The organism is Nocardioides ungokensis, assembly GCF_013466985.1.
Taxonomy (GTDB): domain Bacteria; phylum Actinomycetota; class Actinomycetes; order Propionibacteriales; family Nocardioidaceae; genus Nocardioides; species Nocardioides ungokensis.
The window spans coordinates 2219928-2274858 of the sequence record NZ_CP059164.1 but is presented as its reverse complement, the minus strand read 5'-3'; the positions used below and the strand labels follow the sequence as shown (position 1 = coordinate 2274858).

The following is a 54931-nucleotide window of genomic DNA, read 5'->3' as shown; positions in this document are numbered from 1 at the left end:
CCGGCGACCACGTGGCCGGCCTGTCCTGGATGGACGCGTGGGTCACCGGCGCGGGCGCCGCGACCGACAGCCTCAGCCACTTCTCCTGGCACGCGGCCCTGCACGAGCTGTCGCTCGGGGACCTCGACGCCGTGCGCACGCGCTACGACGGACAGCTGCAGCCGGAGGGCGTGCTGGGCTGCCGGGCGCTGGTGGACACCGGATCACTGCTCTACCGCTGGGCCCTGACCCCGGGCGCGACCGACGTGCCCGGCATGCAGGCGGTCGCCACCGCGGCCGGTCGCGACGTCCTGGCCCGGCCGGCCACGCCGTTCCTCGCGCTGCACGCGGCGGTCGCCCTGCTGGCGCTCGACGACGGACCGGGGCTGGCCGGGCTCGCCGGCTGGGCGGAGACGCACACCCATCCCACCCAGCGCGACGTCGTCGCGCCACTGGTCCGGGCCCTGGCCCTGATGCAGGCCGGGTCGTGCTCGGCCGCCGCCGACGCCCTCGCCTCCCTGACCTCGGGGCTCCCCCGGCTCGGCGGCTCCGACGCCCAGCGCGAGATCGTCGAGGAGACGCGCATCGCTGCCCTCCTGCGCGCAGGCCGGCTGGACGAGGCGCGGAGGTTGCTCGACACCCGGCTCGACCGGCGCCACTCCCCCCGCGACCGGCGCTGGCGCGACTCGTGCCGCGCGGAGGCCGTCAGGCCAGGCTGATCTCGCCGCCCTTGACGGTGACCTCGACCTTGGGGAGGGGCGAGGGGGCGGGACCGCCCTGCACGGAGCCGTCCTCGATCGAGAACATGCTGCCGTGGCAGGGGCAGACGATGGTCCCGTCCGTCACCTTGGACACCGGACAGCCCTGGTGGGTGCAGATCGCCGAGAAGGCCCGGATGTCGCCCTGGGTCGGCTGCGTCACGACGACCTTCTGGTCGGCGAAGACGGTGCCACCCCCGACCGGGATGTCCGAGGTCGACCCGAGGTCGGCCCCTGAGGCCCCCGATCCGCCGGACGCGCCCGAGCCCGGGGACCCGTCCGCGCTGCCTCCGCCGCAGGCGGCCAGCAGCGGCAGTCCGAGTCCCACCGTGGCGGCACCCGTCAGCGCACGGCGGCGGCTGAGTCCTTCGGTCACGGTGATTCCCTTTCGTCGCGCGGGTGGTCGCCCGCCACCCTACGGTCGCGGCTTCGGGGCCGACTTCCGGGCTGTCGTCTTCTTCGCGGCGGACCGCTTGGCCGGCGCCTTCTTCGCGGCCGCCTTGCGCGCCCCGGGCGGTGGTGGCGCCGCCTGCGCGGAGAGCCGTCGGGTCGGCTGCTTCGCCTCGCGACCGTCCAGCATCGGTGCCAGGAACTGGCCCGTGTAGCTCTCCGGCACGGCGGCCACCGCCTCGGGGGTGCCCTCCGCGACCACCAGGCCGCCACGCGAGCCGCCCTCGGGGCCCATGTCGACCAACCAGTCGGCGGTCTTGATGACGTCGAGGTTGTGCTCGATCACCAGGACCGTGTTGCCGGAGTCGACCAGCCGGCCCAGGACCAGCAGGAGCTTGCGGATGTCCTCGAAGTGCAGGCCGGTCGTCGGCTCGTCGAGGACGTAGACGGTGCGGCCCGTCGAGCGCTTCTGCAGCTCCGAGGAGAGCTTGACCCGCTGCGCCTCGCCGCCCGAGAGCGTGGTGGCCGGCTGGCCGAGCCGGACGTAGCCCAGCCCGACCTCGCAGAGGGTCTTCATGTGCCGGGCGATCGCCGGGACCGCCGCGAAGAAGTCGGCGGCCTCCTCGATCGGCATGTCGAGGACCTCGGCGATGGTCTTGCCCTTGTAGTGCACCTCGAGCGTCTCGCGGTTGTAGCGCGCCCCGTGACAGACCTCGCAGGGGACGTAGACGTCCGGCAGGAAGTTCATCTCGATCTTGATCGTGCCGTCGCCGGCGCACGCCTCGCAGCGCCCGCCCTTGACGTTGAACGAGAAGCGGCCCTGCAGGTAGCCCCGCATCTTGGCCTCGGGGGTCGCCGCGAAGAGCTTGCGGATGTGGTCGAACACCCCGGTGTACGTCGCCGGGTTGGAGCGCGGGGTGCGTCCGATGGGCGACTGGTCGACGTGGATGACCTTGTCGACGTGCTCGAGCCCGCTGATCTTCTTGTGCCGGCCCGGGACCGCCCGGGCGTTGTAGATCTGCTTGGCCAGCGAGGTGTAGAGGATGTCGTTGACCAGCGTCGACTTGCCCGAGCCGGAGACTCCCGTGACCGCCACGAAGAGCCCCAGCGGGAACGTCACGTCGACGTCGCGAAGGTTGTGCTCGCGGGCCCCGTGGACGGTGAGCTCGCGGCCCTTGGTCCGCGGTCGCCGGACCTCCGGGACGGGGATCTCGCGCCGGCCGGAGAGGTACTGCCCGGTCATCGAGTCGGGGTGGGTCAGCAGGTCGGCCACCTTCCCGCTGTGGACCACCTGTCCCCCGTGCTCGCCGGCGCCCGGACCGATGTCGACGATCCAGTCGGCCACCCGGATGGTGTCCTCGTCGTGCTCGACGACGATCAGGGTGTTGCCGAGCTCCTTGAGCCGCACCAGCGTCTCGATCAGCCGGTGGTTGTCGCGCTGGTGCAGACCGATCGACGGCTCGTCGAGCACGTAGAGCACGCCGACCAGGCCGGCGCCGATCTGGGTCGCGAGCCGGATGCGCTGGGCCTCGCCACCGCTGAGCGAGCCCGAGGGCCGGTCCAGCGAGAGGTAGTCGAGACCGACGTCGAGCAGGAAGTTCAGCCGCTCCTGGATCTCCTTGAGCACCCGCTCGCCGATCTGGCGCTCGCGGGCGCTCAGGTCGAGGTTGCGCAGGTAGTCGGCCGTCTCGTTGATCGGCAGGGCGCAGACCTCGGCGATGTTCTTGCCGCCTGCGTCGCGCGCGCCCAGGGTGACAGCCATCGACACCGGCTTGAGGCGGCTGCCGCTGCACGCCGGGCAGGGCACCTCGCGCATGAAGCCCTCGAACCGCTCGCGGCTGGTGTCGGACTCTGCCTCGCGGTGGCGACGCTCGATGTAGCCGCGGACGCCCTCGAACTCGGCGTAGTAGGCGCGCTGCCGGCCGTAGCGGTTGCGGGTGACCACGTGCACCTTGGTGGGGTGTCCGTCGAGCAGCGACTTCTGCGCCTTGGCGCCGAGGTCCTCCCACGGCGTGTTGAGGTCGAACCCGAGCTCCTCGCCCAGGGCGCCCATCAGGCGCAGGAAGTAGTCGGCCACGTGGGCCTGGCTCCACGGCTGGATGGCACCCTCGCCCAGCGTGGCCTGCGGGTTGGGCACCACGAGGTCGGGGTCGACCTCCATGCGGGTGCCGAGGCCGTGGCACACGGGGCAGGCACCGAACGGCGAGTTGAACGAGAACGACCGCGGCTCGAGCTCGTCGGTGTCGATCGCGTGGTCGTTGGGGCACGACATCTTCTCGCTGAACTTCATCTCGCGGCCCGGGTCCTTGGCGCCGAGGTCGACGAAGTCGAACAGCACCAGCCCGCCGGCGAGGTTGAGCGCAGTCTCGACCGAGTCGGTGAGCCGCCGCTTCGAGGACTCCTTGACCGCCAGCCGGTCGACGACGACCTCGATGGTGTGCTTCTTCTGCTTGTCCAGCTTCGGCGGGTCGTCGAGGGTGTGGGTCTCGCCGTCGACCCGGGCCCGCGAGAAGCCTTGCGTCTGGAGCTGGCGGAAGAGCTCGACGTACTCCCCCTTGCGGCCGCGGATGACCGGCGCGAGGACCTGGAAGCGGCGGCCCTCCTCCAGCGACAGGATCCGGTCGACGATCTGCTGGGGGGTCTGCCGCTCGATGGGGGCGCCGCAGGTGGGGCAGTGCGCCCGGCCGGCACGCGCGTAGAGGAGCCGGAGGTAGTCGTAGACCTCGGTGATCGTCCCCACCGTGGAGCGGGGGTTCTTGGAGGTGGACTTCTGGTCGATCGACACCGCGGGCGAGAGGCCCTCGATGAAGTCGACGTCGGGCTTGTCCATCTGGCCGAGGAACTGACGCGCGTAGGCGGACAGCGACTCGACGTAGCGGCGCTGGCCCTCGGCGAAGATCGTGTCGAACGCGAGCGAGGACTTGCCGGACCCGGACAGTCCGGTGAAGACGATGAGGGAGTCACGGGGCAGGTCGAGGGAGACGTCCTTGAGGTTGTGCTCCCGGGCCCCCCGGATGATCAGCTGCTCCGCCACTGGCGATCCCCTGCAAAAGTTAGGCCTGGCATAGGTCGGCATCGGATGAGAACGTGCCAACAATGACACGCGCCGCCGACAGTCCTCCCATCGTGCGCCCGAGAGGGTGAGGTCGGGGAGGTTGGAAGTGACGCACGTCGCACGCAAGGATGGGCCCATGTCCGCTGCGCACGCCGAGCCCGACCTCCTGGCCGAGGCCTCCCAACGCCTGATCCGCACCGTCGACCAGCTCGAGGACTCCACCTGGGCCCAGCCCAGCGGGCTCCCGGGCTGGACCCGGTCCCACGTGGTCGCCCACCTGATCCTGAACGCCGAGGGACTGTCGGGGGCGCTGAGCGGCATCGTCCAGGGCGCACAGATCCCGATGTACGCCTCGCAGGAGGCCCGGGACCGCGACATCGAGGACCTCGCCCGTGAGGAGCCCAGCGTGCTGCGCACCCGGCTGCTGGGAGCGACCACCGACCTGGCCGACGCCCTCGCCGCGGTGCCGGACGACCTCTGGTCGACCTCCGTCGAGCGAGTCCCCGGCGGCCGCACCTTCCGCGCCTCGTCGGTGGCCGGAATGCGGACCCGCGAGGTCGAGATCCACCACGCCGACCTCGACGCCGGCTACACCTGCACCGACTGGCCCGCGGAGTTCGCGGCGGCGGTCATCGACTCCATGGCCAGGCGGGATCCCTCGGAGTCCCCGTTCACCGCCCGCGCGACCGACGCCGACCGGTCCTGGACCTTCGGCGCGGAGTCGGGGGGAGGTCCTACGGTGTCGGGGACGACCGCGGAGCTCGCCTGGTGGCTGACCGGGCGCGGCGCGGGCGAAGGGCTGACGAGCGACGGCGGCGAGCTGCCGCGGATCGGAGCATGGTGACCTACACGGGAGAGGTGGAGCCGGGCGGCTCCCCCGACGTCCGCGAGCTGGACGCACTGACCATCACGAAGCTGGCTGTCGACGAGAAGATGTCGAACAACTGCTACCTGCTCCGGTGCAAGCACACCGGTGACCAGGTGCTCGTCGACGCCGCCGCCGAGCCGGAGCGACTGCTGCCCCTGGTCGGTGATGCCGGGCTGACGACGGTGATCACCACCCACCAGCACTGGGACCACCACCGGGCCCTGGCCGACGTGGTCGGGGCCACCGGCGCCGAGGTCGTCGCAGGCGCCCCCGACGCGGCGGCGATCACCGAGCAGACCGGCGTCCCGGTGGGGCGTGAGCTGCGACAGGGCGACACCGTCGCCGTCGGTGACTGCACGCTCGAGGTGATCGCGATCGCCGGGCACACGCCCGGCTCCGTCGCCCTGCTGTACGACGACCCGGCCGGTCACCCGCACCTCTTCACCGGCGACTCGCTGTTCCCCGGTGGGGTGGGCAACACCTTCGGCGACGAGGCGGCGTTCGTCCAGCTCATCGATGAGGTCGAGACCAAGGTGTTCCAGCGGCTGCCCGACGCCACCTGGTTCTACCCGGGCCACGGCAACGACTCCACCATCGGCGCCGAGCGTCCGCACCTGGCGGAGTGGCGCGCTCGGGGCTGGTGAGCACGAGCCGACGCCAGCGGTCGCGACGGGGTGCAGGCTTCGCCAGAGTTGGTGAACCGATGAGCGCTGACGGCGGCTAGCGTCGCCGGTGGACGCCCGGCCGGTCGCCCGCCAAGACACCAGCTCGGGTTGACGTCAGCCGATGTGAGAAGGACGAGTCATGGCCTACGGAATCGTGCACCACTTCCCGGGAGGCACCAAGGAGCAGTACGAAGCGTCGATCGCCGCGGTCCACCCCGGCCCGGACCGACTCCCCGACGGCCAGGTCTTCCACGCGGCCGGACCCTCGGCCGGTGGCTGGACCATCATGGCCGTCCACGAGTCGCAGGAGAGCTGGGAGCGGTTCCGCGACGAGATCCTGATGCCCCGGATGCAGGCGGGCATCGAGGGCGGCTTCGCCTCTCCCCCTGAGGAGACGACCATCGATCTGTACAAGCTGCAGCCCTAGGTCTGGGGCCGAGGGGGGGGAAGCCTTCAGGACGCGACCGCGCAGCGGAATGCCGCGAAGATCTCCAGGGAGCGCCGATCGGGCGCAGTGCCGGTGGCCACGTGGTGGAGGAGCTCCTCCCCCGTCAGCCCGGCTTCGACGGCGAGTGCTAGGAGCTCGCCGTCGAACAGCTCGATCCAGGTCCACAGCACCAGGGCCGGGATCCGGCGCTCCCTGGCTTCGCGACAGACGTCGGCGGCACGGCTGCCGGGCAGCGACTCCGCGAGCCGGAGCTCGACGTCGAGCGAGTTGACCTGGCCCGGGTGCGCGCGGAGCTCCTCGCGGCGGCGGTCGAGACCGCGCTGGCGGGCCGGGGTCCCCCCGGTCACGGCTGCTGCAGCCCAGCAGACGACGCAGCTGGCGGCGATCGCCGCCGCGCTGACGATGACGAGTGCGGCGAGCATGGCAGCTCCTGGGGGGTGAAGGGTGCCCGTGCCACCTCCTCCTTCCCACTCGGCGCAGGTCTCACACGCCTGTCGCGAGTCCGGACTAGACCGCCTGTGGCGATCCGGGCCGGGTCAGGAGGCGATGGCGCCCTGGAACGCCACGAAGATCTCCAGGGACCGACGGTCCGGGGCCGTCCCCGTCGCCACGCGGTGCACCATCTCGTGGCGCGACATGGAGGACTCGACGGCCAGGGCCAGCAGCTCGGCGTCGTACAGGTCGATCCACGTCCACAGCACCAGGGGGGGAACGCCTCGCGCGCCCGCGGCGGCGCACACCGAGGCCGCGCGGCGCGGCGGCAGGGTCTCGGCGAGCAGCATCTCGACGTCGTCGAGCGTGATCTCGTCGGGGTGCCGGTGCAGGTGGGCCAGCCGGCGGTCGACCTGTCGTTGACTGGTTGTAGCGGGCCATGGGAACGGCCTCGATCCTCCAGTAGGCGAGGCTGAGAACGGCGACGACCACCGCGTTGACGGCGATCAGCCCGAACACGAACATGAAGACTCCAGGGGGTGGGGGTGCTCGACCAGTAAGCGTTCCCACACCCGCTGCGGCCCAATCCCGGAGCGCGAGCTGACTAGACAGGCCGTCAGCGATCGAGCAGCCGGCCGACGCCGTTGGTGAGGCGCACGTCGTAGAAGCCGGTGTTGCCGTCTGAGTACCAGATGCTGTGGCGCTTGACGTCCCATGCGGGCTGGGACATGGCGAAGGCGCCCGTCGCGCTGGGGTTGTCCGGCCGGGTGGTGGTGAGGGGCCTGTTGAAGTACGCCACCTCCCGCGGCTTGGCGAGGTGGCTGATGTCGAAGACCCGCAGGCCCGACAGGATCATGGAGCAGGCCACGACCTTCGGGTTCCTCTGGTAGGGCACCGAGCAGTAGTGCCCGGCGTACCCCTGCACCGGGATGTTCGCTCCCGGGTCGTTCTGCTCGGCCCCCTCGCGGGCGGAGGGCTGGTGCACCTGGAGCCGCAGGTCGGAGACGATCCGCGGCTGCGTCGGGTCGGTGACGTCGATGATGCGGGCGGCGCCGACGGGTGCCTTGGCCTGGTCGGCGCCCGCGGTGAGCGAGTAGTTGGCGTACTCGTCGACCTCGAGCAGGTAGTCACGGCCGTTGCGTGGTGAACGGCTGCGGCACCTGCGGGATCGAGTGCTCGGGCCAGGACAGGTCCTTGATGATGTGGACCTGGGGGTTCGGCCTGCGGTCCTGGATCTCACTGACGTCGAGGATCCGCAGCCCACCGGAGGAGAACCTGGCGCCCGTGCTCGAGTTGCCGATGTTGGCGACGTAGAGCGTCCGACCGTCGGGCGAGACGCGCATGCCGTGGTAGTTGACGCCCGCCTGCTCGAAGATCGGCTTCGGCGCGGTCGGGTCGGTGAGGTCGAGCGCCACCAGGGTCTGGCCGCCGGTGCTGGAGGCGTAGAACGTCAGGCCGTCGGGCGACCAGCCGCTCTCGTGGCCGAGGATCGCGGTGGGCGTCGAGGAGAGCAGCCGCGGGTGCCGGCAGCTCGACCTCACGTCGTACAGGTCGAGAACGCCGGGCTCGGTGCCGGGGTTGCCGGAGACCGCACCGAGCAGGCCGCGGCGCTGGTTGAGCAGGACGGACTCGTGCGGGGTGTCCATGCCGGGCGTCACCAGGTTGGCGGTCTTCCTGGGCTGCCGCGGGTTGTCCATGTCGAGCACGACCACGCCCAGCCCCCGGCCGGAGGTGAACTGGAAGGGCGCGTCCTTGGGGAAGAGCAGCGTCGAGTCGTAGAACGCGCAGGTGTGCCCCCGTGCGTCGGTGTAGCGGAGGACCTTGAAGCCGCCGCTCCGGCCCTGGTGGGACACCGCCCGGGTGTTGCACCGGTAGCCCTTCGCCGCGCGTCCCGAGTCGTAGTCACGCCGCGGGACCCGCCCCTGGATGCCGGTCTCGGGGCGTGCGCCCGGTCCGCACGTGGCCTCGGGCGTGGCCGCCGGGAAGGGCGAGCCGGTCGCCGTCATCACGCCGGACAGTGTCAGCCCGCCGAGGCCGACGGCGAGCGACGCGACGACGACGGCGAGGCGCCGGAGGGCGGCGCGGCGGGAGGAGCGGCTGCGGATCCTGTTGTCGACGACCACGGGAGGGACAACGAACGAGACCGGCGAAGACTACGGCCGATTTCGCTCCTCCCCCTGTACAGCTGTTTCGCCGCGTGCACGTGCGAGCAAGATGGAGCCGTGCACGACTGGTGGCGGACGAGCCTGACGCGCGGGACCACCCGTCTGCGACGCGGCGGACGTCCCGCATTCCTGTGGTCCTTGCGGATCACGGTGGCTGCCGTGGCCAGCTACGTCGTGGCGACGCTGCTCTTCCCCGGCACCCAGCCGCTGACAGCGCCGCTGACCGCGATGCTCGTCGTGCAGGTCACGCCGGTGTCCCTCCTCGCCAGCGGCCTGGACCGCGTGGTGGCCGTCGTGTCGGGCGTCTCCCTCGCCGTGGCCTTCGCGGCCGTCGTCCCCCTCGAGTGGTGGAGCCTCGGCCTGCTGATCCTGGCGTGCATCACGATCGGACAGGCCCTGCGCCTGCGGTCGAACCTCATCGAGGTCGCGATCAGCGGCATGCTGGTGCTGGGCGTCGGGTCGGTGGGCGCGGAGTCGGCCGCCTGGCAGCGCCTCGTCGTGACCCTGGTCGGGGCGGCCGTGGGGATCGCGACCAACCTGCTCTTCCCGCCCAAGGTCGCGAGCGCGGACGCCGGCCGGGCCATCGACGGCCTGGCTGACGCGGTGAGCGCCCTGCTCAACCGCGCCGCCGACGAGCTGGACGACCTGGCGGTGGACCACCACGACCTGGCGGCGGCCGCCCGCGGCTGGCTCGACGAGGCCCGGGACATCACCCACCACGACATCCCGCGGGTCGGCGCCGCCCTCCTGCACGCCGAGCAGGGCCGTCGGCTCAACGTCCGGGCGGTCGGTACGCCGGACGTGGGGCCGGGGCTGCGTCAGGGGCTCGAGGCGCTGGAGCACTCCGCGGTCACCATCCGCGGGATGTTCCGTGCCCTGGCCGACGCCACCTACGACGCCTCCTTCGACGCCACCTGGGACGACCAGGAGACCACCGAGGCGGTGCTGCTCGGCCTCGCCCAGACCTTCCGCGAGATGGCGGCGGGCGTCGATGCCTTCGGCCAGCTGGTGCACGACGAGGCCGGGCCGGCGCGGTTGATCAGCCGCGAGCGCGTGCAGGACCTCCGGGACGCCCTCGAGGGGCTGCACGAGGCCCGCGCCCGGCTGGACGACGTGGTGATGGCCGGCGCCCCTGCCGGGCTGCTCGAGCTGCACGTCACGGTGCTCTCCACGGTCAAGCGCCTGCTGACCGAGCTGGACCTGGCCGCCCGGATCCGCCGCCAGATCCGCCTGCTCCCGCGCTCCCGGGCGCGCTTCCCCGGCGCCGCTCCCCCGCTGCCCGGCCGCCGGCCGCCCGTCGTGGCCGAGCCGGAGGCGGACGCCGAGACCCAGGTGCTGCCGACGTTCCCCGACGAGTGCTAGTACCCGGCGACGGAACCGGGTGGTGACTCGCGCCGTCGAACGGGCATGCTCAGGGTCGCCGCCGTGCTCGTCGTGTCGTCGCTCGTGGCCGCCACGGCGGCCTGCACCCCCGCCGCGAGCCCGCGGGTCGAGTGCCAGGGTCGGTCGTCCCTGTCGAGCATCGATCCCCGCTCCGGCGTGGCCTCCTGGCAGACGGCGCTGGGCCAGGCGAGCGAGGTCCCGATGCAGGTCGAGGACGGGACGGTCGTGGTGACCGCGCCGTGCGGCGCCGCGGTGGTCGACCTCGTGGACGGCGACGTCCGGTACGACGACGCGACGCCCGGCGAGCTGGTCGGCGTCACCGACCAACGGCTCTTCACCCTCGACGAGCCCGAGGGCGACAACCACCCCATCACGAGCTTCCGGCTGGACACGGCCGAGCCGGCCGGCAGCTACTCGATCAACACCCGCTTCCAGGACGCCACCGTCGCCGACGGCAGCCTGGTCACGCTGTACGGCGACGAGCTCCGTGCCTCTGACCAGACCGGCACGGGACCCTCCTGGGACCTGCAGGTCCCCGCCGACCGTGACCCCCACCTCGTGCGCAGCGGTCACCTGATCCTGGTCACCAACGGCGACGGCTCGATCTTCGCCGTCGACCTGGCCGACGGCAGCCTGGTCTGGCGCACCATCCCCCCGGTGACGGCGACCTCCTACGGCCTGCGGGTCACCAGCGTCCCGGGCACCGTGCTGACGGCGGCCTCCACCTCTGACGAGAAGACCCGGACGGTCGTGTACGCGACGGAGGCGGCCACCGGCCGCCTGCGCTGGACCCGCCCGGCGTGGATCGTGCTGGGCGCGGACCGGGACCTGACCGTGCTGCGCACCGCCGGCGCGGTCGAGGGCGTCGACACGGTGAGCGGAGCGCTGCGCTGGCGGCGTCCGGCGACCCGGATCGACCTGCCCGACGCCCACCCGGAGGCCGTTCCAGTGGTCGCGCTGACCCGAGACACGGTCGTGCTGCCGCAACCGGGCTCGCCCGCACTCGGGCTGGACCGGAGCACCGGGCGGGTGCGCTGGCGCGGGCCGGAGACGTGGACGGTGGTCGCCGCGGGTGACGTCGTGGTGACCGCCGTCTCCGACCGCGTCACCGCGCTCGAGGCGCGCACCGGCGCCGTGCGGTGGTCCCGTCCCGTCGAACGCCACCTGCAGGAGCTCACCGTGGCGCCGGACGGGAAGGTGCTCCTCCTCGACACCGACATCGTGCCGCACCTCGGCGCGTGAGCGGTCGCCCTCGCCCGGCCGGTCAGGGCCGGGGGGTGCCGCCCAGTGCTCGTCGGCGGAACCCGGCGACCGCCTGCTCCACCACGCGGTCGTGTCCCCACCGCATCAGGGGGAAGGCGAGACGGGCGGCGACTCGCAACGACCTGCTCCTCATGTCCAGGGACCACACTGCCGTGACCAGCGTCCCTCCACCGACGGGCTCCAGCCGGATCACCGCGGTGCCGCTCACATCGCCGCCGATCGCCGCCTCGACGACGTCCGGACGCCGGGCCCGGGCCACCCCGATGTCCATGCGCAGCCGCCACGGGACGGGCGGGACCACCGTCGCGTGCAGCACGTTGCCCGCGACGAGGGTGTCCGCGTCCGCGCCGAAGTCCCGCAACCAGTCCCACCAGGACTCGAACTGGTCGAAGCGCTCGATGGTCTCCCACAGGGTGTCGGGCCCGACCGGGAACCAGAAGGCGCCGCGGTAGTCGATCCGGTCGATCAGGCCAGCACCTCCGCGACCTCGTGGACCTCCGCGGCCGTGCGGCAGCTCAGCAGCAGGGTGGTCACCCCGGTCTCCTCCCACTGGGCCACCTTCTCGCGGACCTCGCCGGCGCTGCCGATGATGTGCATGTCGTCGACGAGCTCGTCGGGCACCAGGGCCGTCGCCTCGTCCTTGCGGCCGGCGAGGTAGAGCTCCTGCACCCGGTCGGCGAGGTCGGCGTACCCCATCCGCTCGAAGACCCGCTTGTGGAAGTTCTGCTCCTTCGCGCCCATCCCGCCCATGTAGAGGGACACCATCGGCTTCATCGCCTCGATCACGCCCGCCTTGTCGTCGGTCACCTGGAGGTGGCAGGTGGCGGCGATCTCGAAGTCCGCGCGGGTACGCCGCGCTCCCGGCCGCGCGAACCCCTCGTCGAGCCAGGGCCGGTACATCCCCGCGGACTGCGGCGTGTAGAAGATCGGGAGCCAGCCGTCCGCGATCTCGGCCGTCTGGGCGACGTTCCTCGGCCCCTCCGCCCCCAGCCAGATCGGGATGTCGGGACGCAGCGGGTGCAGGATCGGCTTGAGCGGCTTGCCGAGCCCCACCGAGCCCTCGCCGCGGTAGGGCAGCGGGTAGTGGGGGCCGTCGCTGACGACCGGCCTCTCGCGGGCAAGCACCTGCCGGATGATGTCGACCACCTCGCGGGTGCGGGCCAGCGGCTTGGCGAACGGCTGGCCGTACCACCCCTCCACGACCTGCGGTCCGCTCACGCCCATGCCGAGGACCACGCGTCCGCCGCTGAGGTGGTCGAGCGTCAGCGCGTGCATGGCGATCGAGGTCGGTGTGCGGCCGGACATCTGCACGATGGAGGTGCCCAACCGCAGCCGCGAGGTGTCCCGGCCCCACCACGCCAACGGAGTGAAGGCGTCCGACCCCCATGCCTCGGCGGTGAACACCGCGTCGAAGCCCGACTCCTCGGCGGCGGCCACCAGCTCGCCCACCCCGGTGGGCGGCTGTGCACCCCAGTACCCCAGCTGCAGTCCCAGCTTCATGACCCCAGACTGTCAGCCCGTCCGGCCCTTGTCTCGGGCCTGTTCGCCCGCGGCGAACAGGCCACCCACCGGGCGGCCTGCGCGCCTAGCCTCGGGGCATGGGCGACATCCTCGCGTTCCCCACGCCACCGAGGGCACCGGAGCACCGCGTCCCGGAGACCCGCCTGCCGGAGCCCCACCTACCTGAGCCCCACCTACCTGAGCCACTGTGGCGTGATGCGGTCGGGCGCGAGCTCCGCGGCGAACGCCGGCAGCAGGGCCGCACCCTCCAGGACGTCGCCGGCGAGGCCGGGGTGTCCACGCAGTACCTCTCCGAGGTCGAGCGCGGACGCAAGGAGCCCAGCTCCGAGGTCCTCGGAGCCGTCGCCGGCGCCCTCGGGCTCCGGCTGGTCGACCTCACCAGCCGGGTCTCCCGCAGCCTCGGCAGCGTCGACGGTCCCGTCTGCCTCGCCGCCTGACCAGCGGGGTACGACGTCAGCCGGCAACCGCCGGCAGCTTCCGGCTGTCCAGGACGGCGTCGACGACCCCGTAGGCGACCGCCTCGGTCGCGGAGAGCACGAGGTCCCGGTCCGTGTCGCGGCGCAACGTCTCGGCGGCCTGGCCGGTGTGCCGCGCCAGGATCTGCTCCATCTCGGCGCGCAGCCGCACGATCTCCTTCGCCTGCAGGGCCAGGTCGGGCAGCGTGCCCTGGCCACCGCCCGACGGCTGGTGGAGCACCACCCGCGCGTGCGGCAGCACGCTGCGCCGGCCCTCGGCCCCGGCCGCTAGCAGCACGGCTGCCGCCGACGCCGCCTGGCCGATGCAGGTCGTGGCGACCGGCGAGCGCACGAACTGCATCGTGTCGTAGATCGCGAGCATCGCCGTCACCGATCCGCCGGGCGAGTTGAAGTAGAGGTTGATCGGGGTGTCGGGGCTCTCCGACTCCAGGTGCAGGAGCTGCGCGATGACCACGTTGGCCACGCCGTCGTCGATCTCGGTGCCGACGTAGACGATCCGGTCGGTGAGGAGCCGGCTGTAGATGTCCACCGCGCGCTCACCGCGCAACGTCTTCTCGACCACGCTGGGGATCGTGTAGCTGCTCATCGCGAGCTCACCGCAGCCCGAAGGTCGGGGTCGGGCGGGCCGGCGTCACCGCGGTCACGTCAGTGAGGACCTGGTCGACGAACCCGTACTCCCGGGCCTGCTCGGCGGTGAACCACCGGTCCCGCAGGGCGTCGGCCTCCACCTTCTCGACCGGCTGGGCGGTGTGCTCGGCGATCAGGTGCATGAGCACGTTCTTGGTGTGCTCGAGATTCTCGGCCTGGATCTCGATGTCGATCGCGGTGCCGCCGATCCCGGCCGACCCCTGGTGCATCAGCACGCGCGAGTGCGGCAGCGCGTAGCGCTTGCCCGGCGTCCCGGCCGAGAGCAGGAACTGCCCCATGCTGGCGGCCAGCCCGAGGGCGAGCGTGCTCACGTCGTTGGGGATCAGCCGCATGGTGTCGTAGATGGCCAGGCCGGCCGAGACCGACCCGCCGGGTGAGTTGATGTAGAGGCTGATGTCCCGGTGCGGGTCCTCCGCCGAGAGGAGCAGGAGCTCGGCGCAGAGGCGGTTGGCGATGGCGTCGTCGACCTCCTGGCCGAGGACGATGATGCGCTGGTGCATCAGCCGGGTGGTGAGCTGGTCGTCGAGGGAGCCGGTGAGTCGTTCCGGTGCGGTCTGGGTCATGCCTCCAGCCTGTGCGCCCGAGGGGCCGCGTCCCAGCGATTCCGCCCAGAGCAGTTCTGCCCAGAGCTGTTCCGCCCAGAGCAGCGGGGCTCAGCGCGGGGCGTCCAGCCCCGACAGCTCCTCCGGGGACAGCTCCAGGCGGGCTGCGTCGAGCGCGGAGTCCAGCTGGTCGAGGCTGCTCACGCCCACGATCGGCCGCGACTGCGGCGCGCTCGTCATCATCCAGGCGAGCACCACCTGGGAGGGCGCGACACCGTGCCGCTCCGCGACCTGCGCCAGCGCCTCGAGTCGCGCGGTCGTGCCGGGGTGCTCGTAGACCTGCGGCAGCGGCCGATCGGCCCGGTCGTAGGCGCCCTGGATCAGCGGGCTGTAGGCCCACAGCTCGAGCTCGGGGTGGCTCTCGACGTAGTCCCGGGTCTCCTCGGAGACGAACCCGAACCGGTGGTCCTTGCCGGGCACGTCCGCGCCCGGCCGCGGCTCGACGTACGACGTGGTCAGCTGCAGCACCGTCCACGGCTCGACCGACAGGCGGGCCGCGAGGCGGCGGCCGCGCTCCACCCGCCAGGTGGCGTGGTTGGAGACGCCCAGCCGGGTGACCCGGCCGTTCTTGACCAGGGCGCCGAACGCCGTGACCGTCTCCTCCAGGTCGGTGGCCCGGTCCTCACCGTGTGCCCAGTAGACATCGATCCGGTCGATCCCGAGCCGGTCGAGGCTGCGCCCGCACTCGCGCTCGATGACCTCGGCCGACAACCCCTCCAGGCCGCCGTCGTCGGCGGGCTCCACGCCCACCTTGGTGGCGATCACCAGCTCCTCCCGCACGCCCGGGTTGGCGGCGAGCCAGCGACCGATGACGGCCTCGCTCTGACCGCCGTGCCCGTCCTCGGACTCCCAGAAGGCGTAGCAGTTGGCGGTGTCGATGGTCGTGCCACCCGCACCGACGAAACGGTCCAGCAGTGCGAAGGACGCCCGCTCGTCCAACCGGGTGCCGAAGTACATGGTGCCGAGGACGAGGTCGCTGATGCCGTGCATGGCCGCCAGCGTAGGGTCCCGAGCGTGATCGAGCTCCGGACCCCCACCCAGATCGAGGAGATGCGCCCCGCCGGGCGCTTCGTCGCCGACGTCATCACCCGGCTGTCCGAGGCCGCCGACGTCGGCGTGAACCTGCTCGACCTCGACGCGCTGGCCCACGAGATGATCCGCGAGCGCGGCGCCGAGTCCTGCTACCTCGACTACCACCCGTCGTTCGGGGCGTCGCCCTCGGCAAGGTGCTGTGCACGTCCGTCAACGACGCGGTCCTGCACGGACTCCCCCGGAACTACGTGCTCCGCGACGGCGACCTGCTCAGCGTCGACTTCGCCGCGAGCGTGGACGGCTGGGTGTCGGACTCGGCCTACAGCCTCGTGGTCGGCACCCCGCGCGAGGAGGACCTGCGGCTGATCGAGATCACCGACCGCGCGCTCGCGGCCGGGATCGAGGCGGCCCGGGTGGGCAGCCGGGTCGGCGACATCTCCCACGCGATCGCCACGGTCGCCCGGGAGGCCGGCCTGCGGATCAACACCCAGTTCGGTGGTCACGGCGTCGGACGCACGATGCACGGCGACCCGCACATCCCGAACGACGGCCGCCCCGGTCGTGGCTTCCCGCTGCGACCCGGACTGGTGATCGCGATCGAGCCGTGGTTCCTGCACACGACCGACGAGATCTACACCGACGACGACGGCTGGACGCTCCGCAGCGCGGACGGTTCCCGCGGGGCGCACAGGAGCACACGGTCGCCGTCACCGAGAACGGCCCCGTGGTGCTCACCGCCCGGGGCTGACGGGCCCGACTCGCCGCGGGATGCCCTTGCGTGGGCGTCCCCGGAGACCAAGAGTGACTGCGTTCATCTCGACGAGGGAGACGCAGTGACCGGCATGTTCTCGGGCGGCAGGCGCCGCGCACGCACGACCGTGGCCATCGCCGCGGCGGGGGCACTCGCCCTCGCCGGTGGCCTCGCCACCAGCTCCGTGGCGGCGGGTCCCGCCACGTCCCGGCAGCCGGGACCACCGAGCCCTCCACACGGGCGTCTGCGCCGAGGCCCGCGGCTTCTACGACGCGCGCCGGGCGGGCACCGACCGCGGTCGCGTCGCCGAGCTGCGCACCTCCAGCAAGGCCTCGTCACGGCCCGCGGCGCGTGCCCTCCGGCGTGCGCTGCCCGCCAAGGCCTGCTGGAGTACGACGGCGGCACCGGCACCGTGCGCGTCCTCGAGAACCTCGACGGCTACCTCACCGGCCCCAGCACGAAGTCTCCCTCCGGCGTGGCCATGGGCTACGTGCGCGCCAACCACGCCGCCCTCGGCCTCACCGCCGACGACCTCGACACCTTCCGCCTGCGCCGGGACTACCGCGACATCGCAGGCATCCACCACCTCTCGTGGACGCAGCGGGTCGACGGCCGCCGCGTCTTCGGCAACGGGCTCCAGGCCGCCGTGACACGCTCCGGCAGGTTGCTGATGCTGGGCGGCTCCCCCGTGTCCACGGCGGCCACGCCGACCGCGTCCGGGTCCCCGAGGATCTCGTCGCCGAGCGCCGCGATCGCCGCGGCCCGCCGCGACCTCGGCGAGAGCACGACGGCAGCCGGGCCCCGCGACGTCGCCGACCGGGTGCTCTTCGTGACGCGGACGGCCAGCTACCTGGGCTGGCAGACCGTCACCATGTCTGCGGACCACCCGGCGCTCTCGGTCTTCGACTCCGGCACCGGGCGGCTGCTCTACCGCAGGCCCCTCTCGGCCGACGCGAGCTCCTCCGAGCGGTCCGCCACCCCCGCCAGCCGGGGTACGGCGGTGACCTACTTCCCCGGGCACCGGCCGGGTGGCCAGGAGTCGACGGTCAACTACACCAAGCGGGGCTGGCTGGGCGCCGACGCCACGGTGCTCTTCGGCAACAACTCCCACGCGTACTCCGACGTCAACGACGACAACCGCGCCGAGCCGGACGAGGAGGCCCGGGCCAGGACCCCGCACCACTGGGACTACTCGCTCAAGTCCTTCCACCTGGCGAACGTGTCCTTCTGCGACAACCCCTACCCCTGCTCCTGGAACCCGAACAAGGCCCTGTCCTGGCAGGTCAACCGTGCGCAGAACGTCGCGCAGGTGTTCTTCTACGTCAACAACTGGCACGACCACCTCGCGCAGGCCCCCATCGGGTTCACCGAGGCCGCGGGCAACTTCCAGAAGCGCAACGCCGGCAAGCAGGGCAAGGGCGGGGACTTCGTCGACACCCAGACCGACGACGGCGCCGACACCGACCACGGCCTGCCCGACGGCAACCACATCGACAACGCCAACATGGACACCCCGCCAGACGGCATGTCACCGACGATGCAGATGTACCTCCAGCACCAGCCCCACACGGCGTACCCCGACGGCGACCCGTTCGCGCCGACCAACGTCGGCGACGAGGCCGACACCGTCTACCACGAGTACACCCACGGGCTCTCCAACCGGCTCGTGGTCGACCCCAGCGGCGCCTCCACGCTCGGCGGCGTCCAGGCCGGTGCGATGGGCGAGGCCTGGAGCGACTGGTACGCGATGGACTACCTGGTCCACCGCGGCCTCCAGGAGGACCGGCCCGGCAAGGTCGACGTGACCCTCTTCCAGTACGACGGCGCGGGCGTCGCCCTCGACCGCACGGAGCCGCTCGACTGCACCGTCGGCTCGGCGTCCCCACGCTGCAACGGTGGCGAGACCGGGCACACCGGTGGCTACACGTACGCCGACTATGCCCGGGTGATCGGTGCCCCCGAGGTCCACGCCGACGGCGAGATCTGGTCGCAGACGCTGTGGTCGCTGCGCGACCGGCTCGGCTCGCGGACGAGCGAGGCGCTCGTGACCCGGGCGATGGAGCTGGCCCCGGCCAACCCGTCGTTCCTCGACATGCGCAACGCGATCCTGGTCGCCGACACCGCCCTCTTCGGTGGGGACCACCACGCGGCCATCTGGAAGGTCTTCGCCGTCCGGGGCATGGCTTCTTCGCCGGGTCGCTGGGCGGCGACGACGCCTCGCCGCGGCAAGCAGTGCGCTCCCGCCCTCCGGCGGCGCGACCGGCACCATCACCGGAGTGGTCCGCGACCGCGACACCGGCGACCCGGTGGCCGGGGTGCCGGTCACCCTCGCGTTCGAGGGCGGTGCGGGCCTCGCCAACCCGACGGCCCTGACCGGGTCCGACGGCTCCTACTCGATCGGTCCGGTGCCCGCCGGTGACTACGGCAAGCTCGTGGTGCGCGGAGCGGGCTACGACCCGGCCGCGTCGCCGGTGTCGGTCACCCCCGCGGGCGCGACCGCCGACCTCGAGGTGCGCCGGGACTGGGCGGCGTCGAGCGGCGGCGCCTCGGTCACGACTTCAACGGGCCCGACTACGGCGGCTTCGGCTGCGGTCCTGGCCAGGCGATCGACAACAGCCGGGCCACCGGCTGGAGCAGCACCACCGGTGACGACAACGGTGACCCGACGAACCACTTCGTCCCCAAGCACATCACCGTGGACCTGGGCCGGGCCGTGGACGTCAGCGGGTTCGGCGTCGACCCCTCGGCGACCTGCGGCGACGGCCCGTCGGCCTCAACCGGCGACTACACGATCGCCACCTCCCCCGACGGCACCACCTGGACCGATGCCAGCAGCGGGACCTTCACGTCCGACGACCTGGGCCGGATCAACCTCGTGACCCCGGTCGCCGGCTCCGACTCGGTGCGCTACGTCCGGTTCACGATCCGGGGCAACCAGACGCCCGGCTTCGCCACGAGCTGCCCGGGCGGCAGCTACGCCGGGTGCTCCTACAGCGACCTCAGCGAGCTGGAGGTCTACGGCTCTCCCACGCCCTGACCGTCGCCCTCGAGAGGCTTCTGGAACAGCAGCGCCCGACCCATCACGTGGTAGCCCAGCGCCTCGTTGACCGCGATCATGTGGTCGTTGCTCTCGGCGTTCCAGGTGTCGATCGTCCGCAGCCGAGGCTCCTCGTCGCGCAGCCACCGCAGCATCTCGAGCTTGAGCAGCAGTCCGAGACGGTGCCCTCGGTGTGCGCGCACGACCGCGGTGTCGTGCTGCTCGCCGCGGTGGGGCCGCATGGTGTCGACGCCCACGATCGTCTCGCCCGCCAGTGCCCCGGTCTCGCGGTGCCGCGCGTAGAGACGGCGGATCCGCATCCCGCGCAATCGGTGCGCGTCCTCGTAGGCCCGGATCCTCCGGGGTGAGTAGACCTCGTCCTCGATGTCGAGGGCGTCCACCGGCGCGTCGTTGATCGCCGCCACCATCCTCGCGAAGGCCTCGATCTCCCCCTCGGGGACCGGGCCGTCGAGACGCACGAGCTCGTAGGCACCAGCCCGCGACGAGGACTCGGCATGCAGCCGGTCCGCCTCGGACCAGGCCAGCTCGGACAGGACCTGGCGGCGGAGGACCTCCCGGCTCCGGCACTCCAGTCCGTGCGCCGAGGCGAAGGCGGATGCGGCCGCGTGGTCCCACCCGTCGGTGCCGATCGAGGTGCGGCCCTCGGCGCGCGCCCGGCTCGTCAGCGCCGCCAGGACCTCGCTGCCGTGACCCCGCCGGCGGTGGTCGGGATGGACGTCGAACCTCAGCCACGCCAGGTGGTGGTTGTCGTACTCGCTGGTCTCGTAGTCCGCCCAGCCGACCACCTCAACCCGCGACGACCAGGTGACCGACCGCGGGCTCCAGGTCCCAGCCGTAGCGCAGCCGCCCTCGACTTCGTGCTCGGTGAGGGGAGGCAGCCAGGGGGCGTCGACGCGGCGGGCCGCCTCGCGCGCGGCCGCGTAGTCCCGCACCGCGGTGCGGTCGCCGGGATCGACCTCGGACGAGCTCCATGTCTCGAGGGTCCGCGCGGACGAGCCGGATGGCCAGCGATTATCGGCCCTCGCGCTCACCGGCGTGGGCGATACTCGATCGGGGCCGCGAGGACCGGTGTGGAGGGCGGTGGGCGATGGGCAGGGCGACGATCCTGGCCGTGGACGACGACCCGGGGGTGCTGGCCGCGATCACGCGCGACCTGCGGCGTCGGTACGGCGACCGCTACCGCATCGTCAAGGTGACGACCGGGGCCGAGGGGCTCGAGGTGCTCGCCCAGCTGGCGCTGCGCGACCAGCCGGTTGCGCTGATCACCGCCGACCAGCGGATGCCCCACATGACCGGGATCGAGATGCTCGGACGTGCCCAGGAGCTCGCCCCGGGCGCCAAACGGGTGCTGCTCACGGCGTACGCCGACACCGACGTCGCGATCCGCGCGATCAACGACATCGGGCTGGACTACTACCTGCTGAAGCCCTGGGACCCGCCGGACGAGCGGTTGTACCCGGTCCTCGACGACCTGCTCGACGACTGGGCTCACGAGCACCCCGAGCACGACACCGACGTCCGGGTCGTCGGACACCGGTGGTCCGAGCGCAGCCACGAGGTCAAGACCTTCCTCGCCCGCAACCACGTTCCCTACCGGTGGTACGACGTCGAGCGCGATGCGGAGGCCCAGCGGCTCGTCGCCCTGGCGGGGGCCGACACGGCCGACCTCCCCTCGTGCTGGTGCCCGAGGGGAGGGCCTGCGCGCACCGTCGACGCTGGAGGTGGCCGAGGCGCTGGGGCTGCGGACCCGCGCGGAGCAGCCGTTGTACGACGTCTGCATCGTCGGCGCGGGCCCGGCCGGCCTGGCCGCGGCGGTCTACGCCGCGTCGGAGGGGCTCAGCACGGTCATCGTGGAGCGGGAGGCACCGGGCGGCCAGGCCGGCCAGAGCGCGGCCATCGAGAAACTACCTGGGCTTCCCCAAGGGCCTCAGCGGCTTCGACCTCACAGCGGGCCAGCGCGCAGGCGTCACGCTTCGGTGCGGAGCTGGTGCTCGCGCGCGACGTCGTCGCCTGCGAGCGGCGTGGACCGGTGCATGCGGTGCTGCTCGAGGGCTCCGGTGAGATCGAGGCGCGTGCCGTCATCGTCGCCACCGGGGTGGCCTACCGCAGGCTCACGGCCGCCGGGGTGGACGACCTCACCGGCCGCGGCATCTACTACGGCGCCAACGCCGCCGACGCCTCGCAGTGCCAGGGCGACGAGGTGCTCGTCGTCGGGGCAGCCAACTCGGCCGGGCAGGCCGCCCTCAACCTGGCCAGGTACGCCGAGCGCGTCGTCCTGGTGGCCCGCGGACCCTCGCTCGACACCTCGATGTCGCGCTACCTGGTGGCACGCATCCTCGCCGATCCGCGGATCGAGGTGCGCTACGGAACCGAGGTCGTGGCGGCACAGGGCAACGCCCACCTGGAGTCTGTCACGCTGTCCGACCGGGCCACGGGCGAGACCGAGCAGCGGGCCACGAGCTGGCTGTTCGTCTTCATCGGCGCCGCACCGCGCACCGACTGGCTCGGGAAGGACGTCGCCCGCGACGAGCACGGCTTCGTGGTCACCGGGCAGGACCTCGCCCAGCCGGACGCCTCGCAGCCGGACGCGTCCGCGCGCTGGCCCCTCGCCGCCCACCGTTCTCCCTCGAGACGAGTGTGCCGGTCTCTTCGCCGCGGGTGACGTGCGCAGGGAGTCGATGAAACGGGTCGCCTCGGCCGTCGGTGAGGGCGCGATGGCGGTCTACCACGTCCACCGCTACCTGGCGGCGACGTGATCGGGGCGGCCGACCTGCGCGGCCTCGACCTCTTCGACGGGCTCACCGACGTCCAGCTCGCCGACCTCGCGGCGGCCGGCGACGAGGTGTGCTTCGAGCGGGACGACGTGCTCTTCCGGGGCGGTGAGCACGCCGACGCGTGGTGGGTCCTCGTCGACGGCGCCATCGACCTGGTGCGGCACGTCGGCCGCGAGGACGTCGTGGTCCGCACCATGGACGTGCCGGGCGCTGGGCGGGCGGCTTCGGGCGTGGGACGAGCACGGGGTCTACCTCGCGACCGGGCGCGGCGCCACGGCCGGGCGGGTGCTCCGGGTCCCGGCGGACGCGCTGCGCGACCTCGCGCAGGCGTGGTTCCCGCTGGCGACGCACCTGATCGAGGGCCTCTACAGCACGGCGCGCAGCATCGAGTCGACGGCGCGTCACCGCGAGTCCTGGTGACCCTCGGCACGCTCGCGGCCGGGCTGGCCCACGAGATCAACAACCCGGCCGCCTCGGCGACGCGGGCGGTCGACGCGATGGAGGAGGCCTCGACCACCCTGCTCGCCTCGCTCGGCCAGCTCGCCCGGGACGAGATCACCCCGCAGCAGTTCGCGGCGCTCGACGCCTTGCGCCGGGGGCTCCCGGGTCGTCCCGCCCGCACGGACCCCATGGCCATCGCCGACGACGAGGAGGCGGTCGGCGACTGGCTCGACCGCCACGGCGTCGACGACGGGTGGCAGCTCGCCCCGCTGCTCGTGGCCGGCGGCGCCGACGTGGCGTGGTGCGACCGGGTCGCGGAGGCGCTCGCCGGACCGGCGCTGGGCACCGGCCTCACCTGGGTGGCCAGCGCGTGGGTCGATGACGTCGCTCCTGGCCGAGGTCAAGGAGGCGACCGACCGGATCTCCGGCCTGGTCGCCGCGGTCAGGTCCTACTCGCAGATGGACCGGGGGTCGCGCCAGCAGGTCGACGTCACCGAGGGCATCGAGAGCAGCCTGGTGATCCTCGGCCACAAGCTCGGCACGGGTGTCACGGTGGTGCGCGACTACGACGCTGCAGTCCCCCGGTCGACGCCTTCGCGGGCGAGCTCAACCAGGTGTGGGCCAACGTCATCGACAACGCCGTGGACGCCATGGACGGTCGGGCACCCTGCGCATCTCGACGAGGGCGCTCCCGGACGCGGTGGTCGTGGAGATCGCCGACACCGGCACCGGGATGTCGCCCGAGGTGGCCGCGCGGGTGTTCGAGGCGTTCTACACGACCAAGGACGTCGGCAAGGGCACCGGCCTCGGCCTCGACATCGCCCGGCGCATCGTCGAGGAGCGGCACGGCGGCCACCATCGGCGTCGACAGCGCGACGACGGGACCACCCTCCGGGGGCCCTGCCGCTGCGGGCCCCGGGCTGAGCGCGGACGCACGACGGCCGCCATCCCCGAGGGTGGCGGCCGCCGTGTGGTGAGGGTGCGTCAGCTGGTGGTGAGGGCGGTGTCGTCCACCACGAAGCTCGTCTGGAGCGAGCTGTCCTCGACCCCGCTGAAGCTGATCGTGACGGTCTGCCCGGCGAGCGACGAGACGTCGAACGACTTCAGCGCGTAGCCGGAGGCGGCGTTCGCGTTGGAGTAGGTCGCGAGGGTCGTGGAGCCGGCCTTGACGGTCAGCTTGTCGTAGGCCGTCGAACCGGACTCGGCGGTGTCGATGTGCAGGTAGAACGACAGGGTCGCCTTGCAGCCCGACGGGATCGTCACCGACTGGCTCAGCGTGTCGGTGTGCGAGGAGCCGTAGCCGTCCATCCACGCCTTCCAGCTGCCGCTGTGCGCGGCCTCGCCCGTCGAGTTGTCCACGACGCCGGAGGAGGCCGACCACGGAGCAGCCGAGCCGGTCTCGAAGCCGGGGTTGCCGAGCTTCTGGCCGGTGCTGGTGCAGGTGCCGCCGCCACCGCCGGTGGAGCAGGTCGGGTCACCCGCCTGTGCCGGGACGTTGACGGCGTCCCACGCCGCCTTGACCGCGTTGAACTCCGTGCAGCTGGTGGCGCCGTACAGGTTCTTGGCGGCCGTCAGCGTCCAGGTGCGGTACTTCAGGTACGACGACGACGAGGTCTTCATCAGCATCGCGTTGTACATGATCTTCTCGGCCTTCTGGATGCCGATGCCGGTGATCGAGGAGCCGTTGCAGGTGGGGCTGGTCGGCTGCCCGTCGGTGGGGCTGGTGCCCTCGGCCATCAGGTAGAACCAGTGGTTGCCGGGGCCGGCCGCCGCGTGCACCTCGTCGGTGGGCGTCGAGGAGGTGTAGCAGTTGGAGTCACCGGCCAGCGACGGGTTGTACATGTAGCGGATCGGGCCGTTGCCGACCAGGTTGACCTGCTCGCCGACGGTGTAGTCGGGACGGTCGGTCGGGTTGTTGGCGTACCACTCGGTGGCCGCGCCGAACGTGTCGGCGACGAACTCCTGGGTGCCGTTGCCGGAGATGCCGCCCGGGGTGTGGTCGTCGACCCCGTGGCCGAACTCGTGTGCGACGACGTCGATCGAGCCGATCCACTTGCCGCCGGTCTGGGTGTGGCCGACCTGCACCTGGGTGCCGTCGTAGTAGGCGTTCACGTCGGCGAGGCCCACGCGGATCGGCACCCAGCCGCCGGCGCCGTCCATGCCGGAGCGGCCGTCCCACGCGGAGAGCATCTGCCGCTCCTGCTCGGCCGAGTAGAACGAGTCCACGCAGCCGGTCTCGCGGCTGGTCGCGTTGCCGTTGCCCCACAGGTCGTCGGCGCCGGTGAACGTCGTGTTGGTGGCGGCGTCCTGGCAGACCAGGGTGGCGGCGTTGGAGTTCTTCATCGAGTACGTCGAGCCCGAGAGGCTCGTCGGGATCGTCACGGTCCCGGCGTACGCCGAGGTGCCGGTGCCCTCCATGACGTGCTCCTTGCTGCTGAGCACGTGCCCGTTGTGCGCGTCGACGTAGACGGTGAGGCGCGAGGCCTCGCCGTTGCGCACGCCGTCCACCGTGGTCTCCCAGGCGAGGGCGGAGGCCGCGCGCTGGAGGACGACCAGGCGGGTCGCCTCGAGGCGGGCGTCCTTGACCTGGTGGGCCGACGTCGAGCGCGCGGCCGCCTTGCTCACCGTCGGGCTGACCGACGCGAGCTGCACGGCGCGGGTCTGGGCCACCGTCGTGCCCAGCACCTTGCCGTCGCTGTCGGTGGAGACGACGAAGTCACCACCGATGACCGGCAGCCCCTTGTAGGTGCGCTCGTAGGGCACGTACTGCAGGCCCGACGACGACTGCACCGGCATGGCGCGGAACGCGTCGTACTTGCTGGCGTGGAGTCGAGCCGGGCGGTCCGCCACGAGGTTGCGCGCGGACGAGGCGGCCTGGGCACGCGCGTCCGCCCCCTGATGTGCCGGGGCGCCGCCGGCGGCCATGCCGGCGGTGGGAGCCGACACGACCGTGACGGCTGAGAGGAGGGCTGCCGCGCTGGCGAGGATGAGCTGGCGCGGGGGCCCAGCGACGAGTTTGTTCACTCGACACTCCTTTGTCCGGGCTCGCTGAGGAGCCCCGTGGGAGGGAAAGGATGTGGTTCAGGCCCGGACACAGCTGGAGGTCTTCCACCCGAGAACGTGAACCGCGGGAACTCTTGCGCCGGGTGGGACCGGCGGTCAACGGGTTGGAGGTGCAGGACTGTGCACTGCATCAAAATGCGAAAGTCGACAGAACGCGGCGGCCACGGAGCGGGGATCCCCGGGCGGGACCTTCGGCTCTGCCACCCTCGACGCCCGTGGTCGACGCTGTGGAGGGTGAATCTGCTCCGTCGCCTGGCTCCCCTCGCGCTCCTCGGGCCGTTCCTCGTGGCCGCGGGCGGGACGATGCCTTCCGCAACCGGGGCCGCGGCGCCCCCCGTGCCGACACTCACCGGGATCCGGGCCGCCCACCACGGGAACGTCGACCGGATCGTCTTCGACTTCCGCGGTGGCCTGCCGTCCAGCCACCGCGCCCGGTACGTCGACCGGCTCGTCGCCGACGGCTCCGGCAAGCCCGTGCGCATCGCCGGCCGGGCGATCCTGAGCGTGCGGTTCGAGCCGGCCGACGCGCACGACGCGTCCGGCACCCCCACGGCGCCGCGTCGGTTGGCCTTCGCGTTGCCCAACGCGATGACGGCCGTGCGGTCGGGCGACTTCGAGGGCGTGACCTCCTACGGCATCGGGCTCGCGAGGCGAACGCCGTTCCGCGTGTTCACCCTGCAGAACCCCGCCCGCGTGGTGGTCGACATCAGGGCCGGCTTCCGGACGGTGCCCCGCAAGGTCTTCTTCCTCGACCGGGACAACTTCGACAACAACCAGCAGCCGTTCTTCGTCGCCCGGTCCCGTCCCGTGCTGCCCGGGTCGCCGGCCCGCGGCGTGCTCGACCGCCTGTTCGCGGGGCCACTGCGCAGCGAGCGGGCCGACGGGCTGCGCCTGCTCCGCTCCGGGGCGACCGGCCTGACCGGGCCGAGCATCACCGACGGTGTGGCGCGGGTCCGGATGACCGGTGGCTGCAGCAGCGGCGGCTCGACCGTCACCCTGGCGGGCGAGGTGTTCCCGTCGCTGAAGCAGTTCGCCTCGGTCGACTGGGTGAAGATCTACGGCCCCCGCGGGCACACCGAGACCCCGCACGGCCACTCCGACTCGATCCCGGCCTGCCTGGAGCCCTGATGCCCGCGGACGCCCGCCTGGAGACCGGCCACGCCGACGCGGTCGCCCAGGCCGCGCTCGTCCACGCCGGCGAGCTCCGCCCGGTCGACCTGGTCCTCGACGCGATCAACCGCATCGAGCGCCTCGACCCGATGCTGCACGCGCTGGTCGTCACCGACTTCGACCGCGCGGTCGACACGGCACGGACCCTGGACCCGGCGCTGCCGTTCGCGGGGGTCCCCACCCTGGTCAAGGACCTGTGCGCCGAGGTCGAGGGCCTCCCCATGCGCGAAGGCTCCGCCTACCTGCGCGGCGTCGTCTCCACGCACGACCAGGAGTACGTCGCACGTCTGCGCCGCGCCGGGTTCGTCGTCCTCGGCAAGACCAGCACGCCGGAGTTCGGCATGGCGCCCACCGTGGAGCCGCAGGACGGCCTGCCGACCGTGAACCCGTGGGACACCACCTGCACCACCGGCGGCTCGAGCGGCGGGTCGGCGGCCGCGGTGGCCAGTGGCATGGTCCCGGTCGCGCACGGCAACGACGTCGGCGGCTCGCTGCGCATCCCCGCCTCGTGCTGCGGCATCTTCGGGCTCAAGCCCACGCGCGGGCGCAACCCGCTCGGTCCGCGGTACGGCGACGTCTTCGGCGGCATGGCGGCCGAGCACGTGCTCACCCGGTCGGTGCGGGACAGCGCCGCCCTGCTCGACGTGACCGCCGGGCCGGCGCCGGGCGATCCCTACTTCGCGCCCCACCACGAGGGGACCTGGCTTGGTGAGCTCGACCGGCCGCCAGAGCCGCTCCGGATCGCGGTCAGCCGGTGTCCCGCCGAGGGCCGTCCCGTGCACGTGGACTGCCTCGGCGTGCTCGACGACACCGCCGGGCGGCTCACCGACCTCGGCCACACGGTCGTCGAGCGCGAGCTCACCGAGCTGACCCCGGAGGTGGGCAGCGCCATCGGCCGCCTGTACGGCGCGGGCCTCGACTGGGTGATCCGCTACTGGGCCCGGGAGACCGGGCGCCTCCCCGAGCCGCAGGAGCTCGAACCGTTGACCCGCCTCTACTGGGAGCGCGGCCGGGAGGTCCGCGGCGGCGACCTGCTGATGGCCCTCACGACCGTGCAGGCCTTCGGACGCGCGCTCGCCGCGGCGTACGACGGCACCGACGGCTTCGACGTCTGGCTCTCCCCCACCCTGGCCGAGCCCCCGCCCCGCCTGGGCCAGCTGGCCGCGGACGCCGAGGACCCGAGCCGCGCGGAGGCACGCTCGGCGGAGTTCGTCGCGTTCCCGCTGGTGACCGCCAACCTCACCGGCCGCCCGGCGATGAGCGTGCCGCTCGGCTGGAGCCGGGACTCGCTGCCGATCGGGATGAACTTCATGGGGCAGCCCGGCGCGGAGGGCACCCTCCTGCGGCTGGCGGCTCAGCTCGAGGCCGCGCATCCCTGGGCCGAGTTGTGGCCACCCGTCTCCGCCCGCTGCGCCGACCACCACCACCCGTTGACAGACCCCGCAGACTTGACCCCGTGAGCGACCCGATCCGCGTCGTGCGCGGCGACTCCCTGGTGCCCGCGGACCCGACCCCGGGCATGGACCGGCAGCGCGCCTTCGAGCTGGCCGGCCGGCTGTGGGCGGGCCAGGTCGAGACCGCGCCGGGCACCAGCTCCGGGTGGCACCACCACGACAGCAACGAGTCGTGCCTGTACGTCGTCCGCGGCATCCTGCGCCTGGAGTTCGAGGGGTACAACGGGTATCTCGATGCGGAGCCGGGCGACTTCGTGCACGTCCCGGCCCACACGATCCACCGGGAGAGCAACCCGACCGACGAGCCATCCCTGGCGGTGATCGCCCGGGCCGGCGCCGGAATCCCCACCGTCAACGTCGACGAGCCGCCGCCCCCTCACGGGCACTGACGCCGGCGACCGCCCGGGTCAGCCCTCGGTGGTCGTGTACTGCCCCCGGAAGAACAGCAGCGGGTCCTCGGCCTCGGTCATCTCGAGCTCGAGCACCCGGCCGATGACGACGAAGTGGTCGCCGGCCTCGTGCACGGCCTGGATGGTGCAGTCGACGTAGCCGAGGACGCCGTCGAGGACCGGGGAGCCGGTCGCGGTGGAGGGCTGCCACTTCACGTCGGCGAACTTGTCGACCCCGCGGCTGGCCATCGTGTTGGAGACCTCGGCCTGGTCGACGCCGAGGAAGTTGACGCAGAACGTGCCCGACCGCTGGATCAGCGGCCAGGCACGTGAGGTCTTGGCGGGCACGAAGAGCACCAGCGGCGGGTCGAGCGACACGCTGGAGAACGACTGGCAGGTCATCCCGACCGGCTGACCGCCGCTGGTCGAGGTGACGACCGTGACGCCCGAGGCGAAGCGGCCGAGCACGTCGCGGAATCGACGTGCTGCCGCCGCGGCGGCCGGGTCGTCGGTGTGGACCGGGCTGGCTTCGCCGGGACGGAACTCGAAGTCGATCTCGGCGTCGCCGAGCCAGGAGCTCATGCCCCCACGGTAGTCAGTCGCGGCTAGGCGCCACCGGGCCGGTAGGGGGTGAGCACACAGAACTCGTTGCCCTCGGGGTCCGCCAGCACCGCCCAGCCCTTGTCGCCGTCGCGCAGGTCGTTGACCAGCGTCGCCCCGAGGCCGACGATGCGGTCGACCTCCTCGTCGCGGGACCGGTCGGTGGGCCGCAGGCAGATGTGCATGCGGTTCTTCACCGTCTTGGGCTCGGGGACCTTGAGGAAGAGCAGGTAGCGGTCGTCGGGGCCGGCGAGTCCGCACTCGTCGGCCCCCGGCTCGTTGTCCCACTGGGTGGGTTGGACGAAGTCCTCCAGCACCTGCGCCCACCACATGGTCTGGGCGTAGGGGTCGGCGGCGTCGATGCAGAAGTTGGATGCGCGAGATGCCATGGCAGCACCCTGACAGCATCCACCGGCTCGGCCCAGCGATTTCCGCGCGTCCATGTGCAGGGCCTGTGCCACAGTGGGCGACCGACCAACAAGGAGAGCGCCACCATGGACTGGAAGCTGGAAGTCGTCATCGCCCCCGTCTCGGACGTCGAGCGGGCGCGGGAGTTCTACGTCGACCGGCTCGGGTTCCGGCTCGACAACGACTTCGCCCCCAACGAGCACTTCCGCGTCATCCAGGTGACGCCCCCGGGATCGGCCTGCTCGATCGTGTTCGGCACGGGCCTCGGCGGCGGGGTCGCGCCCGGCTCGCTGAAGGGCGCCCAGCTGGTGGTCGAGGACATCGAGGCAGCGCACGCCTTCCTCACCGATGCCGGGATCGAGAACACCGGGCCCCAGCACTTCCTGAACGGCGCCATGACGCCGGGCCTCGAGCCCAACCGCGCCGACTACGGCACCTTCATCTACTTCGACGACCCCGACGGCAACTCCTGGGCGCTCCAAGAGGTTCGCCACCACGCCCGCTGAGAGCCGGACAGGGGCCGGGCGCGGTCGCGGTCAGAGCCAGTCCTTGCGCCTGAACGCGATGTACAGGCCGCCGGAGAGCAGCACGATCAGGATCGACGACGTGAGGAAGCCCGACTCCCGGGCGAAGCCGGGGTAGGGCAGGTTCTGGCCGTAGAACCCGGTGATCGCCGTGGGGACGGCGATGATCGCGGCCCAGCTGGTGACCTTCTTGGTGATGATGTTGAGCCGGTTCCCCTGGATGGTCAGGTTCGTCTCGACGATCGTCGCGACCAGGTCGCGCAGGCTCTCGGTCCACTCCGCCGCGCGCAGGACGTGGTCGTAGACGTCCTGGTAGTACGGCGTCATCTCCGCGTGCACGAGCCCGACGTCGCGACGCATCAGCGTGTTGACGACCTCGCGCATCGGGAGCACGACCCGCCGGAGCCGGACCAGGCTCTTGCGCAGCTCGAAGCTGCGCCGCTGGACGTCCCGGTCACGCGGGCGGTCGTCGAAGAGGAGGTCCTCGAGCGCCTCGATCTCGTCGTCCAGCGACTGCACCGCGTCGAAGTGGCCGTCGACGACCCAGTCCAGCAGCCCGTGCACGAGGGCGCCGATGCCGTACTTCGTCAGGTCCGCGTTGTCGTCCCACCGCCGCAGCAGGCCGTCGATCGGGAAGTTCTCGTCCTTGCGGACGGTCACCAGCGCCGACGGCGTGATGAATGCCGCGATCTCCCCCATCACCAGCTCCCCGCTCGTCGCGTCGAGGTGCACGGCGTACGCGGAGAGGAAGTCGTGGCCCTGGTAGCGGTTGAACTTCGGCCGCTGGCGTCCGCTGGTGGCGTCCTCCACGGCGAGCGTGTGCAGGCCGAGCTCGTCGGCGACGACCTGGAGCTCGGCCAGCTCGGCACCGAGCAGGTCGATCCAGACCATCGACGACTCCTCCTGCAGGTGCTCGGAGACGTCGTCGATGGGGAAGCCCTCGTCGGTGAGGACTCCGTTGCGGTAACACCGGGTGCGGGCCACGCTTCGAGTATTGCCCAGGGACCGCCTGCAGCTCAGACGACTGGCTGGACCCGCGGCTCCGGGTCGGCCTGGAGGAACTCCAACGCTCCCCCGTGCTCGCTGGTCAGCTCGAACGCCGCGCCGCCCCGGGGCCGCACCTCGAGCCGGACCCGAGCGGTCTTGGAGTTGAGGCAGTGGCTCGGCGGTCGGGCCGGGTTCTGGTAGCCCAGGCAGACCATGGCCTCCGGCCTCGCGACGACCTCGAGCGTCGCCTCGCCGTCCCGTCCCCTCATCCGCAGCGACCAGCGCGGGAATGCCAGCTCCGGTCGCTGTCGCCACAGGTCGACGATGCGGTCGAAGCGGTACTCCCGCTCCCCACGGCGGACGACGAGCATCGACAGGAGTGGCGAGGGCCGGCCACCCAGCTCGATCCGGCCCGAGGCCCCCTCGACGACCGCGCTCGGCGTACCGGAACCGTCGAGGAAGACGCACTGCCCCCAGGCGTACTCGGGGCTGTGGGCGTCACCCCAGTTGTGACCCTGCATGCCCACCCAGTCTGCGAGGTCCCAGGTCTCGTCGTCCCACACCAGCCGGCCGCCGAACGTCGCCACCGGGACGGGGGTGAGCAGCTTGTTCCGCGGGAGTCGGGCATCCACGAGGCGGCGGGACGGGAGCAGGCACATCGGGTCGCCCAGCTCACCGGCCCCGCGGGAGAACGTCAGGTCCCAGCTCACCCGACCGGCGGCGGAGACGAGCTCGCCCGTCGACGCGCCCCCGCCGTCGCCGAGCACGAGGCGGACCGGCCCGACGCGGGACTCGAGGCCGGTGGCGGGGCTCGTGAACGCCGCCTGCTCGAGGGGCAGGTCGTGGCGGAACCCCGCGGTCCGGTCGCCGTCGAAGACGCTGCACCACGCCTGGGCGAGCGACGACCCGTCGGCCCGGGTCAGCACGGTGGCCTTGAGCCACAGGGCCCGCGGTGCGGCGGGGTCGTTGGCGCGCACGAACCACGACTCGACGTGGTCGGTCCCGGTGCGGAATCGTGGCGCGTTGTCGTGGGTCACGGCCCCGATTGTGCCCGCGACGTGGCATCGTCGTGGACGACGGTCGAGTGCAATCACCCAGGGAGTCCGATGTCCGGCTACTACTCGTGCATGGCCTGCGGCTACGAGTTCGACCCGATCGCCACGCGATGGTTCTGCCCGCACTGCAAGTTCAAGGCCAACTGCTGCGAGGGCGAGCCGCTCGCCCCTCCCACCACGGCCCCTCCCACCACAGCGCCGTCCGCCCCGGCGCCCGGCGCGACCCGGACCTGAGAACGGGCCGCCCGGCACTTGGTCGGCGGGCCACCGGTGCTGGAGACTGGACCCGATGACTCCCTTGTCGGGTGACCCGCTGTCCGGGTCCGATCTGGACCGGTTCTCCCGGGCTGCGTTCACCACCGTCCAGTTCCGCGAGGGCTACACCAAGCGGGAGGTCGACGCCTTCGTGGCGCGTGCCGTCGAGTCGTTGCGCTCCGCCACGCCCGCGATGCGGCCCGAGGACGTGCGTGCCGTCCGCTTCGCCCCGGTCCGGCTCCAGCAGGGGTACGACATGGCCGAGGTCGACGCCTACCTCGACGACCTCGAGCAGCACCTGACCGAGCGGGCGGTCCATCAGGCCCAGCAGTCGGCGCCACCCGTGGTCAGCCCGTATCCGCCGGGCAGCTCGTGGGCGACCCGCGCCCGCATCGCCGCGCTTGCGAGCCTGCAGTCCACCTCCATGAGCATGCGCATCGCCGCGGTGATCGTGGCCCTCGGCCTGCTCATCGGCCTGCTGGTGGGTCTGTGGCCCGGCGACCCGTCGATGCAGGTGGCGCTGGTGTACGCCCTGATCTTCTCGCTCTCCGGCGCTGGTGTCGTGGTCGTGGCCGTCCAGGCCTTCCTCCTGCTCGTGTCGGTCGTCCAGGGGATCGCCTATCTGGTCCGGCACGGCCTGCGCCGGCTTCGTGGCCGCGCCCGCTCCGGGGGCGGCGGGGCCTGACGCGGCATACTCGTCGCATGGCCCTGCTGGACAGCTGGACACCCGGTTCCCACACCCAGGTCGACGGCGCCGGCAAGGGCGTCACCCACCCGACGTACCGCAAGGGCAGCGGTCCGGGGGTGATCGTCATCCACGAGCTGCCGGGGATCACCCCCGAGGTGATCGGCTTCGCCGACACGGTGGTGTCGGCCGGCTTCACGGTGGTCATGCCGCAGCTCTTCGGCACCCCCGAGTCGCCGATGAGCGGGCCGAACCTCCTGAGGTCCCTGCGCAAGGTGTGCGTCGACGCGGAGTTCAACAAGCTCGCCATCGGCGTCACCTCGCCCGTCGCCGGTTGGCTGCGCAGCCTGGCGCGCGAGCTGCACGCCGAGCTGGGCGGGCCCGGCGTGGGCGCCCTGGGCATGTGCTTCACCGGAGGGTTCGCCCTGGCCATGATGGTGGACTCCGCTGTTGCCGCCCCCGTCGTGGCCCAGCCGTCGCTGCCGTTCGCGATCGGGAAGGCGCGCGGCGCCGACCTGAGCCTCTCCCCCGCCGACCTGGCCGCCGTGAAGCAGCGGGCCGGGGCCGGGTGCCAGGTGCTCGGCCTGCGCTACCGCAAGGACGCCGCCACCGGCACCCGCTTCGAGACCCTCAGCCGGGAGCTCGGCGACGCGTTCATCCGCGTCGAGTTCGAGGGCAAGGGGCACGCAACGCTCACTGCACACCGTCAGCAGGAGGGGGTCGACCGCGTCCTGTCCTTCTTCACCGAGCGGCTCACCGGCTGACCGCGGAAGCCGAGCCGGACATCTCGCTGCGCGATGCCGCCCACTCCCCCGCGGTCGCGGTGCAGCGCGCCGCGTCCAGCGGCTGCCCGGAGGTGACGAAGAGCTCGGTCGCGGTCCTGATCCAGCGTCGACCCTCGCCGTGGTCCCCCTCGGCCACGGCCAGGTGCGCCCGGGCCTCGGCCACGGCGGCGTCCCACGAGGTGCCCTCCCACTGGTCCTCCACGAACTCGGCCTGCGCGACGTAACGACGGGCGCCCACCACGTCACCGGCGTCCGCGTGGGCGATGGCGGCCGGGACGGCGAACATGATGTCGCAGAAGACGCACCGGTCGCTCACCCCCAACGCCTGCTCGGCGCGCTCGGCGACCGTCACTCCCTCGGCGGGGCTGTCGGCCGCCGAGACCATGGTCCCGAAGATCCGCTGGAGCAGGTGCTTGCCGACGACCGACCACCGGGCGAGGGGCAGGGCCCGTTGCAGCAGCCGCAGCGCCTCAGCCCGGTCACCGCGCGCCAGCCGGACCTCGGCCAACCGCTGGAGGGAGTGCGCCTCACCCGCCGAGGCATCCACGTCGCGGTGCAGGTCCACGGCCTCGAGCAGCTCGCGCTCGGCCGTGTCCAGGTCGCCCTTGAGGAGGGCGGCCTCGCCGATCAGGGCTGTCGCGAACGCCACGCCCCGCAGCGCGCCGTACTGCTCGGCGCGGCGTCGCAACCCCGTCGCGAGGTCGATCACCTCGTCGTAGGGCACCGGGCCGTAGAGCAGGTACTCCGCGACGCAGAGGTGGGCGTCGAACACCGCCGTCGCCAGTCCGGGGTTGCCCTGCGTGCGCCGCAGCTCGCGCAGGAAGCGCTGGAACCACTCGCCGCGCTGGTGGGCGATCAGCCCCTGGAGGGCGACGAGGTCGACGACCTGCCAGGTGTCGCCCGGCTCGAGCAGGCTGCGCGCCGCGTCCGCGGCCTGCCAGGCCGCCTCGAGGTCGCCGTTGAAGTAGGCGAGGCTGCCTCGCGCCAGCAGCAACGGCGCGTCGGCGGTGTCACCCTCGACGTCGACGTTCGTCAACGCCGCCTCGGCCGTCTCGAAGTCACCCTGGAAGGTGGCGGCGCGGGCCAGCCGCGCGCGCACCAGCCGGTGCTCGGTTCCCGTGGTCACCGACAGCGCGGCCCGGTAGGCGTCGACGGCCGTCGGGTCCGCCAGCGCCAGCAGCAGGTCGCCGCGCCGCGCCAGCAGGTGCGCCCGGTCCTTGCCCACGGAGTGGTCGACGACGGCGTCGAGCAGCGCCAGGCCGTCCCGGTAGGCGCCGAGCGCCCCCGCGGTCTCGATCGCCGGTCGCGCGTACGGGATGGCCTGCATCGGGTGGCCGGAGGCGACGAACAGGTGCGCGACGCGCGACGGCGGCGTGTCCAGGGCGGCGAGCCGCTCGGCGACCTCACGCCCGGCGCGCGAGCGCTCGAGCGGGGAGAATCCGGACAGCAGCGACTCCCGGACCAGCGCGTGGCGGAACCGGTAGCCGGCCTCGGCGGGCTCGACGACCGACGTGGCGATCGCGGCCTCGAGCGCGGCGTACGTCTCGGGCTCGGGGACGCCCGACGCGGCGAGCAGCTCGTCGGTCGTGAACGCCGAGCCCAGCAGCGCCACGCGACGGAAGACCGGCAGGACGTGCTGCGGCAGCCCCGAGACGGCCACGTCCTTGGCGCCGCTCCGCGCGCCGCGGGCCGCCTCCAGGACCCGGAAGGGCAGGCCTCCCGAGACGGTGCGGATCTCGTCGGCCGTGGCCTCGTCCAGGTCGGGGAACTGCTGGGCGAGCAGCCGCCGCGTGGCCCGCTCGTCCAGGGGCGCGAGGTGGATGACCCCGCCGACTCCCCTGGCCACCAGGCTCTCCTGCATCTCCTCGAGCGACCGGCCGGCGCCGGGGCGCGTGGCGACGAGAATGACGACGGACTCGTTCACGGCGCAGCGGGCCAGGTAGTGCAGCAGCCTCGGCGTCGCCTCGTCGGCCTCGTGCAGGTCGTCCACGACCAGCAGCAGCCCGCGGCCGGAGGCCGCGAGCCGCAGCAGCTCCGCGGCCGCCACGAACAGGCGCTGGTGGGCCGTCTCGCCGTTCCACGTGATCTGCCGGCCGCTCAGCGCCCTCCCCAGCTCCTCTCCGTAGATGTCGTCCAGGCCGTCGAGGAGCGCCGGATGGCGGCGACACAGGTCGGCGAAAGCCTCGAGCACGGGGGCGTAGGGCCACGAGCCCTCCACCGCCGACGCCCCGCCCCGGGCGACCCGCCAGCCGCGGCGATGCGCCAGCCCGGCGGCCAGCTCGAGCACCGCCGACTTCCCGACCCCGGCGACGCCGGTCAGGACCACGGCGCTCCCGTTGCCGGCGTCGGCCCGGTCCATCCGGCCGCGGATCGTGTCCGCGACGCCCCGCCGCCCGACCAGGCGCAGGGTCTCACCCGGCGTCGGCTCCCGCGAGGGCGTCTCCATCACGCCGGTGAGGCGGCCTCGCAGCGCGGTGGCCGCTGCGCTGGGTGCGGTCCCCAGCTCCCGGCGGAGCGCCTGCTCCATGCGCTCGAGCTGGCGCAGCGCCGCGCGTACGTCGCCGCGCTCGGCGTGGTCGCGCGCCAGCGCCAGGTGGGCCTCCTCGTCGGCGGGGCTCACCCGCACGAGCTCCTCCCAGTGGCCTGCCAGCCGCAGCAGGTCCTGGTGCAGCAGGCCCAGCGTCTCTCGCCACGGCGACGCCCACGGCTCGTAGAGGTCGTCGGGCAGGAACGTCCCGGCGTATCCCGCGAGCGCCCGTTCCGCCTCGACGGCGGAGCCCGACGCCACCGCCGCCTCGGCGGCCCGCCGGAACTCGACGGCGTCGACCCGGACGTCGGCGTCCGGGTAGAGCATGACGAGGTCGTTGCGCAGGGTCAGGCCCGTGGTCCCGCCGCCGAGCGCGCGACGGGCGTAGTGGGCGGCCTTGTGCAGCCGGGGAGTCGCCGACTCGACCGGCAGGTCGGGCCAGAGCGCGTCCATGACCTGTTCGCGGTGCATCCGGCGCCCGTCCGCCGTCGCCAGCAGCTTCACCAGGGACGCCGCACCGCGCCGGCTCCACGTCTCGGACGGCACCGGGGCGCGCCCGACCACGACCGAGAAGCTCCCGAGCAACGTGATGGTGACGTCCATGCGGCTGCCTCGACCGGGTGGGGTCCGTTGCGAAGAGTCCACGTTACCTCCGAACCGGCGCGAGGAGAGGGCGTCGTTCGTCCGCCGCAGCCAGTGCCTCGAGCATCTCCACCTCGTCGATCATCGCCGCGCTGACCCTCCTCAGCAGCGGCTGCACCTGGTGGCTGTCCCACTCGAAGCCGGCGATCTCGTCGCTGACCTGGAAGAGCTGCGCGGAGAGCAGGTCGCGCCGGCGCTGGTAGCCGTCGAGCGCCTCGGCCTCGGGTCGACTCCCGGCGAGCGAGTCCAGGACCGCACTCGCCAGCAGGTCCGCGTCGCGCAGCGCGTCGGTCATCCCGTGCGTGCTGATGGGGTCCTTGAAGTGCCCGGCATCGCCCACCAGGGCCCACCCCGGCCCCCACGACCTCCGGACGAACCCGCGCCTGCCGGCCCACCCGTGGAAGCCCCCGACGCGGGTCGCGGAAGCGAGCAGCTCGCCGTGTTGCGGGGCGGCCAGCCGGAGCACGGACCCGAACGCGTCCTCGGCCGACCTGTCCATCCGCATCGTGCGCATCCGGGACGGGGAGGTCCCCACGAAGACGCAGCTGAGCCCGTCGTTGGTCGGGATGAGGCCTGCGGCGACGCCGTCGCGGTAGGCCCACTCGTAGCCGCTGCCACCGAGCCCGTCGTAGTAGGCGTACTGCACGGCGCTGCCCCAGTGCCCCTCCCGCAGCAGCGGGGCCCCGACCTCCCGAGCCACGGACGAGGCGATGCCGTCGGCGCCCACCACGAACCGCGCGTGCACGTCCCGCGTGCCGGCACGGGTGCGGCCACGCACCCCGGCCACACGGCCGGTGCGGTCCCGGAGCAGCCCGGTGACCCGGGTCCCGTACCGGACGTCGACGCCCGCCGCGACGGCCGCGTCGACGAGGATCCGGTCGAGCACTGTCCGCCGAGGGGCGTAGAGAGCATCGACCCCGGGGCTCGGCCGGATGGAGATCCGAACCGGCTCCTTGTCGCCGTAGAGGAACGTGGTCGTGCGGATCGGAGGCGTGCCCGCGGCCACGACCTGGTCCAGCAGGCCCCAGCGGCTCAGCTGCAGCACACCGGCCCTCATCAGTCCGTGGGTCGACAGCGTGTCCGCGCCGTACGCCGACCGGTCGAACAGCGCGACCCGGGCTCCCGCGCGGGCCAGCAGCAGGGCCGTCGACGCGCCGGCGACCCGGCCCCCGACGACGACCACGTCGTAGGTCTTCACGACGCCTCCCCCAGCACCTCGGCCGCGGGCTGCCCGCAGGTCAGGTGCGAGACCACGTCACGTGCGCCGAACCGCGCGCCGTCGATGAACGTCGAGTCGCGGCGGTGCTGGAAGCGCTGCCCGACGACGTACAGGCCGGGCGCAGCGGTCACGCCGCGGTGTTGCTGGATGGCGCCGTCCGAGCCGACGACCGGCACCCGCAGCCAGGGGTGGTGCGGCCGGAATCCCGTCGCGAGCAGCACCGTGCCGACGCCCTCGGCCCGCAGGTCCAGGCGCGTCGGACGTCCCGCCGCAGCGACCCCGGCCGGGCGGGTCGCCGCGTCCACCTCCGAAGCGAGGCCGGCGGCCTCGACGTAGTTGTCGACGACGTCCAGGAAGCCGTGCATCCCCTCGTCGGCACGGGTCGTGGTCGCCGCGAGGTCGTCACGGAAGGTGACCTGGTGGCGCTCCACGCCGTCGAGGTGCCCGACCAGGTCCACGCCCAGCCCCTGCAGGGTCGCCAGGTCGACCTCGGTGCCACGCGGGTCGGAGCGCAGACGCCCGGCGAGCTGGAGCGACGGCTCGTGCCGGGCCGACGCTTCCCGGTCCCGGATGCGAGCCAGTCGGCCGGTCTGCTCGAGCCACCAGAAGATGTCCATGCCGCGGTAGCTCCGCGGCAGCCTCGTGTGCCGGCCGACGGCCAGCACGACCCGACGCCCCGCGCGGACCAGCTCGTCGGCGATCTGCGTCCCGGACGCCGACGCCCCGACGACGAGGACGCCGCCCGCCGGGACCTGGTCGGGGTTGCGGTACTCGGTGGTGGGCATCACCCGGACGTCGGGGTCGAGCCGGTCCAGGCCCTCAGGCAGGTTGGGCCGTCCGGTCGCACCCGTGGCGATGACGACGTTCCTGGCCTGCCAGGACACCCCGGCCGTCTCGACGCGGTAACGGTCCCGGTGGAACGAGACGCGGCGGACCTCGTCCCCGAGGACGACCGGGGCGCCCCCGGCGGCGGCGTACTTCTCGAGGTGGCCCACCAGCTCGTCGGCCGGCATGAAGCCCTCCTGGTCCTCGCCCTGGTAGCGCCAGCCGGGCAGCCGGGTCATCCAGCGCGGGGTGAGCAGGTGCAGCGAGTCCCAGCGCTCGGTCCTCCACCGCTCGGCGATCCGCCCGCGGTCCAGGACGACGTGGTCGCGCCCGGCCTCGGTCAGCAGGCGGCTCACCGCGAGACCGGCGTGCCCGGCGCCGATGACGATGGTGTCGATGGTGTTCATGGGGATTCCTTCCTGGTGTGGGCCCGGTCGATCGTTGGAGGCGACCGGGCCCACGTGGTGTGCTCGGGAGCGCCGCGTCAGGCGCGCTCGCGTTGTCCACGGACCTCGACGTCGATGTGGACGGGGGTGGGCTGGGTCAGGGCGTCGTAGACCGCGGAGCGTCGGCGGGACTGCTCGACGATCTCCCGCAGCGTCGCGTCGTCGGCGTCGCCCTCGATCTGGAAGGTGACCCGGATCTGCTCGTAGCCGTTCCGGACCGAGCCCCCCGAGAGGCCCAGGATCCCGAGCAGGTCGATGTCTCCCTCCACCGTCGAGGTGACGCTCGTGAGGTCCACGCCCCGGGCGGCGGCGATGTTGCCGATCCCGGAGGTGAGGCAGGCGGCGATCGCGTGCAGCAGGTACTCCGCGGCGGTCGGCGCGTGGTCGTTGCCGACCAGTACCTCGGGGTGGTCGGCCTCGACGACGGTCACCTGCTGGTGGGCCATCTCCTGCAGGGCGCCGTGGAAGCCCGAGAACTCCGTGCGGCTGTGGGTGCCGCCCTGCCAGGTGTTGCTGGCGCGGAACTGGAACTTCGCGATCTCGGGCTGTCCCTTGACCGCGTCGAGAGTGGCGAACAGGGTCGCGACGTCGACGCCGTTGCGGGGGCTCTGCATGGTGCTTGTCATGGGGTTTCCTCCTGTGTGGGTCCGGCCTGGATCAGCCGGTGTCCACACGCTCCCCGTCGCCCCTTCCCCCGGCCTTCCCCCCGGCCTTCCCCCGCACGTCCCCGGCCCCTGCCGCCGGACGCCCTGGAGCTACAACACGTTCTAGTCGCGTGACATCATCGCGACATGTCCTTCCTGCGCAGACAGATCGTGACTGCCGCGCTCACGGCCAACGCCATCCGGCCCGTGCCGGGCTTCCGGGTCGGCATCCCGGCCTTCCTCGCGGGCTGGTTGACCGGCGAGCTGGCCCCGCACCTGCTCGCGGTCACCGCCGCCGACGCCGCGGTCAACGCGGCCAGCCGGCGCCGCAGCAGGGCCGGTCTGGCGCTCGCCGCAGCCAGCGCCGCCGGCCTGGGTTTCCTGATCGACCAGAGCCGGCGGGTGCAGACCGCGGCAGAGACGGCGCTGACCGAGTCCCTGGGCGAGGACTACCTCGACGCGCTCGACGCCCGGCCGACGCCCGCCGACCTGGCCACACCGTGGCGCCAGCTGGTCAACCCGTTCCGGGTGCGCAACATCGCCGTGGAGGTCGAGCGTGACATCGCCTACGCCCCCGAGCACGGCAAGCGCGGCCTGCTGGACGTCTACCACCCGGTGGACCCCGCCGTGGGCCGCGCCCCGGTGCTGCTGCAGGTGCACGGCGGGGGCTGGAGCGTCGGCAGCAAGGACCAGCAGGGCATCCCGCTGATGCAGCACCTGGCGGCCAAGGGCTGGGTCTGCGTCGCGATCAACTACCGGCTCTCGCCGCGCGACGCCTTCCCAGCGCACATCATCGACGTCAAGCGGGCGATCGCCTGGATCCGCGAGCACATCGAGGAGTACGGCGGGGACCCGGCGTACGTCGCGATCACCGGCGGGTCGGCCGGCGGCCACCTGACCGCGCTGGCCGCGCTCACCCCCGGCGACCCCGCGTGGCAGCCCGGCTTCGAGCACGCCGACACCAGCGTGCAGGTCGCGGTCCCCCACTACGGCGTCTACGACCTGGCCGGCTGCACGGGGCTGCGGAGCGCCGTGCAGATGCGCGACGCCTTCCTCGCGCCGCGGATCTTCCAGACCAGCTGGGAGGAGGACCCCGAGGCGTTCGAGGCCGCCTCTCCCCTGCTGCGGATCACCGAGGACGCGCCGGACTTCTTCGTGCTGCACGGCACCCTCGACAGCCTGGTCGAGGTCGAGCAGGCCAGGCTCTTCGTGGAGAAGCTGCGCTCGGTCTCCAAGCGCTCGGTCGTGTACGCCGAGCTGCCGGGCGCCCAGCACGCCTTCGACGTCTTCCCGTCCATCCGCAGCGCCCACGTCGTACGCGCGATCGACCGCTACCTGCACTGGCACTGGAACCTCTACCGCCGCGAGCAGGGGGACATCGCCGTCTCCTCGCAGTAACCTGCAGCATGGGGAAGCACGACGACGGACAGTCGGCCAGGGCCGAGCAGAAGGTGCCGAACAAGGTCTACGAGGCCGAGCTGTTCCGCCTGCAGGCCGAGATGGTCAAGGTCCAGGAGTGGGTCAAGACCGAGCGACAGCGCCTGGTCGTGGTCTTCGAGGGCCGCGACGCCGCCGGCAAGGGCGGCACGATCAAGCGGATCACGCAGTACCTCAACCCCCGCGTCGCGCGGATCGTGGCGCTGCCCGCACCCACCGAGCGCGACAAGGGGCAGTGGTACTTCCAGCGCTACGTCGAGCACCTGCCCTCCGCCGGGGAGATCGTGCTCTTCGACCGGTCCTGGTACAACCGCGCCGGCGTGGAGAAGGTGCTGGGGTTCTGCACCCCGGTCGAGTACCGCCGCTTCCTGCACCAGTGCCCGATCTTCGAGCGACTGCTCGTCGAGGACGGGATCATGCTGCGCAAGTACTGGTTCTCCGTCAGCGACCGCGAGCAGCAGCGCCGGTTCAAGCGGCGGCTGAATGACCCGATGCGGCAGTGGAAGCTGTCGTCGATGGACATCGAGTCCATCACCCACTGGGAGGACTACTCGCGCGCCAAGGACGAGATGATGGTGCACACCGACATCCCCGAGGCGCCGTGGTACGTCGTGGAGAGCGACGTGAAGAAGCGGGCCCGGCTCAACATGATGGCCCACCTGCTCAGCAGCATCCCGTACGTCGACGTGCAGACCCCGCTGGTCGAGCTGCCGCCGCGGCCGGCACCGAGGGGCTACGAGCGCCCGCCGCGCGACCAGACGGCGTACGTGCCCGACCACAGCGCGACGCTCCTGTAGCGCCGGCTAGGCAGGATCGCCCAGCGGCACGTCCTCGAGCAGCCGGAGCACCAGCGCCAGCGGCGGCCAGACGTCGCGCCCGCGCCGGGTCACGGCGTACGCCCGGAGGGTGACCACGGGGTCGGCGAGCCGGTGCACCCGGACCTGCGGGATCGTCGTCATCGCCTGCGGCAGGAGCCCGACCCCGAGACCCTCCGCGATCATGTCCTGCACGAGCTCGAGGCTGTCGGCGCGGTGCACGACGCGTGGCTGGAAGCCGGCCAGCGAGGCGACGGTGCGGACGACCTCGTCGTCGGCGGTGTTCCGCGAGTTCACGATCCAGTCGTGGTCGCGGTAGCGCGCGAAGACCTCCAGCGACGTGGCCGGCCCATCCGGGTCGCCGGCCGGCAACCCCAGGCCCCAGGGCGTGGTGCCGAGCGGGATCGCGGCGAGCGTCGCGTCGAACGTCGCGGGTGCGAGGTTGTAGTCGTAGGTCATGGCGAGGTCGACGTGGTCGCCGTCGAGCAGCTCGAGCGCCTCGGCCGGCTCGTGCTCGTGGATGCTCAGCCGCACGTCGCGATGGTCCGCGGCGAGCCGGCGCAGCACCGGGAGCACCGCCTGGCGGATCGCGGTGGCGAAGGCGGCCACCCGCAGCGTCCCGTGCGGGGTGGCCTCCGGATCCAGGTCGGCCCGGGCCGCATCGAGGGCCGCCAGCACGTGGACGGCGTGGTCCGCGAGGCGTCGCCCCGCGGGGGTGAGGCGTACGCCGCGTCCCTCGTGCTCCAGCAGCGGGGTCCCGGCCTCCTGCGCGAGCGCCGCGATCTGCTGGGACACCGTGGAGGTCGTGACGTTCATGACGTCGGCCACCGCACGCATGGAGCCCAGGCGGGACAGCTGGAGGAGCAGCTCGAGGCGACGGGGATCCATGACGTGGATTGTCAACGATTCCTGAACACATCGTCAATCGAGGTCACGTGGACGTGAACGTTCCACCCGGCTTCACTGGTCCCATGACTTCCCTCGGACACACCTCGGCCCGTACCGGCTCGCTCATGGCGCTCGCGTCGATGTCCTGCGTACAGCTGGGCCTCGCCGCGTCCGTGGGGCTGCTGGACCGGACCGGCGCGGAGGGCGCTGCCGCGCTGCGGCTGGCCTGCGCGGGCGCCCTGGCCCTGCTCCTCCTACGCCCGCGTCCGCGGAGCATGACCCGCCACTCGCTGGCCGCCGCAGCCGCGCTGGGCGTGGTGACCGGCGGGGTCACGGTCCTCTTCATGGAGGCCGTGGCGCGCATCCCGCTCGGCACCGCGAGCGCCCTGGAGTTCCTCGGCCCGCTCGCGGTGGCCGTGGCTCGCAGCCGCGACCGGCGCCAGCTGCTGTGGCCGGCGCTCGCCCTGGTCGGGGTGCTGATGCTCACCCGACCGTGGGCCGGAGCGACGGACCCGGTGGGCATCGGCTTCGCGCTCGGCGCGGCGGCCTGCTGGGCGGCGTACATCCTGCTCACCAGGCGGTGGGCGACGCGGTCGAGGGCCTCCAGGGGCTGGCGGTCTCGCTGCCCGTTGCGGGCGTCGTCGCCGTCGGGATCGCCGGTCCGGGCTTTGCCACCAGGCTCACCCCGCAGCTGGTGATCCTCGGCCTGGGCCTGGCGCTGCTGCTGCCGCTGGTTCCGTTCAGCCTGGAGATGCTGGCGCTGCGTCGCCTCGACACTGCCGCGTTCGGGACCCTGATGAGCCTCGAGCCCGCCATCGCTGCGCTGGTCGGGCTGGTGCTGCTGCACCAGGTGCCCGGGCTGCCGGCCGCCGTCGGTGTCGTGCTCGTCGTCGCCGCGGGCGCCGGGGCCACCCGCACCGGCGGCCGCGCCGTGGCTGACCTGGGACCGGCCGCGGAGACGCCCGACTCCCTGTCCGGCCTGCCCTCTCGAGCCCTGGAGCGCGTGGCGACCCCACTAGGCTGACCCGCGTGCCGGAGACCGTCGAGATGCCCGCCGACCTGCTCGCCCACGCCCGGGCTGCGAAGGGCTTCATGCCCGAGGACGAGGGCCTGCTGCTGCACCGGGTCGCACGGGAACGGCTCCCCCACGGACCTGTCCTGGAGGTCGGCACCTACTGCGGCAAGTCCGCGATCTACCTCGGCGCGGCCGCGCGTGAGGTCGGCGGGACCGTGCTCACGGTCGACCACCACCGCGGGTCGGAGGAGAACCAGGCCGGGTGGGAGCACCACGACGCCAGCCTGGTGGACCCCGAGCTCGCGAGGATGGACACGCTGCCGGTCTTCCGCAAGACCCTGGCCCGGGCGGGCCTGGAGGACCACGTGGTGGCCGTGGTCGGACAGTCCACGACGGTCTCGGCGCTGTGGCGCACTCCCCTGTCGATGCTCTTCATCGACGGCGGGCACGCCGAGGTGCACGCCCGCAACGACTACACCGGCTGGGCGCCGTGGCTGATGACCGGCGGCCTGCTGGTCATCCACGACGTCTTCCCCGACCCCGCGGACGGCGGCCGCCCGCCGTACCTGGTCTTCCTGCGCGCGCTGGAGAGCGGCTTCGAGGAGGTCGAGGCGCTCGGGTCGATGCGGGTGCTAGTGCGGACGCGGGGCGACGCCGGGGACCTCGTCACCTGACGGGCACCCGCACTCGAGAGCGAGCTCGGCGAAGTGCGGCGCCAGCGAGGTGCCGCGCATGATGCCGGAGCCCTCGGTGGCGTGCCCGTGGGTCTCCCCCAGGGCGTCGATGGCCAGGATCACGGCCGCGGCCGTGTACGTCGTGTGCTCGACCGGCCAGTGCACGTCGTCGCCGTAGACCCAGCCGGTCCAGTACTTCCCCTCGTCGCCTCGCAGGTGCTGCATGTCGGCCAGCAAGGCCAGCGCGCGTCGCTGGTCGCCGATCGCGTCGAGCGCCATCGCCAGCTCGCAGGTCTCGGCCCCGGTCACCCACGGGTTGGTGTCGACGCAGTGGATCCCGAGGCCGTCGACCACGAACTCGTTCCAACGCGTCCTCAGCAGCGCGAAGGCGTCCTCGCCGCGGACCGCGCCGCCCAGCACCGGGTAGTACCAGTCCATCGAGTAGGTCGACTTGTCCAGGAACAGCTCGCGGTGCTGACGGATGGCGTGGCCCAGCCGGCCGCCGGCCAGCTCCCACTCCGGCTGCGGCTCGTCGACCAGGTCGGCGAGGGCCACGCCGGCGCGCAGCGACTGGTAGATGCTGGAGGACCCGGCCAGCAGCGCGCCGGACTCGTCGGGCGTCCAGTTGATCCCGCCGAACGGCAGCTGCTGGGAGACGACCCAGTCCAGCCCGGCCCGCACGGCCGGCCAGAAGCGCCGGACGAAGGTGACGTCGCGACGGATCAGCCAGTGGTGCCAGATGCCCACCGCGAGGTAGGACGACATGTTGACCTCGCCGCGGTGGTCCTCGACCTCGTCGCCGACGATCTTCATCGGCCACGAGCCGTCCGCGCGCTGCATCGTCGGCACCCACGCGTAGGCGCGCTCGGCCGCGGCGACCTGTCCGCCGGCGAGCAGCGCCATCGCGGCCTCGACGTGGTTCCAGATGTCGGTGTGCTCCCCGATCGTCCAGGGCACCGCTCCGGACGGCTCCTGCATCGCCGCGATCGAGGCCGCGGTCTCGGCGACCTGCTCGGCGGTGAGGATGCCGTCGACGTAGGGGATCCGGGCGAGTGGGTCAGCCATCGACAGCGCCGGAATCCGGCTTCCGGAAGTAGAGCACCATGCTCTTGCCGATCACCGGGTCGAGGACCCGGCCCGCCAGCCGCAGCGTCCGGGGCTGCTTCATGATCTCCCAGACCAGCAGCCGGTGGTAGGCCTTCGCCAGCGGGTGGTCGTCGTTGCGAACCCCGACGGCGCACTTGATCCACCAGTACGGCGAGTGCAGGCCGTGGGCGTAGGACTTGCCCTGGAGCTCGAGGCCGGCGTTGGCCAGCTTGCCGATCAGCTCCTTGTCGGAGTAGATCCGGATGTGCCCACCGGGGGTGTTGTGGTAGTCGTCGGAGAGCTTCCAGTTGATGATCTCGGGGAACCACCGCGGCACGGACACCGCGATGGTGCCGCCCGGTCGCAGGACCCGCGCCAGCTCGTCGATGGCCTGGATGTCGGCGGGGATGTGCTCGAGCACCTCCGCCGCGACGACCCGGTCGAACTCGCCGTCGGCGAAGGGCAGCGAGAGGGCGTCGCCCTCCTTGACGTCGGCCTCGGCGCCCTCGGGCACCTCGCCGGCCTCCTTCATCGCCCCGAACAGCTCACGGACCCCGGCGAGCTCGTCGGCGTCCTGGTCGAAGGCGATGACGTCACCCCCGCGGCGGTACATCTCGAACGCGTGCCGTCCGGCGCCGCACCCCATGTCGAGCACCCGGTCGCCGGGGCGGAGCCCGAGGCGGTCGAAGTCAACGGTCAGCACTGTTACCCCTTCGTCTGTCGGGCCGGCTGGGCCCCGTGGTAGTCGGCGATCACCTCGTCGTACGCCGCCGCGGTCGCTGCTGCGACGGCGCGCCAGCTGAAGAGCTCCTGCACCCGCCGGCGCCCGGCGCGTCCCATCCGCTCACGGCGCTCGGGGTCGTCGAGCAGCGCGGCGAGCGCGGTCTCCAGCTCCCCCACGTCGCCGGGCGTGACGAGGTCGGCGCACTCCCCGTCCGGCCCCACGACCTCGGGGATGGCGCCCGCCCGGGAGACGACCAGCGGTGTCTCACAGGCCATCAGCTCGGCGGTCGGGAGCGAGAAGCCCTCGTAGAGCGAGGGCACGCAGGCGATCTCCGCCGAGCCCATCAGGTCGACCAGCTCGGCGTCGCTGACGCCGTGCACGAAGCGCACGGAGTCGGCGATCGAGAGGCGGTCGATGAGCTGCTCGGTGCGGCCTCCGGGCTGGGGCCTGGTGACGAGCATCAGCTCGACGTCACGCTCCGTGCGCAGCTTGGCGAACGCCTCGAGCAGGGTCGCGATGCCCTTCATCGGGGCGTCGGCGCTGGCCATGGCCAGGATCCGGCCGGGCACCCGCGGCGCGGTCGGCGGCACGAAGCCGTCGTCGACGCCGAGCAGGATCACCTGGAGCCGCTGCGGGTCGACCCCGAAGTCCTTGACGATGTCGCGCTTGGAGGCCTGGGAGGGCGTGAGGATCTTGCGGGCCTGACGGGCGACCTTGCCCTGCATCCGCAGGAAGCCGTACCACCGCCGCACGGACAGCTTCTTGCGCCAGGGCGCGGCGGCCAGGTCGATCCGCCGGTCGAAGGTGATGGGGTGGTGCAGCGTGGTGATCAGCGGCAGCCCCATCTTCTCGATGTCGAGCATCCCGTAGCCGAGGACCTGGTTGTCGTGGACGATGTCGAAGTCGTCGACGCGGTCGCGCAGCAGCCTGGCCACCCGGGTGCTGAAGGTCTTGGGCTCGGGGAAGCCCGAGGCGCACATGGTGAGGAACTCCTCGACGTCCACCAGGTCGCGGAACTCGCGCGGCTTCGGGATCCGGAACGGGTCGGGCTCGCGGTAGAGGTCGAGGCTGGGGACCTTCGTCAGCGCGACCCCGGGGTCGAGGTCGGGGTAGGGCTGCCCGGAGAACACCTCGACCTGGTGGCCGAGGTTGGTGAGCTCACGGCTCAGGTGACGGACGTAGATGCCCTGTCCTCCGCAATGAGGCTTGCTTCGGTAGGACAGTAAGGCGATCCGCATCCGCCACGACCTTTCGTGTCTGAGCGTCCGGGCCGGACGAAGTGAAACGTGTTCCTATTATGTCCCACTGATTGCTAGCCTAGATGTCCGGTCCATCGAGTGGCTCGAGGGCCGGATCTTCCGAGGGGGAGACGCATGGGAGGCGCTGTGAGCACCGCCAACTCGCTGACCGACGAGGAGCTCGGGTCCGCGGCACAGCGGGGCCGGCGCAAGCGGATCCTCGACGCGACGATCGCGCTGGCCTCCCAGGGCGGCTTCGACGCGGTCCAGATGCGCACGGTTGCCGAGCAGGCTGACGTGGCGCTCGGGACGCTCTACCGCTACTTCCCGTCCAAGATCCACCTGCTGGTCTCGGCCCTGGGCCGCGAGTTCGAGCGCGCCGAGGCGGCGACGCGCGACAAGCCGATCCCGGGCGACACCGCGCACGAGCGCGTGATGTTCCTGCTCAACCGGACCACCAAGGGCCTCCAGAGCGACCCGCACCTGACCGAGGCGCTGACGCGGGCGTTCATGTTCGCCGACGCCTCGGTGGCCAACGAGATCCACGCGGTGGGCATGCTCCTCAACACGATGCTGACCCGGGCCATGAACCCCGGCAGCGAGGCGACGTCCGACGAGGACGTGGCCGTCGCGCGAGTCATCGCGGACGTCTGGCTCTCCACCCTCGTCGGCTGGGTCACCGGCCGCACCAACGCCGGCGACGTCTCCAAGCGGATGGACGTCGCGGTCGGGCTCCTGCTGCGCGACTGAGGCTCCCCGGGCTCAGACCATCTTGCGGTGGTCCCATGACGCGACGTGGTCGGGACGGACCACCACGGCCACCCGCTTGGTGACCTGCTTCTCGACGGTGGCGCGGCCGAAGTCACCCAGGTCCTCCAGGGACTTGGCGCCGACCATCCGCACGGCGACAGCCGAGCCGATCTCGCGGACCTGGTCGGGCTCGCGGAGGATCTCGGCGCGCCCGGAGATCGAGACACCGCGCAGCTCGAAGTAGTCGGTGCCGTCCTCGACCAGACAGCTCACCCGGGGGTCGCGCTCGAGGTTGCGGATCTTCTGGCTGCGGGCGTAGGTCCAGAACGCGATGCAGCCGTCGACGACGACGTAGAAGAGCGTGGTCAGGTGCGGCGCCCCGTCCCTGCCGATGCTGGCCACCTGGACCTTGAGGTTGTCGTCGAGGAAGCCGGCGACCTCTCGGTCGCTCATGCGTACGGCGTCGCGGCCGCTCACGGTCAGCTTCCCTCGCTCGAGTGGCCGGGGAAGACGTGCGCGCTCGGGTCGATCGCGACGGCGGCGTTGTTCACGGCGGTGGCCGCCTCACCGAAGCCCACGGCGATCAGCCTCACCTTGCCGGGGTACTCGGTGACGTCCCCGGCGGCGAAGACGCGCTCGATGCTGGTGCGCATCGCCGAGTCGACCACGACGTGGCGCTTGACCACCTCGATCCCCCACTCCTGCAGGGGACCGAGGTCCGCGACGAAGCCGAGGGCGGCGACGACCGCCTGCGCCGGGAGCGTCATCTTCTCGCCGTCGGCGAGGACCTCGACCGACTCCACGACCCCGTCGCCGTTGAACGCCGTCACCTCGGCCTTGGTGATGATGCGCACCGGCGAGGACCGCACCTGCTCGACGGTCCGGGCGTGGGCGCGGAAGGCGTCGCGGCGGTGCACGAGGGTCACCGATCGCGCGACGGGCTCGAGGTGCAGCGCCCAGTCGAAGGCGCTGTCCCCGCCGCCGACGATGACGACGTCCTTCCCGGCGTACGGCGCGAAGCTCGGGACGAAGAACTCCAGCCCGCGGCCCACCCACCCCTCGCCCGCCGGCAGCGGCCTGGGGCTGAACTTGCCGATGCCGGCGGTGATCAGCACGGCGCCGGCGCGGATCTCCTCGCCGTCGTCGAGGCCGATGGTCACGCTGTCGGCGTCCTGGCGCAGGCTGGTCGCCGTCCGGTCGAGGAAGTACTCCGGGTGGGCGGTCGCGGCCTGGGCGACGAGGCCCTCGACGAGGTCGCGGCCCTTGACGGTCGGGAAGCCGGCCACGTCGAGGATCTGCTTCTCGGGATACATCGCGGTGATCTGCCCCCCGAGCTCGGGCAGCGAGTCGACGACGGCGACCCGCAGCCCGCGGAAGCCGGCGTAGTAGGTCGCGAACAGCCCGGTGGGGCCGGCCCCGATGACAAGCAGGTCTGTGTCCGACATGCTCAGATCCTCCTCCTCACGTGTTCGGTTCGTGCTCCATGTGCTCGATTCCGGTCCCGCCGTCACCGCGTCTGCAGGTCGGACACCAGCCAGCCGTGGTCGGTGTGCACGACGGTGACCAGCGCCCGGTAGGGCGTGAACGCCGTCGCCTGCCCCTGCTTGTGGACGTACTTGTCGAGGAAGAGCAGTGCGACGACCCGCTGGGACGACGCCCGCACGACTCCGGCGTCGACCACGTTCACCTGGAGCCGGGTCCTGTCTGCGATGAACCTGTCGCGGAGGTCGGCGACGGTCTTCCGGTAGTCCGCAGCGAAGGCATCGGTCATCTTGCTGGTCGCCCGGCGCACCTGCTGGTCGTAGTCCGTGTACGACGTCGAGAGGATCTCCTCGGTCGCCGAGGACGCGGCGTCCACCGCGGCCTGGTGGGTCAGCTGGCCGGTGACCACGGGGCGGCTGGCCGAGACCGAGGGCTCGGGTCGCAGCCAGAGGTACCACGACTCCCCCGCCAGCACCGCCACCAGCAGCGCGACGACGACGAGCAGCACCGTCGTCGTGCGGGCGCTGCCCAGGACCCCGTCGCGTGCCGTCATCTGCTCAGCCCACGAACTCGAGGTCGGAGGTGAGCCAGCGGCCGTCCGTGTGGACGAGGTCCAGCTTGAGCCGGAAGTTGCGTGCCACCGGCTTGCCACGGGTCTGCACGTTCGCGACCGTGCCCGAGGTGGCGACGATGACTGTGGCCTCGTCCTGGTGGAGGTCGACGACCCCGGCCCACACGACCTTGCCGTCCATGACCGATCGGTTCCGCAGGAGCACCTTGGTCACGCCCGCGGACGAGGTGTCGTACTGGCGGCGGAACTTGCCGGTCGCACCCGCGGCCACGGTCGCCGTGCTGTCCCGGGGGTGTCGGTAGTCGAGGTTGATGACGGCCTCGGCCTCCTTGGTCGCGGCGGCCAGCACGTCGCCGTACCTCGCCTGCTCGACCGCGGCGTCGGCCCGCTCTCCGCGGGTGCGCTGGACGTCCACGCCGCCCACCACGGCGGCGGAGGCCAGGACCAGCGCCACGATGCAGAGCCCGACGTTGAGCCGGGCGTGCGAGCGTGGCGCGGGGTTCACCGGGGCACCGTACCGGGTTTCCGTGCGTGTCGAGGTCTCGGTCGGCCGTGCCGTGCTGCGCAACCGACCTAGGATGCCGAGTGTGGAAGCGAGGCACGCGTGACCGGATCCGCCGACCTGTGGTCGTCGTTCACCCATGATCCGCGCCGGTCGGCCAACGCCGGGCTCCGGGCGTCCGACGGGGACCGCAGCGTCGTCCAGCAGGTCCTCACCGAGGCGTACGCCGACGGACGACTGGACCGCGAGGAGTTCGACAGCAGGAGCACCGAGGCCGCCGGCGCCCGGACCCTCGGCGAGCTCCCGAAGCTGGTGTCCGACCTGGTCGCGCCCGATGCCGGGTCCTCGGCGTTGGCGCCCGTGGCCGGCGACGACCTGCAGCGGCAGGCGGTCGCGAAGTACCAGTCCGACCGGCGCGAGGCCGTGCTCGGCTTCCTCGGGCCCAGCATCGTCTGCGTCGTGATCTGGCTGGTGATCGGTGCCGACACGTTCTTCTGGCCGGGCTTCGTCATCGCCGGCACCGGTATCAACCTCATGCGCACCCTGGTCACCCGTCAGGACATGATCGCGAGCAACCTGCGTCGTCTGGAGAAGAAGCAGCAGCACCGGGAGCTCCGGCCGCCCGACGACGGCGGCGACGAGTAGTCGGCCTGACCGTGGCCCGCGGCACCCGCCCCTGACGCGGCGTCAGTCCTCCCAGCCCTCCGGCCGGTGCTTGCGCGGCAGCTTGGCGACGACGAGGCGGTAGGACTCGTCGACCGCCTCGATCAGCTCCTCGTCGGGGATCTCCCCGGAGAAGGACAGGTTGTTCCAGCCCGAGCGGCCGATGTAGGCCATCACCGTTGCTGCGCCCGGGTAGCGGTCGAGCCACTCGTCGGCGGCCTCGCGGCTCGGCCCACCCTTGACGCCGACCCCGTCGGCCCCGAGGAAGGCGAAGATCTTGCCCGCCTCGGCCGCACCCACCTTGATCACCGGGTGGTCGTGGTCCCAGGGGTTGTCCGGCCAGGCACCCGGCTTGGCCAGGCAGTGGCTCAGCATCTCGCGTGCATCCACCGGGTCAACGTAACCATGGGTACGAGTGCCGGGATTGCGTCGGCCGGGCGACGTACGCTCGAGGGCGAGGCAAATACTCGTCCCCCCGGAGGTCGTCGTGGACGTCCTGCTCATCGTGTTGCTCGCCCTGGTCGTGCTCGTCGCTTTGGGCGTCGCGATGAGCTTCCGCGTGGTCAAGCAGATCGAACGCGGCGTCGTGTTCCGGCTGGGTCGTGCCCAGCCGGAGGTGCGGCGCCCGGGCCCGACCATGCTGGTCCCGTTCGTGGACCGGATGAAGCGCGTCAACATGCAGGTCGCCACGATGCCGGTCCCGGCACAGGACGGCATCACCCGCGACAACGTGACCGTGCGCGTCGATGCGGTCGTCTACTTCCGGGTCCACGACCCGATGCGGGCCGTCGTCGAGGTGCAGGACTACCAGTACGCGATCTCGCAGGTGGCGCAGACCTCGCTGCGATCGATCATCGGCAAGAGCGAGCTCGACGACCTGCTGTCCAACCGCGAGCAGCTCAACCAGGGCCTCGAGGTGATGCTCGACAGCCCGGCCGCCCCGTGGGGCATCGAGATCGACCGCGTCGAGATCAAGGACGTGGCGCTGCCCGAGGCGATGAAGCGGTCGATGTCGCGCCAGGCGGAGGCCGAGCGGGAGCGCCGGTCCCGGGTCATCACCGCCGACGGCGAGTTCCAGGCGTCCAAGAAGCTGTCCCAGGCGGCCGCGGCGATGACCGCGACACCGGGCGCCCTCCAGCTGCGGTTGATGCAGACGATGGTCGAGGTGGCAGCCGAGCGGAACTCGACCCTGGTGCTGCCGTTCCCGGTGGAGCTCTTGCGCTACTTCGAGGCCGCGGCGCACGCCGCCGACCCGGCGGTGCCACGGGCCGGAATCCCGGATCCGGAACCCGCCGCGGACAAGGCCGTCCCGGACTCGGCCGCCGCCGCGGACGGAGCCATCCTGGACCCAGCGCCCGTGCTGGGGCCCGTGCCGCTCGACTGAGCGAGGAGTGACGTGGCGGTTCAGCTCAACCACACGATCGTGCAAGCCCGCGACAAGCAGGAGACCGCCCGGCACCTCGTCGACATCCTCGGCCTGCCCGAGCCGGCGTCGTTCGGCCCATTCCTGGTCGTACAGGTCAGCAACGACGTCTCGCTCGACGTGGCCGACGACCACGGCGAGCCCCGGCCGCAGCACTACGCGTTCCTGGTCGCGGAGGAGGAGTTCGACCAGATCCACGCCCGAATCCGGGATCGCGGACTCGAGTGGTGGGCCGACCCGTTCCACCACCGGCCGCACCAGGTCAACACCAACGACGGCGGTCGCGGTCTCTACTGGAACGACCCCAACGGGCACAGCCTGGAGATCCTCACCGTCCCGTACGGCGGCTGGGGACGCTGACCGTCCTCCGCCTCGCCGCGTCGTTAGGGTGACCACGATGCCCACCGAACGCAGCGCCGTTGCCGCCTGGGCTCTGATCCTCCTGGTGACGGGCACGACGAGCGTCGCCTTCGAGCTGCTGGGGCTCCCGTCCGCGGTGCTGTTCGGCGCACTCCTGGGCGGCATGGCCCACGCGCTGACGTCCCCCACGGCCCTCCGGGTCCCGCCCTTCGCCTTCCGCGTCGGGCAGGCCCTGATCGGGGTCACGATCGGCTCGCTGGTCAGCCTCTCGGCGCTGACGGGCATGGGCAGCGACCTGCTGCCGATCCTGGTCGTGACCGTCGGCACCGTGGCGATCAGCCTGCTCGCCGGGCGCGTCCTCGCGGTCCGTGACGACGTCAGCCACGTGACGGGTGCCTTCGCGATGATCGCCGGGGGCGCGTCGGGCGTGGTTGCCATCGCCCGCGAGCTCGGCGCGGACGACCGGGTCGTGACCGTGGTCCAGTACCTCCGGGTCCTGGTGGTGCTGATGGTGATGCCGGTGGTGACGGCCGTGGTCTTCCACCCCGAGCACGGGGTCGGGCGGTTCGACCAGGGCGGGGCGCCGTTCGGCACCGACCTCGTCTACGTCGCGATCGCCCTGGTCGGCGGGTTGCTGGTCGCGGGCGCCGTGCCGGTCACCACCGCCGCGTTGCTGGGCCCGCTCGCCGTCGCGGCCGCGCTCTCCTCCACCGGCTGGCTGGGGACACCGGCGGTGCCACTGGTGCTGCAGTGGACGGCGTACGTGCTGATCGGGGTGCAGGTCGGGCTGCGTTTCACCCGCGCCAGCCTCGCCTCGATCGCGCGGATGCTGCCTGTCGTGCTGGTGGTCATCGTCTCGATGATCGGCCTGACGGCCGCGATGGGTGCGGCACTGGCCTGGCTGACCGATCGACGG

The 54931-nt window shown here is 72.3% G+C and carries 57 protein-coding genes and 7 pseudogenes (2 of these 64 only partly in view); 33 read left to right on the top strand and 31 right to left on the bottom strand.

The annotated features are described in order from the left end of the window. On the top strand, positions 1-698 hold the 3' portion of the coding sequence (locus H0S67_RS11170; protein ID WP_180936623.1) for a tetratricopeptide repeat protein. The gene continues 598 nt to the left of window position 1, outside the view; only the last 698 of its 1296 coding nucleotides appear in the window; its start codon lies beyond the left edge, outside the window; the stop codon is at positions 696-698. On the opposite strand, the gene H0S67_RS11165 is transcribed toward H0S67_RS11170, so the two are convergent. Both H0S67_RS11165 and uvrA read right to left on the bottom strand, forming a co-directional pair. Next, a complete protein-coding gene (locus H0S67_RS11165) occupies positions 685-1113 on the bottom strand; it encodes a Rieske (2Fe-2S) protein (protein WP_246355302.1) in 429 nt (142 codons plus the stop codon). The genes H0S67_RS11170 and H0S67_RS11165 overlap by 14 nt on opposite strands. 39 nt (positions 1114-1152) lie before the next feature. Then, positions 1153-4203, bottom strand: a complete 3051-nt coding sequence (gene uvrA, locus H0S67_RS11160) for an excinuclease ABC subunit UvrA (RefSeq protein WP_425489915.1) — start codon at positions 4201-4203, stop codon at positions 1153-1155. Between the two features lie 115 nt (positions 4204-4318). Here uvrA and H0S67_RS11155 point away from each other — a divergent pair, with 115 nt between their 5' ends. From H0S67_RS11155 to H0S67_RS11145, 3 genes are all read left to right on the top strand, one after another. Further along, positions 4319-5026 (top strand): maleylpyruvate isomerase family mycothiol-dependent enzyme, encoded by a 708-nt coding sequence (locus tag H0S67_RS11155; RefSeq protein ID WP_180936621.1) that lies wholly within the window; start codon positions 4319-4321, stop codon positions 5024-5026. Further along, positions 5020-5694 carry an MBL fold metallo-hydrolase gene (locus tag H0S67_RS11150; RefSeq protein ID WP_219635646.1) on the top strand — a complete coding sequence of 225 codons (675 nt, stop codon included), beginning with the start codon at positions 5020-5022 and terminating at the stop codon, positions 5692-5694. The genes H0S67_RS11155 and H0S67_RS11150 overlap by 7 nt, the downstream gene beginning before the upstream one ends. Before the next feature lie 160 nt (positions 5695-5854). Next, positions 5855-6142 carry a hypothetical protein gene (locus H0S67_RS11145; RefSeq protein WP_180936620.1) on the top strand — a complete coding sequence of 96 codons (288 nt, stop codon included), beginning with the start codon at positions 5855-5857 and terminating at the stop codon, positions 6140-6142. 26 nt (positions 6143-6168) lie between these two features. Here H0S67_RS11145 and H0S67_RS11140 read toward each other — a convergent pair whose 3' ends face one another. From H0S67_RS11140 to H0S67_RS11125, 4 genes are all read right to left on the bottom strand, one after another. After that, positions 6169-6585: a hypothetical protein gene (locus H0S67_RS11140; RefSeq protein ID WP_180936619.1), complete on the bottom strand. Its 417-nt coding sequence runs from the start codon at positions 6583-6585 to the stop codon at positions 6169-6171. Between the two features lie 114 nt (positions 6586-6699). Next, entirely contained in the window at positions 6700-6945 is a 246-nt protein-coding gene (locus H0S67_RS11135; protein WP_180936618.1) for a hypothetical protein, read from the bottom strand. A 266-nt stretch (positions 6946-7211) separates the two neighbouring features. Then, entirely contained in the window at positions 7212-7835 is a 624-nt protein-coding gene (locus H0S67_RS11130; protein ID WP_180936617.1) for an LVIVD repeat-containing protein, read from the bottom strand. Further along, positions 7723-8718: an LVIVD repeat-containing protein gene (locus H0S67_RS11125; RefSeq protein WP_180936616.1), complete on the bottom strand. Its 996-nt coding sequence runs from the start codon at positions 8716-8718 to the stop codon at positions 7723-7725. The genes H0S67_RS11130 and H0S67_RS11125 overlap by 113 nt, the downstream gene beginning before the upstream one ends. 99 nt (positions 8719-8817) lie before the next feature. On the opposite strand from H0S67_RS11125, the gene H0S67_RS11120 reads away from it, so the two are divergent. Together H0S67_RS11120 and H0S67_RS11115 are read left to right on the top strand one after the other, a co-directional pair. Next, a complete protein-coding gene (locus tag H0S67_RS11120) occupies positions 8818-10122 on the top strand; it encodes an FUSC family protein (protein ID WP_343050480.1) in 1305 nt (434 codons plus the stop codon). Between the two features lie 45 nt (positions 10123-10167). Continuing rightward, positions 10168-11385: an outer membrane protein assembly factor BamB family protein gene (locus H0S67_RS11115; protein ID WP_180936614.1), complete on the top strand. Its 1218-nt coding sequence runs from the start codon at positions 10168-10170 to the stop codon at positions 11383-11385. Positions 11386-11407: 22 nt separating this feature from the next. Here H0S67_RS11115 and H0S67_RS11110 read toward each other — a convergent pair whose 3' ends face one another. Then, on the bottom strand, positions 11408-11956 hold the full coding sequence (locus H0S67_RS11110; protein ID WP_180936613.1) for an SRPBCC family protein: 549 nt from the start codon (positions 11954-11956) through the stop codon (positions 11408-11410). Beyond that, entirely contained in the window at positions 11872-12906 is a 1035-nt protein-coding gene (locus H0S67_RS11105) for an LLM class F420-dependent oxidoreductase (RefSeq protein WP_180936612.1), read from the bottom strand. Before H0S67_RS11105 ends, H0S67_RS11110 begins: the two co-directional genes overlap by 85 nt. A gap of 98 nt (positions 12907-13004) precedes the next feature. Here H0S67_RS11105 and H0S67_RS11100 point away from each other — a divergent pair, with 98 nt between their 5' ends. After that, entirely contained in the window at positions 13005-13364 is a 360-nt protein-coding gene (locus H0S67_RS11100; protein ID WP_180936611.1) for a helix-turn-helix domain-containing protein, read from the top strand. Between the two features lie 16 nt (positions 13365-13380). Here the strand turns inward: H0S67_RS11100 and H0S67_RS11095 are convergent, their stop codons facing one another. The 3 genes from H0S67_RS11095 to H0S67_RS11085 all read right to left on the bottom strand — a co-directional run bounded on the left by H0S67_RS11095 (position 13381) and on the right by H0S67_RS11085 (position 15643). Continuing rightward, positions 13381-13989, bottom strand: coding sequence for a ClpP family protease (locus H0S67_RS11095; RefSeq protein WP_180936610.1), 609 nt, complete (start codon positions 13987-13989; stop codon positions 13381-13383). A 7-nt stretch (positions 13990-13996) separates the two neighbouring features. Beyond that, positions 13997-14614 (bottom strand): ClpP family protease, encoded by a 618-nt coding sequence (locus H0S67_RS11090; RefSeq protein WP_180936609.1) that lies wholly within the window; start codon positions 14612-14614, stop codon positions 13997-13999. A gap of 90 nt (positions 14615-14704) precedes the next feature. After that, a complete protein-coding gene (locus H0S67_RS11085; protein ID WP_180936608.1) occupies positions 14705-15643 on the bottom strand; it encodes an aldo/keto reductase in 939 nt (312 codons plus the stop codon). A 24-nt stretch (positions 15644-15667) separates the two neighbouring features. Between H0S67_RS11085 and map the strand changes: the two are divergent. The 4 genes and pseudogenes from map (at position 15668) to H0S67_RS11070 (ending at position 19473) form a co-directional block, all read left to right on the top strand. Continuing rightward, positions 15668-16433 (top strand): annotated as a pseudogene (gene map / locus H0S67_RS11080) (type I methionyl aminopeptidase). 94 nt (positions 16434-16527) lie between these two features. After that, positions 16528-18606: pseudogene (locus H0S67_RS11075) on the top strand (M36 family metallopeptidase); the annotation flags it as partial. Then, positions 18569-18883 (top strand): annotated as a pseudogene (locus H0S67_RS28150) (carboxypeptidase regulatory-like domain-containing protein); the annotation flags it as partial. The pseudogenes H0S67_RS11075 and H0S67_RS28150, both read left to right, overlap by 38 nt. A gap of 74 nt (positions 18884-18957) precedes the next feature. Beyond that, positions 18958-19473, top strand: a complete 516-nt coding sequence (locus tag H0S67_RS11070) for a discoidin domain-containing protein (protein WP_180936877.1) — start codon at positions 18958-18960, stop codon at positions 19471-19473. On the opposite strand, the gene H0S67_RS11065 is transcribed toward H0S67_RS11070, so the two are convergent. Further along, positions 19452-20426: a GNAT family N-acetyltransferase gene (locus tag H0S67_RS11065; protein ID WP_180936606.1), complete on the bottom strand. Its 975-nt coding sequence runs from the start codon at positions 20424-20426 to the stop codon at positions 19452-19454. The two genes, H0S67_RS11070 and H0S67_RS11065, sit on opposite strands and share 22 nt — an antisense overlap. A 38-nt stretch (positions 20427-20464) precedes the next feature. On the opposite strand from H0S67_RS11065, the pseudogene H0S67_RS25095 reads away from it, so the two are divergent. From H0S67_RS25095 to H0S67_RS25085, 3 genes and pseudogenes are all read left to right on the top strand, one after another. Then, positions 20465-20875, top strand: a pseudogene (locus tag H0S67_RS25095) (response regulator); the annotation flags it as partial. A gap of 235 nt (positions 20876-21110) precedes the next feature. After that, positions 21111-21344, top strand: a pseudogene (locus H0S67_RS25090) (FAD-binding protein); the annotation flags it as partial. 137 nt (positions 21345-21481) lie between these two features. Further along, the gene (locus H0S67_RS25085; protein ID WP_246355361.1) at positions 21482-22156 is read left to right on the top strand and encodes an NAD(P)/FAD-dependent oxidoreductase; all 675 of its coding nucleotides are present in this window, start codon (positions 21482-21484) and stop codon (positions 22154-22156) included. Positions 22157-22231: 75 nt separating this feature from the next. Here the strand turns inward: H0S67_RS25085 and H0S67_RS28145 are convergent, their stop codons facing one another. Continuing rightward, positions 22232-22381, bottom strand: coding sequence for a hypothetical protein (locus tag H0S67_RS28145; RefSeq protein ID WP_219635645.1), 150 nt, complete (start codon positions 22379-22381; stop codon positions 22232-22234). Between H0S67_RS28145 and H0S67_RS28140 the strand changes: the two genes are divergently transcribed. Together H0S67_RS28140 and H0S67_RS28135 are read left to right on the top strand one after the other, a co-directional pair. After that, a complete protein-coding gene (locus tag H0S67_RS28140) occupies positions 22374-22688 on the top strand; it encodes a hypothetical protein (RefSeq protein WP_219635644.1) in 315 nt (104 codons plus the stop codon). The genes H0S67_RS28145 and H0S67_RS28140 overlap by 8 nt on opposite strands. A gap of 565 nt (positions 22689-23253) precedes the next feature. Beyond that, positions 23254-23541 (top strand): annotated as a pseudogene (locus tag H0S67_RS28135) (ATP-binding protein); the annotation flags it as partial. Between the two features lie 152 nt (positions 23542-23693). Here H0S67_RS28135 and H0S67_RS11050 read toward each other — a convergent pair. Further along, positions 23694-25733, bottom strand: coding sequence for a M4 family metallopeptidase (locus H0S67_RS11050; protein WP_246355300.1), 2040 nt, complete (start codon positions 25731-25733; stop codon positions 23694-23696). Between the two features lie 273 nt (positions 25734-26006). Here H0S67_RS11050 and H0S67_RS11045 point away from each other — a divergent pair, with 273 nt between their 5' ends. From H0S67_RS11045 to H0S67_RS11035, 3 genes are read left to right on the top strand one after another with little or no spacing between them, the layout of a single operon-like run. Further along, the gene (locus tag H0S67_RS11045) at positions 26007-26900 is read left to right on the top strand and encodes a GerMN domain-containing protein (protein WP_180936605.1); all 894 of its coding nucleotides are present in this window, start codon (positions 26007-26009) and stop codon (positions 26898-26900) included. Beyond that, positions 26900-28402: an amidase gene (locus H0S67_RS11040; RefSeq protein WP_180936604.1), complete on the top strand. Its 1503-nt coding sequence runs from the start codon at positions 26900-26902 to the stop codon at positions 28400-28402. Before H0S67_RS11045 ends, H0S67_RS11040 begins: the two co-directional genes overlap by 1 nt. Further along, on the top strand, positions 28399-28785 hold the full coding sequence (locus H0S67_RS11035) for a cupin domain-containing protein (RefSeq protein WP_219635643.1): 387 nt from the start codon (positions 28399-28401) through the stop codon (positions 28783-28785). Before H0S67_RS11040 ends, H0S67_RS11035 begins: the two co-directional genes overlap by 4 nt. An 18-nt stretch (positions 28786-28803) precedes the next feature. On the opposite strand, the gene H0S67_RS11030 is transcribed toward H0S67_RS11035, so the two are convergent. Both H0S67_RS11030 and H0S67_RS11025 read right to left on the bottom strand, forming a co-directional pair. After that, positions 28804-29367, bottom strand: coding sequence for a flavin reductase family protein (locus H0S67_RS11030; RefSeq protein ID WP_180936603.1), 564 nt, complete (start codon positions 29365-29367; stop codon positions 28804-28806). 23 nt (positions 29368-29390) lie between these two features. Further along, positions 29391-29774: a VOC family protein gene (locus H0S67_RS11025; protein ID WP_180936602.1), complete on the bottom strand. Its 384-nt coding sequence runs from the start codon at positions 29772-29774 to the stop codon at positions 29391-29393. Between the two features lie 105 nt (positions 29775-29879). Here H0S67_RS11025 and H0S67_RS11020 point away from each other — a divergent pair, with 105 nt between their 5' ends. After that, on the top strand, positions 29880-30299 hold the full coding sequence (locus H0S67_RS11020) for a VOC family protein (RefSeq protein ID WP_180936601.1): 420 nt from the start codon (positions 29880-29882) through the stop codon (positions 30297-30299). Positions 30300-30329: 30 nt separating this feature from the next. Here H0S67_RS11020 and H0S67_RS11015 read toward each other — a convergent pair whose 3' ends face one another. Next, entirely contained in the window at positions 30330-31301 is a 972-nt protein-coding gene (locus tag H0S67_RS11015; RefSeq protein ID WP_180936600.1) for a magnesium transporter CorA family protein, read from the bottom strand. Between the two features lie 32 nt (positions 31302-31333). Continuing rightward, positions 31334-32341: a hypothetical protein gene (locus tag H0S67_RS11010; protein WP_180936599.1), complete on the bottom strand. Its 1008-nt coding sequence runs from the start codon at positions 32339-32341 to the stop codon at positions 31334-31336. Positions 32342-32410: 69 nt separating this feature from the next. On the opposite strand from H0S67_RS11010, the gene H0S67_RS11005 reads away from it, so the two are divergent. Genes H0S67_RS11005 through H0S67_RS10995 form a run of 3 tightly spaced genes read left to right on the top strand, consistent with a single transcriptional unit; the run spans position 32411 to position 34063 of the window. Beyond that, positions 32411-32593 carry a hypothetical protein gene (locus H0S67_RS11005; RefSeq protein ID WP_180936598.1) on the top strand — a complete coding sequence of 61 codons (183 nt, stop codon included), beginning with the start codon at positions 32411-32413 and terminating at the stop codon, positions 32591-32593. A gap of 55 nt (positions 32594-32648) precedes the next feature. Then, positions 32649-33299 (top strand): DivIVA domain-containing protein, encoded by a 651-nt coding sequence (locus H0S67_RS11000; protein WP_180936597.1) that lies wholly within the window; start codon positions 32649-32651, stop codon positions 33297-33299. 17 nt (positions 33300-33316) lie between these two features. Next, on the top strand, positions 33317-34063 hold the full coding sequence (locus H0S67_RS10995; protein WP_180936596.1) for a dienelactone hydrolase family protein: 747 nt from the start codon (positions 33317-33319) through the stop codon (positions 34061-34063). Here H0S67_RS10995 and H0S67_RS10990 read toward each other — a convergent pair. The 4 genes from H0S67_RS10990 to H0S67_RS10975 form a co-directional block, all read right to left on the bottom strand. Beyond that, entirely contained in the window at positions 34053-37214 is a 3162-nt protein-coding gene (locus tag H0S67_RS10990; protein WP_180936595.1) for an ATP-binding protein, read from the bottom strand. The two genes, H0S67_RS10995 and H0S67_RS10990, sit on opposite strands and share 11 nt — an antisense overlap. 43 nt (positions 37215-37257) lie before the next feature. Further along, complete coding sequence (locus H0S67_RS10985) at positions 37258-38451, bottom strand: NAD(P)/FAD-dependent oxidoreductase (protein WP_219635642.1); 1194 nt, start codon at positions 38449-38451, stop codon at positions 37258-37260. Next, on the bottom strand, positions 38448-39704 hold the full coding sequence (locus H0S67_RS10980) for a flavin-containing monooxygenase (RefSeq protein ID WP_180936594.1): 1257 nt from the start codon (positions 39702-39704) through the stop codon (positions 38448-38450). Before H0S67_RS10980 ends, H0S67_RS10985 begins: the two co-directional genes overlap by 4 nt. A gap of 77 nt (positions 39705-39781) precedes the next feature. Then, on the bottom strand, positions 39782-40369 hold the full coding sequence (locus H0S67_RS10975; protein ID WP_180936593.1) for an OsmC family protein: 588 nt from the start codon (positions 40367-40369) through the stop codon (positions 39782-39784). A 165-nt stretch (positions 40370-40534) separates the two neighbouring features. Here H0S67_RS10975 and H0S67_RS10970 point away from each other — a divergent pair, with 165 nt between their 5' ends. Beyond that, positions 40535-41785 carry an alpha/beta hydrolase gene (locus H0S67_RS10970; RefSeq protein WP_180936592.1) on the top strand — a complete coding sequence of 417 codons (1251 nt, stop codon included), beginning with the start codon at positions 40535-40537 and terminating at the stop codon, positions 41783-41785. Between the two features lie 8 nt (positions 41786-41793). After that, a complete protein-coding gene (gene ppk2, locus H0S67_RS10965; protein WP_180936591.1) occupies positions 41794-42621 on the top strand; it encodes a polyphosphate kinase 2 in 828 nt (275 codons plus the stop codon). A gap of 6 nt (positions 42622-42627) precedes the next feature. On the opposite strand, the gene H0S67_RS10960 is transcribed toward ppk2, so the two are convergent. Next, complete coding sequence (locus H0S67_RS10960; RefSeq protein WP_180936590.1) at positions 42628-43527, bottom strand: LysR family transcriptional regulator; 900 nt, start codon at positions 43525-43527, stop codon at positions 42628-42630. A gap of 83 nt (positions 43528-43610) precedes the next feature. Here H0S67_RS10960 and H0S67_RS10955 point away from each other — a divergent pair, with 83 nt between their 5' ends. Genes H0S67_RS10955 through H0S67_RS10950 form a run of 3 tightly spaced genes read left to right on the top strand, consistent with a single transcriptional unit; the run spans position 43611 to position 45216 of the window. Further along, positions 43611-44225, top strand: a complete 615-nt coding sequence (locus tag H0S67_RS10955) for a DMT family transporter (protein ID WP_219635641.1) — start codon at positions 43611-43613, stop codon at positions 44223-44225. Further along, positions 44222-44551 carry an EamA family transporter gene (locus tag H0S67_RS23580; protein WP_219635640.1) on the top strand — a complete coding sequence of 110 codons (330 nt, stop codon included), beginning with the start codon at positions 44222-44224 and terminating at the stop codon, positions 44549-44551. Before H0S67_RS10955 ends, H0S67_RS23580 begins: the two co-directional genes overlap by 4 nt. 5 nt (positions 44552-44556) lie before the next feature. After that, a complete protein-coding gene (locus tag H0S67_RS10950; protein WP_246355299.1) occupies positions 44557-45216 on the top strand; it encodes a class I SAM-dependent methyltransferase in 660 nt (219 codons plus the stop codon). Here H0S67_RS10950 and H0S67_RS10945 read toward each other — a convergent pair. The 3 genes from H0S67_RS10945 to H0S67_RS10935 are packed head-to-tail and all read right to left on the bottom strand — an operon-like array spanning position 45175 to position 48264. After that, on the bottom strand, positions 45175-46281 hold the full coding sequence (locus H0S67_RS10945; RefSeq protein ID WP_180936589.1) for a prenyltransferase: 1107 nt from the start codon (positions 46279-46281) through the stop codon (positions 45175-45177). The genes H0S67_RS10950 and H0S67_RS10945 overlap by 42 nt on opposite strands. Continuing rightward, on the bottom strand, positions 46274-47005 hold the full coding sequence (locus tag H0S67_RS10940) for a class I SAM-dependent methyltransferase (protein WP_180936588.1): 732 nt from the start codon (positions 47003-47005) through the stop codon (positions 46274-46276). Before H0S67_RS10940 ends, H0S67_RS10945 begins: the two co-directional genes overlap by 8 nt. Before the next feature lie 2 nt (positions 47006-47007). Then, positions 47008-48264, bottom strand: a complete 1257-nt coding sequence (locus tag H0S67_RS10935; protein WP_180936587.1) for a glycosyltransferase family 4 protein — start codon at positions 48262-48264, stop codon at positions 47008-47010. 135 nt (positions 48265-48399) lie between these two features. Between H0S67_RS10935 and kstR the strand changes: the two genes are divergently transcribed. After that, the gene (gene kstR / locus H0S67_RS10930) at positions 48400-49014 is read left to right on the top strand and encodes a cholesterol catabolism transcriptional regulator KstR (protein WP_180936586.1); all 615 of its coding nucleotides are present in this window, start codon (positions 48400-48402) and stop codon (positions 49012-49014) included. Between the two features lie 12 nt (positions 49015-49026). Here the strand turns inward: kstR and H0S67_RS10925 are convergent, their stop codons facing one another. The 4 genes from H0S67_RS10925 to H0S67_RS10910 all read right to left on the bottom strand — a co-directional run bounded on the left by H0S67_RS10925 (position 49027) and on the right by H0S67_RS10910 (position 51572). Then, positions 49027-49467: a pyridoxamine 5'-phosphate oxidase family protein gene (locus tag H0S67_RS10925; protein ID WP_180936585.1), complete on the bottom strand. Its 441-nt coding sequence runs from the start codon at positions 49465-49467 to the stop codon at positions 49027-49029. Positions 49468-49493: 26 nt separating this feature from the next. Continuing rightward, positions 49494-50459, bottom strand: coding sequence for an NAD(P)/FAD-dependent oxidoreductase (locus H0S67_RS10920; protein ID WP_180936584.1), 966 nt, complete (start codon positions 50457-50459; stop codon positions 49494-49496). A gap of 62 nt (positions 50460-50521) precedes the next feature. Further along, positions 50522-51049 (bottom strand): hypothetical protein, encoded by a 528-nt coding sequence (locus tag H0S67_RS10915; RefSeq protein ID WP_180936583.1) that lies wholly within the window; start codon positions 51047-51049, stop codon positions 50522-50524. Positions 51050-51053: 4 nt separating this feature from the next. After that, positions 51054-51572, bottom strand: a complete 519-nt coding sequence (locus tag H0S67_RS10910) for a hypothetical protein (RefSeq protein WP_180936582.1) — start codon at positions 51570-51572, stop codon at positions 51054-51056. Between the two features lie 99 nt (positions 51573-51671). On the opposite strand from H0S67_RS10910, the gene H0S67_RS10905 reads away from it, so the two are divergent. Then, positions 51672-52214 (top strand): DUF1707 SHOCT-like domain-containing protein, encoded by a 543-nt coding sequence (locus H0S67_RS10905; protein ID WP_219635639.1) that lies wholly within the window; start codon positions 51672-51674, stop codon positions 52212-52214. A 42-nt stretch (positions 52215-52256) separates the two neighbouring features. Here the strand turns inward: H0S67_RS10905 and H0S67_RS10900 are convergent, their stop codons facing one another. Further along, positions 52257-52622: an MmcQ/YjbR family DNA-binding protein gene (locus tag H0S67_RS10900; protein ID WP_180936581.1), complete on the bottom strand. Its 366-nt coding sequence runs from the start codon at positions 52620-52622 to the stop codon at positions 52257-52259. Positions 52623-52719: 97 nt separating this feature from the next. Here H0S67_RS10900 and H0S67_RS10895 point away from each other — a divergent pair, with 97 nt between their 5' ends. From H0S67_RS10895 to H0S67_RS10885, 3 genes and pseudogenes are all read left to right on the top strand, one after another. Next, a complete protein-coding gene (locus H0S67_RS10895; RefSeq protein WP_180936580.1) occupies positions 52720-53616 on the top strand; it encodes a slipin family protein in 897 nt (298 codons plus the stop codon). 12 nt (positions 53617-53628) lie between these two features. After that, the gene (locus H0S67_RS10890; RefSeq protein WP_180936579.1) at positions 53629-54015 is read left to right on the top strand and encodes a VOC family protein; all 387 of its coding nucleotides are present in this window, start codon (positions 53629-53631) and stop codon (positions 54013-54015) included. A gap of 37 nt (positions 54016-54052) precedes the next feature. Beyond that, positions 54053-54931, top strand: a pseudogene (locus H0S67_RS10885) (AbrB family transcriptional regulator) (it continues 172 nt past the right edge of the window).

Excerpts from the sequence above, each read along its gene's own strand:
- H0S67_RS11085 (WP_180936608.1), bottom strand. The coding sequence starts at position 15,643 with ATGCACGGCATCAGCGACCTCGTCCTCGGCACCATGTACTTCGGCACC.
- H0S67_RS10925 (WP_180936585.1), bottom strand. The coding sequence starts at position 49,467 with ATGAGCGACCGAGAGGTCGCCGGCTTCCTCGACGACAACCTCAAGGTC.
- H0S67_RS10935 (WP_180936587.1), bottom strand. The coding sequence starts at position 48,264 with ATGCGGATCGCCTTACTGTCCTACCGAAGCAAGCCTCATTGCGGAGGA.
- H0S67_RS10970 (WP_180936592.1), top strand. The coding sequence starts at position 40,535 with ATGTCCTTCCTGCGCAGACAGATCGTGACTGCCGCGCTCACGGCCAAC.
- H0S67_RS10995 (WP_180936596.1), top strand. The coding sequence starts at position 33,317 with ATGGCCCTGCTGGACAGCTGGACACCCGGTTCCCACACCCAGGTCGAC.
- H0S67_RS11020 (WP_180936601.1), top strand. The coding sequence starts at position 29,880 with ATGGACTGGAAGCTGGAAGTCGTCATCGCCCCCGTCTCGGACGTCGAG.
- H0S67_RS10945 (WP_180936589.1), bottom strand. The coding sequence starts at position 46,281 with ATGGCTGACCCACTCGCCCGGATCCCCTACGTCGACGGCATCCTCACC.
- H0S67_RS10955 (WP_219635641.1), top strand. The coding sequence starts at position 43,611 with ATGACTTCCCTCGGACACACCTCGGCCCGTACCGGCTCGCTCATGGCG.
- H0S67_RS11115 (WP_180936614.1), top strand. The coding sequence starts at position 10,168 with ATGCTCAGGGTCGCCGCCGTGCTCGTCGTGTCGTCGCTCGTGGCCGCC.
- ppk2 (WP_180936591.1), top strand. The coding sequence starts at position 41,794 with ATGGGGAAGCACGACGACGGACAGTCGGCCAGGGCCGAGCAGAAGGTG.
- H0S67_RS11000 (WP_180936597.1), top strand. The coding sequence starts at position 32,649 with ATGACTCCCTTGTCGGGTGACCCGCTGTCCGGGTCCGATCTGGACCGG.
- H0S67_RS11140 (WP_180936619.1), bottom strand. The coding sequence starts at position 6,585 with ATGCTCGCCGCACTCGTCATCGTCAGCGCGGCGGCGATCGCCGCCAGC.
- H0S67_RS11005 (WP_180936598.1), top strand. The coding sequence starts at position 32,411 with ATGTCCGGCTACTACTCGTGCATGGCCTGCGGCTACGAGTTCGACCCG.
- H0S67_RS10960 (WP_180936590.1), bottom strand. The coding sequence starts at position 43,527 with ATGGATCCCCGTCGCCTCGAGCTGCTCCTCCAGCTGTCCCGCCTGGGC.
- H0S67_RS11145 (WP_180936620.1), top strand. The coding sequence starts at position 5,855 with ATGGCCTACGGAATCGTGCACCACTTCCCGGGAGGCACCAAGGAGCAG.
- H0S67_RS11025 (WP_180936602.1), bottom strand. The coding sequence starts at position 29,774 with ATGGCATCTCGCGCATCCAACTTCTGCATCGACGCCGCCGACCCCTAC.
- H0S67_RS11105 (WP_180936612.1), bottom strand. The coding sequence starts at position 12,906 with ATGAAGCTGGGACTGCAGCTGGGGTACTGGGGTGCACAGCCGCCCACC.
- H0S67_RS11100 (WP_180936611.1), top strand. The coding sequence starts at position 13,005 with ATGGGCGACATCCTCGCGTTCCCCACGCCACCGAGGGCACCGGAGCAC.
- H0S67_RS10980 (WP_180936594.1), bottom strand. The coding sequence starts at position 39,704 with ATGAACACCATCGACACCATCGTCATCGGCGCCGGGCACGCCGGTCTC.
- H0S67_RS10975 (WP_180936593.1), bottom strand. The coding sequence starts at position 40,369 with ATGACAAGCACCATGCAGAGCCCCCGCAACGGCGTCGACGTCGCGACC.
- H0S67_RS11030 (WP_180936603.1), bottom strand. The coding sequence starts at position 29,367 with ATGAGCTCCTGGCTCGGCGACGCCGAGATCGACTTCGAGTTCCGTCCC.
- H0S67_RS11135 (WP_180936618.1), bottom strand. The coding sequence starts at position 6,945 with ATGCTGCTCGCCGAGACCCTGCCGCCGCGCCGCGCGGCCTCGGTGTGC.
- H0S67_RS10920 (WP_180936584.1), bottom strand. The coding sequence starts at position 50,459 with ATGTCGGACACAGACCTGCTTGTCATCGGGGCCGGCCCCACCGGGCTG.
- uvrA (WP_425489915.1), bottom strand. The coding sequence starts at position 4,203 with ATGCCGACCTATGCCAGGCCTAACTTTTGCAGGGGATCGCCAGTGGCG.
- kstR (WP_180936586.1), top strand. The coding sequence starts at position 48,400 with ATGGGAGGCGCTGTGAGCACCGCCAACTCGCTGACCGACGAGGAGCTC.
- H0S67_RS11040 (WP_180936604.1), top strand. The coding sequence starts at position 26,900 with ATGCCCGCGGACGCCCGCCTGGAGACCGGCCACGCCGACGCGGTCGCC.
- H0S67_RS10990 (WP_180936595.1), bottom strand. The coding sequence starts at position 37,214 with ATGGACGTCACCATCACGTTGCTCGGGAGCTTCTCGGTCGTGGTCGGG.
- H0S67_RS11150 (WP_219635646.1), top strand. The coding sequence starts at position 5,020 with ATGGTGACCTACACGGGAGAGGTGGAGCCGGGCGGCTCCCCCGACGTC.
- H0S67_RS10915 (WP_180936583.1), bottom strand. The coding sequence starts at position 51,049 with ATGACGGCACGCGACGGGGTCCTGGGCAGCGCCCGCACGACGACGGTG.
- H0S67_RS11090 (WP_180936609.1), bottom strand. The coding sequence starts at position 14,614 with ATGACCCAGACCGCACCGGAACGACTCACCGGCTCCCTCGACGACCAG.
- H0S67_RS11095 (WP_180936610.1), bottom strand. The coding sequence starts at position 13,989 with ATGAGCAGCTACACGATCCCCAGCGTGGTCGAGAAGACGTTGCGCGGT.
- H0S67_RS11155 (WP_180936621.1), top strand. The coding sequence starts at position 4,319 with ATGTCCGCTGCGCACGCCGAGCCCGACCTCCTGGCCGAGGCCTCCCAA.